This window comes from Streptomyces sp. CNH189, assembly GCF_000527195.1.
The window spans coordinates 173015-229947 of sequence record NZ_AZUS01000011.1; the positions used below are offsets into that span (position 1 = coordinate 173015).

The window sequence follows — 56933 nt, forward strand, 5'->3', positions numbered from 1 at the left end:
CTGGGCACTCTCGTGAATCTGAGGCTCCTCGGGAATGAGAGGCATGAGCTGATTTTTATCAAACGTTGGCACGGTTGGCGCCGCCGGGTGGCACATCAGTGCGAGCGGGCCGTCAGAAGTCGAAGCCGAGCTGACCTTCGATCGCCGGAACGCGCCCTTCCGTCCAGGTGCGGACCTTCTTGAGATGCCGCCACTGGGGCAGCGCATCAAGATACGCCCACGACAGCCGGTGGCACGGGGTGGGTCCCCGGACCTCCAGCGCGGCCCTGTGCACGGGGGACGGATACCCGGCGTTGTCCGCGAAACCGAAGTCTGCATGGTCGAGGCCCAGTTCGGCCATCATTTTGTCGCGCTGGACCTTGGCGATGACCGACGCGGCCGCCACGGCCACGCACGACTGGTCGCCCTTGATGACCGTCCGGACCTGCCAGGGCGAGCCGAGGTAGTCGTGCTTGCCGTCGAGGATGACCGCGTCGGGCCGGACCGGCAGCCTTTCCAGCGCGCGGCAGGCCGCCAGCCGGAGCGCGGCGGTCATCCCCATGTCGTCGATCTCCTCCGGCGACGCGTGCCCCAGGGCGTACGACGTCACCCAGCTCCGCAGGATCTCGGCGAGTTCCGTGCGGCGCTTGACGGTGAGGAGCTTGGAGTCGGTGAGTCCCTCGGGGGGACGGCGCAGTCCGGTGACCGCCGCGCAGACGGTGACCGGGCCGGCCCACGCACCACGCCCCACCTCGTCGACACCTGCAACGATCTTCGCTCCGGTCGTGGCGCGGAGTGAGCGCTCGACGGTGTGAGTAGGTGGTTCGTACGGCATGGCGCCCTTAGCGTACGCCGCCCGGTTCGGCGCGCGACACCCCGGTTCCCTCAGCGCGGCCGCCATGGGGACCGGCCGGCGGATCAGGCGCCGTGCGGCCGCAGCAGCGGGACCATCAACTGGTCGATCATCTGCTCCAGATCCACGTCGGGCCATTCGCTGCCGCACATCTTCGAGCGGTACATCATCATCGCCGGCACGGCGTCGATCACGTAGCCGTTGGTGGCGTCGGCGCGCACCTCTTCCCGCTCGATCCCGCGCTCGATCACCTCGCGAAGCATGGTCAGAGTCGGCTCGACGACTCCGGTGAAGATCACCGCGTGGAAGCGTTCGGCCTCCGTGGTGTCGCACTCGTGAATGACCGCGCGCAAAGCACAGCCCGGCCGGGAGAACATCGCGTCCCGGGCCCGGCGGCACAGCTCCAGCAGGTCCGCACGCACGCTTCCCAGATCGGGCGCCTTGTCGAACTCGGGCAGCGCGGCCCGCAGGGCGTCCGCGACGAGGTCCTCCTTGGACGGCCAGCGCCGGTAGACGGCGGCCTTCCCGGTCTGGGCGCCGGCGGCGACACCCTCCATCGTCAGGCCGTTCCAGCCGACCGTACTGAGCTGGTCCAGCGCGGACTCGAGGATCGCGCGTTCCAGTACGGCGCCACGGCGACGGGGGGCTGCCGTCTGAGCGTGGGCGTCCGCCCAGCTCGAAGTAACCATCGGACTCTCTCCACTGAGCAGAGGAAGCGGATATTCGGGGATGAAGCACTCGTCGCGCGACGCCTAAGGGGGACACGCCGGGCGACGACCTCTCAGTGAACGGTTGCGTTCACTGTCGGGGACTTCTACGGTTGGCGCAACAGTGAACGCGCTCGTTCACTAACTCACTCGTGGGGGACCCATAGTGACCACCTCTCCTTTGCTTCAGGACCCAAAGCCGGGTGCGGCTCGCCGGCCAGGGCGCCCCGGCATCGCACTCGCCGTCATCGCGGCCTGCCAACTCATGGTCGTACTCGACGCGACGATTGTGAATATCGCGCTCCCGCACATCCAGAATGCACTGCAGTTCAGCACCACCGATCTCACCTGGGTGGTCAGCGCCTACACCCTGACCTTCGGCGGTCTGCTGCTGCTCGGCGGCCGGGCCGGTGACATCCTCGGCCGCCGCCGCGTCTTCATGAGCGGCATCCTGCTCTTCACCGTCGCCTCGCTGCTCGGCGGACTGGCCCAGGAGCCCTGGCAGCTGCTCGCGGCGCGTGTGCTGCAGGGCGTGGGCGGTGCGATCGCCTCGCCGACCTCCTTGGCGCTCATCACCACCACGTTCCCGGAGGGGCCCGAGCGCAACCGCGCCTTCGGTGTCTTCGCCGCGGTCTCGGCGGGCGGCGGCGCCATCGGCCTGCTCGCGGGCGGCATGCTCACCGAGTGGCTCGACTGGCGATGGGTGCTCTTCGTCAACGTCCCGATCGGCCTGCTGATCGCCGTCCTCACACCGATGTACATCAACGAGTCCGAACGGCACACCGGCCGCTTCGACATCGCGGGGGCGGTCACCTCGACGGCCGGTATGGCCACGCTCGTCTACGGCTTCATCCGCGCCGCGGACGAGGGCTGGCGGGACAGCGTCACCATCGGCTCGTTCGTCGCCTCGGCGATCCTGCTGGTGGGCTTCGCGCTGATCGAGTCCCGCGCCAAGGAGCCGATCACCCCACTGCGGATGTTCACCGACCGCAACCGCTCGGGCACGTATGTGATCATGCTCAGTCTCGCCGCGGCGATGTTCGGCATGTTCTTCTACATCGTCCTCTTCGTACAGAACGTGCTCGGCTACACCCCGATCGAGGCCGGTCTCGCCTTCCTGCCGGTGACGGTCGTGATTGCCATCGGAGCGGGGGTGTCGCAGCGGTTCCTCCCGGTGTTCGGACCGAAGCCCTTCATGATCATCGGTTCGACCCTCGCCGCGACCGGTCTGGCCTGGCAGACGCTGATCAGCTCGGACAGCTCCTATGTCAGCGGGATCCTCGGACCGATGCTGATCTTCGGGCTGGGCATGGGCCTGAACTTCGTGACGCTGACGCTCACCGCGGTCTCCGGGGTGGCTCCACATGAGGCCGGTGCGGCCTCCGGCCTGCTCAACGCCACCCAGCAGGTCGGCGGCTCGGTGGGCCTGGCCCTGCTGACCACGGTGTTCGGCACCGCCAGCCGGGACGAGGCGGAGAAGCAGGTGCCGAACTTCCTCGCCGAGGGGACGGCGCAGCAGAAGGCGGAGTTCGCCCAGACCCAGCAGCTTCCCGCGCCCTGGGGGCACGAGGTGCTCGCGGAGGGCATCTCCTCGGCCTTCGTCCCGGCCGCCGCGATGGCGGTGCTGGCCCTGGCCGTCGCCTGGCTCGTCATCCGGGTCCGCAAGAGCGACCTGGAGGCGCTGTCCGGTTCGGCCGGACCCGGCATGGGCTGACGCGGCTGACGCAGCCGACATCGACGGCGGGAAGCCCGCCGTACGCATCCGGCCCGGCAACGCTCCGGCCGACTTCACAGGGGTCGGCCGGGCAACGCCGGGCCGGCCCGCGCGCCGGAGCAACAGGGCAGGCAGGACTCCCAAGGCACCCAGGGCGAGCAATACGCCCGTCCACTCCGCCATGCGGCCCCCACCCCCCTCCCACGAACGCCCGCTCCCGTACCCCCGGCACGCCTGCACGTGTCAGCTCCCGCAGGACCTCACACCACCCGCAGCGGACACACCGGCAACGACCAGCCAGTCACGGTGAGTTCCCGACACGCACGGAGAGTGCCGAAAAAGCTCGCCGCAGAGCAACCGACCGAAGCCTCAGACCCCGACCCGCACCCATTCCGGCAGCGGTTCCACCCGCTCGACCCACTCCGCGGGCGGCGCCCCCACCGCCCCTGCGGCCAGCACCCCGCCCACGATGGCGCAGGTGGTGTCGACGTCCCCGCCCACCTGTGCGGTCGTCCAGAAGGCCCGCTCGTAGTCGCCCAGGGAGCGGGCGGCGGACCAGATCGCGAAAGGCACGGTGTCGTGCGCGGTCGTACGCCGTCCGCAGCCGAGGACGGCCGCGACGGTGGTCGCATCGCTGTAGTCGAGCATGTCGCGAGCCCGGCGCAGTCCCGCGCCGACGGCGCTCCGCGCGGGCACCAGCCCGATGACCCCGTCGAGGAGGGCCTCGGCGCCGGGAGGACCGTCCGGCGCGGCGGCGAGAGCGGCTGCCGCCGCGACGGCCATGGCGCCGACCACGGCCTCGCGGTGCTGGTGCGTGGGGTAGGCGGAGATCTCCGCCTGGTGCGTGGCCTGCTCGGGGTCGTCGGCGTACCAGGCGCCCAGCGGGGCGATCCGCATCGCGGCGCCGTTGCCCCACGAGCCCTGCCCGTCGAAGAGGTCGGCGGCCAGTTCACGCCACTCCCCGCCTTCGCGGACCAGCCGCAGCAGCCGGTTGACCGCGGGGCCGTATCCCCGGTCGAAGTCGTGGCGGTGGGCGAAGGAGTGCGCCAGGGCGTCCTGGTCGATCCTGTGGTGCGCGGCGAGGACCGTGACGACGGAGCACGCCATCTCCGTGTCGTCGGTCCACTGCCAGGGGCCTTCGGGCAGTTCACGGCGCTTGAGCAGCGGGTAGTTCACGGGGACGAAGAACTGCGAGCCGAGTGCGTCCCCCACCGACAGGCCGCGCAGGCTCGCCAGGGCGCGCTCCAGGCGCCCCTCGGCGGACAGATCAGTGGTCATCGCCTCGCAACCCTCCCATCCGGCGCCCGCAGGCCCTCGTACATGTCGTCGTCCATCCGGTGATCCCACATGATCCGGTCGTCATCCGGTGATCAGGTCGTCCGGTGATCCCGTCATCCGGTGATTCCCGTGATCCCGTAGGGCTCCGGATCGCGCCACCGCTCGAACGGCCGGTCAAGGGCGTACTTCCCGTCCTCCCCGAGAACGAGCATCCTGACCTCGGCGTTCCCCGGGTTGGACAGGGACTCGAACTCCGCGACGGTCCAGTGGAACCACCGCATGCAGAACAGCCGCATGGCCAGACCGTGGGTGACGATGAGGACGTTCGGCGGGTGGTCCGGGTCCTCGAAGCTGCGGAACAGGCTCTCCAGGAAGCCCCCGACCCGGTCGTAGACGTCCGCGCCGGACTCGCCTTGGGCGAAGCGGTAGAAGAAGTGGCCGTAGGCGTCCCGGTAGGCCTTCTGCAGGCGTACGTCCTCGCGGTCCTGCCAGTTGCCCCAGTCCTGCTCGCGCAGTCGCGGCTCCTCACGCACGCGTATCCGGTCCGGATCGAGACCGAAGGAGCCCAGCGTCTCGAGCGTCCGGCGGTACGGGGACACGTAGACGCTGACGCGCTCCTGGCCGAACACGTCACGGAGCCGCTCGCCCGTCGCCTCGGCCTGCTTCCTCCCCCGCTCGGTGAGGCCCAGTGCGTGATCGGGTTCGCGCTCATAGACGGTGTCGTCAACATTGCCCCTTGATTCACCGTGCCGGACAAGGACGATGCGCCGTGGTCGTGCCATGCCAAAACCCTAGATCGGGTGACGGCACTTCGGGCACTCGTGCGGGTTTCGTACGGCATATGTCACACATGTTCGCCCAGCACGCCCGCCGGTCCGCACCGCGCGATCAGCCCTCGACCTCGCCGGTCTCAGACCGTCCAGGCGGACTCCATGTCGACGATGTCCCCCGCGAGGGCCGCGACGTCCGCCTCCGTCTGGGCCCGCAACGCCAGTCGCTCCACGCGCTCGGTGCGGTACTTCCCGTGTTCGGCGGCCGACCGCCACATGGACAGGATCATGTACTCGCTGCCCGGTGCCTCCCCGAACAGGCCCCGCACCATGCCGGGCGATCCGGCCATGGCCGGGTTCCACACCTTCTCCTGCATGAGGACGAAGTGTTCGGCGCGTTCCTCGTGCGCGCGGCACAGCGCGACCCTGATCAGATCGGCGTCGGTGAAACGGGGTTCGAACCCCGTCTTCACGTCGAAACGGTGGTCGAAGAGCCTGACCTGGGCGTCCTTGAAGGTGCCGGCCTGGGAGGAGGCGAGCCGGTCGTGGGACCGGGCCATGAAGGAGTCGTAGAAGGCCCGGCTCTCCCAGAACGAGAAGATGTGCGCCACGTCCGGCCGCCCCCGGCTCCAGCCTCCGCCCTGCGCGCGAAACCCCGGCTCCCCCAGAAGCCCCGCCCACTTCCGCTGCGCCCGCTCGAACCCCCGACGGTCCACCACGGTGCAGCGAATCCACTTGACCAGCACCGCGCCATCGTAAGGCCAGGGAGCTCAACACCGTTGGCCCTCGCATCGACTGCACCCCGGCGCCCGGTGGCGCATGCGTGGCAGGATGGACAATCTGCCGGAAAGACGCGGCAGTTGGGGTGCCGGCAGGACGGTCACGAGGAAGGGGACAACTGGTGAACGGCCTCAGCAAGGGGATCAGCAAGGTCGAGATCGCGCTGCGGTGGGATCCGAGTCCGACGGGAGAGCCCTCCACCGACCTCGATCTGGTCGCCGCGCCCTACCTGGCGGACGCCCCGAACGGCGAACCCGCCTACGTGGTGCACTTCGACAGCCGCTCCCCCGACGGCACCATCACGCTCGACCGGGACAGCCAGGACGGCAAGGGCTTCGGATACGACGAGGTCATGACGCTGGAACTGGACCGCCTGGACGAGCGGTACGGGCGCGTACTGGTCGGTGTCGTCATCCAGCAGCTGCAGGCTCCGCGGACCTTCTCCGGGGTGGGCAACCCGGGGCTGCGCATCCGCGAGGGCTACGACGTCCTGGCCGAGGACGACTTCGGCGGTGTGCTGGGCGCGACGGCAGCGATCGTCGGCGAGTTCGTGCGGGAAGGGTCCGGGCCCTGGGAGTTCCGCCCCGGCGTACAGGGCTTCGACGGCGATCCGGCGGACTTCACCCGTGAAATGGGCGCGGCCCGCCGGGCCTGAGCGACGGCACGACGAGGAGCGGTACGCGGCGGGCGGTGGCACGGGTGACCCGGTGCCACCCCCCGCGTGGGTTCCCCCACGCGTCACGCCCGGCACCACGATCACGGCTCGCCGTCACGGCCGTCGCGGAAGGCACGCAGGTCGAGTTCGGGTGCCATGGAGCCCGCCAGCCAGGTCATCCGCCAGTCCCCGGCCGCGAGTCCCTCCCGCGCGACGTCGCACCAGTCCGCGCGGTCGGTGAGGTCGAGGTACGACATCCGGACCCGTTCCCAACTCGCGCTCACCGTGGGGTGGTCGGACCAGGCGGGTGTCTGCGCGCTCAGGTACTCGACCAGACTCGCCGCCGTGAAATAGCGCTCGGGCGTCGGCCCCAGGACCTTGATGTGGCAGACATGGGCCTCCATCACCGTGACCGCGTGCTCGTACTGGCGGAGTGAGGTCCCCATGCCCTCGCAGTGCTTCATGACATGGAGCAGCCGCCCCGCGTGGTCCACGACCTCGGCGTCGTCCCCGGACCGCGCGACGACCTCGTGGAGCGCGGTCGCCCGGGCCACCTCGGCCGCGAAGTAGGCGTTGAGGTGATCCCCGTCGACGGCCCTGCGCAGCAGCCAGGGCCGGACGGCCGGATGGTCGTCCACGCGCCGGAGAAGCCGGTTCACGGCGTGGACCCGGCCCCAGACGGTCACCCGCTCCGCCAGCCAGATCAGCGCCTCCACGCCGCCCGGCAGGCGGTCAAGAGCCATGACCGCCGCAGAACCGAAGGGCGCCGACAGGAGCCCGATGGTCTGGATCAGGGGGATGTCCCGCGCCGTGGCGACCTCGGTGAGCAGGGCGAGTCCAACGGCGACGGGGGTGGGCTCGGTCCCGTACCGGACCAGCAGGCGGCCGGCCTCCCGGACCCTGGCCGCCGGTGCCTCCGCAGCGACAGCCCTGATGCGTTCGTCGCGCCGGGAGGGGAACGGGACATCGCGCAGTTCCCGGACCAGCCGAAGCGACGGAGCGCGGTCGTCCGCGAAGTGGGCGGAGAGGATCTCGGCGGCCCGGGTGGCCCCGGCGTCGGGGTCGTACGGGAGTGCCGACCGGCGGCGAGGACGCCCGTCGGCGTCGGGAAAGGGTTCCCCGCCACGGAAGAGAGGCGCGTCGGGCGTCAGTCGGTGAAGCCGCAGCGCGTGCTGGAACAGCGTGACGGGGGTGCCGGCGTTCCCGGCCCCTGACGTGGCGCTCACCGGTGCGCGGGAGACTCGATTCTGTTGATCATGGGCGGGAGCATTCCACGGCGGGCGTTTCGGCGACAAGTCCTTGGGCGCGGCGTCGCCCAGCGGCCGGGGCCGGGACGCCGAGGGCGGTGGAGCCGGGGAACCGGCTCCACCGCCCTGGGCAGGAGTTCTACGCCTCAACGGCGCATCGCGTCAGCTGCAGCCGCTGGTCGAGCCGCAGCCCTCGCAGATGTAGCAGGAGCCGGCCCGCTGCATCTTCGTACCGCAGGAGAAGCAGAGCGGGGCGTCCGCCTGGATGCCCAGCTGCATCTCCACCAGCTCGGCGCTGGTGTGGGCCTGCTTCGGGGCGGGCTTGGCCGCCTCGGTCTCGGCCTTCGGCGCGGCGACCGCCTTCAGCTCCTGGGCGCGCGGGGCCGACTGGGCGAGGCCCTCGACGTCGACCTCGTCGTCGGTCGGCTCGTAGGAGCCGGTCTCCAGGTGACGCTGGCGCTCCTCGGCGGAGTGGATGCCGAGCGCGGAGCGCGTCTCGAAGGGCAGGAAGTCCAGCGCCAGGCGGCGGAAGATGTAGTCGACGATCGACTGCGCCATCCGCACGTCCGGGTCGTCCGTCATGCCGGCCGGCTCGAAGCGCATGTTGGTGAACTTCGAGACGTACGTCTCCAGCGGCACGCCGTACTGGAGGCCCACCGAGACGGCGATGGAGAAGGCGTCCATCATGCCCGCGAGCGTCGAGCCCTGCTTCGACATCTTCAGGAAGACCTCGCCGAGACCGTCGTCCGGGTAGGAGTTGGCGGTCATGTAGCCCTCGGCGCCGCCCACCGTGAAGGAGGTGGTGATGCCGGGGCGGCCCTTGGGCAGGCGCTTGCGGACCGGGCGGTACTCGACCACCTTCTCGACCGCGGCGCGGATGGTCTCCTCGGCCTTCTCCGTTACCTCGGCCTTCTCCTTCTCCTTGGTCTTGGCGGAGAGGGGCTGGCCGACCTTGCAGTTGTCGCGGTAGATGGCGAGCGCCTTGACGCCCAGCTTCCAGGCCTCGAAGTAGATCTCCTCGACCTCCTCGACGGTCGCCGTCTCCGGCATGTTGACCGTCTTGGAGATGGCGCCGGAGATCCAGGGCTGGATCGCGGCCATCATGCGGACGTGGCCCATCGGGGAGATGGCGCGCTCGCCCATGGCGCAGTCGAACACCTCGTAGTGCTCGGGCTTGAGACCGGGGGCGTCGATCACGTTGCCGTTCTCGGCGATGTGGGCGACGATCGCCTCGATCTGCTCCTCCTGGTAGCCCAGGCGGCGCAGGGCCTGCGGGACGGTGCCGTTGACGATCTGCATCGAGCCGCCGCCGACCAGCTTCTTGAACTTGACCAGCGCGAGGTCGGGCTCGACGCCGGTGGTGTCGCAGGACATCGCCAGGCCGATGGTGCCGGTCGGCGCGAGCACGGACGCCTGGGCGTTGCGGAAGCCGTTCTTCTCCCCGAGGCGCAGCACGTCCTGCCAGGCCTCGGTGGCGGCGGCCCACACCGGGGTGTCCAGGTCGTCCATGCGGACGGCCGTGCCGTTGGCGTCGGAGTGCTGCTTCATGACGCGCTTGTGGGCGTCGGCGTTGCGGGCGTAGCCGTCGTACGGGCCGACGATCGCGGCGAGTTCCGCGGAACGGCGGTAGGCGGTGCCGGTCATCAGGGAGGTGATGGACCCGGCGAGGGAGCGTCCGCCGTCGGAGTCGTAGGCGTGACCGGTGGCCATCAGCAGGGCGCCGAGGTTGGCGTAGCCGATGCCGAGCTGGCGGAAGGCGCGGGTGTTCTCACCGATCTTCTCGGTGGGGAAGTCCGCGAAGCAGATCGAGATGTCCATCGCGGTGATGACCAGCTCGACGACCTTCTGGAAGCGCTCGGTCTGGAACGACTGGCTGCCCTTGCCGTCGTCCTTGAGGAACTTCATCAGGTTCAGCGAGGCGAGGTTGCAGGACGTGTTGTCCAGGTGCATGTACTCGCTGCACGGGTTCGACGCGGTGATCCGGCCGGACTCGGGGCAGGTGTGCCAGTTGTTGATGACGCCGTCGTACTGGATGCCCGGGTCGGCGCAGGCCCACGCGGCCTCGGCGAGCTTGCGGAAGAGCGCCTTGGCGTCGACCTCCTCGATGACCTCGCCGGTCATGCGGGCACGCAGGCCGAACTTGCCGCCCTTCTCGACCGCTTCCATGAACTCGTCGTTCACGCGGACCGAGTTGTTGGCGTTCTGGTACTGGACGGAGGCGATGTCGTCGCCGCCCAGGTCCATGTCGAAGCCCGCGTCGCGCAGGACGCGGATCTTCTCCTCCTCCTTCACCTTGGTCTCGATGAAGTCCTCGATGTCCGGGTGGTCCACGTCGAGGACGACCATCTTGGCGGCGCGGCGGGTGGCCCCACCGGACTTGATGGTGCCGGCGGAGGCGTCGGCGCCGCGCATGAAGGAGACCGGGCCGGAGGCGTTGCCGCCGGAGGAGAGCAGCTCCTTGGAGGAGCGGATCCGGGAGAGGTTCAGGCCGGCGCCGGAGCCGCCCTTGAAGATCATGCCCTCTTCCTTGTACCAGTCGAGGATCGACTCCATGGAGTCGTCGACGGACAGGATGAAGCAGGCGGAGACCTGCTGCGGCTGGGGCGTGCCCACGTTGAACCACACGGGGCTGTTGAAGCTGAAGATCTGGTGCAGGAGGGCGTAGGCCAGCTCGTGCTCGAAGATCTCGGCGTCGGCGGGCGAGGCGAAGTACTTGTTGTCCTCGCCGGCCTTCCGGTACGTCTTCACGATGCGGTCGATCAGCTGCCTGAGGCTGGTCTCGCGCTGCGGGGTGCCGACGGCACCCCGGAAGTACTTGCTGGTGACGATGTTGACCGCGTTCACCGACCAGAAGTCGGGGAACTCCACGCCGCGCTGCTCGAAGTTGACCGAGCCGTCGCGCCAGTTGGTCATGACGACGTCACGGCGCTCCCAGGCCACCTCGTCGTACGGGTGGATTCCAGGGGTGGTGTGGATGCGCTCGACCCGCAGTCCCTTGCCGGGCTTGGTCGCCTTGGCTCGGGAACTCCGTGCCGGACCGCTCGCCGTCTCTGTCATGCCGCCTCCCTGTACGGGCGAAAACGCCCTGAAGTGCCCCGATTGTTCCCGTGGCACGGTGTTCTGTCTGATGCTGCGGGCACCCACTCACCTGCCCGCAACAGGTCTTCTCATCGCCGCCGGCCGAACCGGTCCCCGGGCCGCGCGCCCGGGGCCGGATCGCCGTTCAGCCGGCGGCGGGAGCGGGCGCGGGTACCTGCGTGGTCCCCGTCCGTCCGCTGTCGTCTTCCGGGCTCCCCGGGGCGGTCCCGTCGCCGCCCCCGTCCTCAGCGGCGGGCCGCTCCGCCCGCCTGAGTTCCGCGATCGCGGCCTCGAAGTCCTCCAGCGAGTCGAACGCCCGGTAGACGGACGCGAACCGCAGGTAGGCCACGAGGTCCAGCTCCTGCAAGGGGCCGAGTATGGCCAGTCCCACGTCGTGGGTGGTCAGCTCGGCGCTCCCGGTGGCCCGCACCGCTTCCTCGACCCGCTGCCCGAGCTGGGCGAGGGCGTCCTCGGTGACGGGCCGTCCCTGGCACGCCTTGCGCACACCGTTGATGACCTTGGTGCGGCTGAACGGCTCGGTGACTCCCGACCGCTTGACCACCATGAGCGAACACGTCTCCACGGTCGTGAAACGACGGGAGCAGTCCGGACACTGGCGGCGCCTGCGGATCGACGTGCCGTCGTCGGTCGTACGGCTGTCGACGACACGGCTGTCGGAGTGCCTGCAGAAGGGGCAGTGCATGGATTCCAACCCTCCTCACAGCAGACTCAATGGCCTCGTCGGGCCTCAGGGGCCTCACGAAGCAGCACCAGCATAGGCGATCGCGGGGGCCTCGGAGACCGGGGGGACCACAACTTCTGGGCTGCTGCCGCAATCCAACCACTAGATGTGGGGATTGGCTCATACATTCAGGCCCGCACGCGTGTCGCGCGCCGAAGCGGGAAGACGAGCCCGGGAGTTCTGCCCGTCGGGCTGCCCGTCGGGGAGAAGGCGTGCCGGTTACGCGGAGGGCGCGTGTCACTCCGGAAGAGGGCGGGGCCGCCTCACGCGCCGCGAGGCCCACGATGGCAGACTGAGTCCGCACGCCGCGAGGCCGCCGCCCCGGCGGGGACCTCGGCGGTGAAGAGTACAACAAATGGCCCGTTTGTCCGGCAGGAAGCGTGGCGACCAATACACGTCGAGGAAAGAACGCGTACCGCAATTCGCGATTTTTCACTCGAACGTGTGTTTGGCGCAACCTTTCGAAAGCATCTACCGTTGTGCTGCAGGGAGACCATCGAGAGGGGCCGACGTGACCACCACCGCAGACAGTGCCGCCATCACTGCCCAGGACCGCTCCCAGGGCCGCATCGAGCCGGTGCATGCGATGAACGAAGCCACGAATCCCGAGGCGCACAAGCGCTCCCTGCCGGGCCGACCTCCCGGCATCCGGGCGGACAGCTCCGGACTCACCGATCGCCAGCGCCGGGTCATCGAGGTCATCAGGGACTCGGTGCAGCGCCGGGGCTACCCGCCGTCGATGCGGGAGATCGGCCAGGCCGTCGGGCTGTCCAGCACCTCCTCCGTCGCGCACCAGCTCATGGCGCTGGAGCGCAAGGGTTTCCTGCGCCGTGACCCGCACCGCCCGCGCGCCTACGAGGTGCGGGGCTCCGACCAGGCCGCCTCCGTGCAGCCGACGGACACCGCGGGCAAGCCCGCCGCGTCGTACGTCCCCCTGGTCGGCCGGATCGCCGCCGGTGGCCCGATCCTCGCCGAGGAGTCCGTCGAGGACGTCTTCCCGCTGCCCCGGCAGCTCGTCGGTGACGGTGAGCTGTTCGTGCTGAAGGTTGTGGGTGACTCCATGATCGAGGCCGCGATCTGCGACGGCGACTGGGTCACGGTCCGCCGCCAGCCGGTCGCCGAGAACGGCGACATCGTGGCCGCGATGCTCGACGGCGAGGCGACCGTCAAGCGCTTCAAGCGGGAGGACGGCCATGTGTGGCTCCTCCCGCACAACGCGGCCTACGAGCCGATCCCCGGTGACGACGCGACCATTCTCGGCAAGGTGGTGGCCGTACTGCGCCGCGTCTGACGCCCGGCGGGACGCCGGGCCGCCCCCGGCCCGCCCCGCACACCGACCGGGCCCCGGAACCCCTGCGCCGGTTCCGGGGTCCTGTGCTGTCCGGGGCGCCGCAGCGGCGCCCCGGACCTTGGAGTCAGCGGTGCCGGCGGTGCCCCCCCGGGTGCCACACACGCCCGGTCGGCGCCGGCGGCGCCTCGGGCGCCGCACACGGCCGGCGGTGCTCGCGGCACCTCCGGGTGCCGCACGCCACCTCCAGCGCCCGAGGCGGCCCTGGGCGGGCCCGCTGGCGTCTCCGGTCGCCTTGGCCATGGCGCACCCTGGGCCCGCCTCCGCTCGCCGGGGGCGTGAGTCCGCACCCCCGCTGGGGAGGGCGGGGCGGCCAGGCCCCGCCTACTCCGCCTGCTTCGCCGCCGCGTCGATCGCCGACAGGGACTTCCGCACCTGGTTGCGGTCCGTCGTGTACCAGAAGTCCGGCATCGACGCCTTCAGGTAGCTGCCGTAGCGGGCCGTCGCCAGGCGGGGGTCAAGGACCGCGACCACGCCCCGGTCCCCCGAGGCGCGGACCAGGCGGCCCGCGCCCTGGGCCATCAGCAGCGCCGCGTGCGTCGCGGCCACCGCCATGAAGCCGTTGCCCCCCGCCTCCTCCACCGCCTTCTGGCGGGCGCTCATCAGCGGATCGTCCGGACGCGGGAAGGGGATCTTGTCCATGACCACCAGCTGGCAGCTGGGCCCCGGGACATCCACTCCCTGCCAGAGCGACAGCGTGCCGAAGAGGCACGTCCGGGGATCGGCCGCGAAGTTCTTGATCAGCTCGCCGAGCGTCTCCTCCCCCTGGAGGAGGATCGGGAACTCGGGAATGCGTGACCGCAGCTCCTCCGCGGCGAGCTGGGCGCCCCGCATCGACGAGAACAGCCCCAGGGTGCGCCCGCCGGCCGCCTGGATCAGCTCCGTGAGCTCGTCCAGCATGTCCGCGCGGTCACCGTCCCGCGCGGGGCGGGCCAGGTGCTTGGCGACGTACAGGATGCCCTGCTTGGGGTAGTCGAACGGCGAGCCGACGTCCACCCCCTTCCACTGCGGGAGGTCCTCGCCCTCGGCGCCCTCGGGGCCGAGCCCCAGGGACGCCCCCACGCCGTTGAAGTCGCCGCCCAGCTTCAGCGTCGCCGAGGTGAGCACGACGGAGCGGTCGGTGAACAGCTTCTCGCGCAGCAGCCCCGAGACCGACATGGGCGCCACCCGCAGCGAGGCCCCGAAACGGTCGTGGCGCTCGTACCAGACGACGTCCCACTCGGAGCCGTTGGTGATCCGCTCCGCCACGTCGTGCACGCTCTCCACCGAGGCCAGCGCCTGCTTGCGGACCGCGTCCTCGTCCTGCACCGACTTGTCGCGGGTGCCGCCGATGGCGGAGATCACCGTGCGGCAGGCGTCGCGCAGCGCCATGAGCGCGTAGCCGAGGTCCTCCGGGATCTCCTCGAGGCGGCCGGGCAGGGCCAGCTCCATCAGCCGTTCGAAGCCCTCGGCGGCCGTCTGCAGCTGGTCGGCGGCCTTCTCGTTCGCCAGCTTCGCCGCCCGGCGCACCGCGCGGTTCACCTGCCCCGGGGTGAGCTCACCGGTGGCCACCCCGGTGACCCGGGAGACCAGCTCGTGCGCCTCGTCCACGATCAGCACCTCGTGCTGCGGCAGCACCGGCGCACCCTCGATGGCGTCGATGGCGAGCAGCGCGTGGTTGGTGACGATCACCTCGGCGAGCTTGGCGCGCTCGCGGGCGGCCTCCGCGAAGCACTCCGCGCCGTACGCGCACTTCGTGGCGCCCAGGCACTCCCGCGAGGACACCGACACCTGCGACCAGGCCCGGTCGGAGACGCCCGGGGTGAGGTTGTCCCGGTCTCCGGTCTCCGTCTCGTCCGACCAGTCGCGCAGCCGCAGCAGGTCCTGGCCCAGTTTGCTGGTGGGGGCGGCCGCCTCGAACTGGTCGAAGAGGCCCTCCTCCTCGTCCTGCGGCACGCCCTCGTGCAGCCGGTGCAGGCACAGGTAGTTCGAGCGGCCCTTGAGCATCGCGAACTCCGGGCGGCGGCGCAGCAGCGGGTGAAGCGCGTCCACCGTGCGCGGAAGGTCCCGCTCCACCAGCTGGCGCTGGAGCGCCAGGGTGGCCGTGGCCACGACGACTCTCTCCCCGTGTGCGAGCGCGGGCACCAGGTAGCCCAGGGACTTACCGGTGCCGGTGCCGGCCTGGACGAGCAGATGGGCGCCGTCGTCGATCGCCTCGGCGACGGCTTCGGCCATGGCCACCTGACCGGGGCGCTCCGTGCCGCCGACGGCAGTGACGGCAGCATGCAGGAGTTCGGGGAGTGAGGGCTTTGTCATAGCGCGACCACCCTACGGCCCCCCACCGACAAACGTGCGCGGACGCCGAGGGCGGCGGAGGCGACCGGCGCCCCGGAGCCCGCCGGACACGGCATCCGCGCCCCCGGAGCGCCTCCCCGTACCCCGAGGCGCCGCCCCGCGTGCGCCCGGCGCGCACAGTCCGGCAACGCCCCCGGCAGCGCTCCAGCCCCGATCCGGCAGCGGCCCTCACGGGTGCCCCGCGCGGCGCCCGGGAGACGGTCGCCGCTACCACGCCCCTCTCCCTCAAGCCCCCGCTCCACGAGATCCACACACGACCGGCCTGGTCAGACGCCTTGTAGCCGAACCGTTGCCGTTCCGTCGGACGGCCCCCACAGCGAACCCCTAGTGTGTGATGCCGTTCCCGAAAGCCGTCGGAGCGGCCAGGCGACCTGTCCCGGTCGCCCGTGAAGACGGCCTCAGCACCACATTCGTTCATTCCAGGGGGAGTTCAGATCATGCGATCCATACGGCCGTCGTCCACCGCTCGTCGCGAGGGGAGGCGGTCACGGAGAACCTCCCCCGTCCTGGCGGCGGTTGCGCTCGCCTCCGCGCTCGCCCTGACCACGACCGCCTGCGAGTCGGGTGACACCGACGCGAGCGCCGACACCTCCGCGACGGCCGCCGCCGACGACGGCAAGCTCAAGATCCCGGACGACATCGCGGACCGGCTCAAGGAGCACGGGATCGACCTCGACAAGTGGCGGGACGGCGCCTGGAAGGACTGGGACAAGGACAAGTGGCTGCGCGAGGCGCAGGACTTCGTCAACCCGATCATCGAGGGCCTGTGGGACCCGGACCGCATGCGGGACGCCGATGAGCCCGACCAGCCGGAGGTCGACGAGAACGACATCTCCGGCGACCAGGGCGTGACCGACCCGACGCCGGACCCGGTGCAGGCGAAGGCCGTGGCGCCGTCGTACCACGAGAACGCGCCCACCGCGGGCAAGCTGCTCTTCGACTCGCCCGAGGGGACGATGGTCTGCTCGGCGACCGTGGTGGAGGACCCGGCCAACCCCGGCAAGTCCAACATGGTGTGGACGGCGGGCCACTGCGTGCACGCGGGCAAGAAGGGCGGCTGGTACCGCAACATCGCCTTCGTGCCGTCGTACAACGACTCGGGTATGTCGGCCAAGGAGATCGAGGGTGCCACCAAGGAGCAGATCGCTCCCTACGGTGTCTGGTGGGGCGACTGGGCCCAGACCTCGGACCAGTGGATCGAGCAGGGCGGTGCCACGGGCGGTGACGGCGCGTCCTACGACTTCGCGGTCATCCATGTGACGCCGGAGAAGGGCGGCGACGGCAAGTCGCTGGAGGAGACGGTCGGTTCGGCCATGCCGGTGGACTTCAACGCCCCCGCGGTGCCGAAGATCGAGGAGATGACGGCGACCGGCTACCCGGCCGCGCCGCCGTACGACGGTCAGACGATGTTCAACTGCGAGGACAAGCCGGGCCGGCTGTCGCTCACGGCGTCCGACCCGACGATGTACCGCATCGGCTGCAGCATGACCGCCGGTTCCTCCGGCGGCGGCTGGATCGCGACGGGCTCCGACGGGGAGCCGGCGCTGGTGTCCAACACCTCGATCGGCCCGGTGACGTCCGGCTGGCTGGCCGGACCGCGGCTCGGCGGCGAGGCCAAGGGCGTGTACGAGGCGGTCAGCGAGAAGTTCGCCGGTCAGTGACCGGACCGTCCGCCCCGGGTGCCGCCGCGCACCCCGGGCCGGGCAGGCCGGCACGGTGCCCGCGTCGCCCGTTCACGGCCGTACCGACGGGTTCGACGTCGGTGCCGGACGGCCGGCGGCGCGTGCGTCCCTGAGGACTTTCCCGTCGGTCCGCAGGAAACGGAAGGTCGCGTCGGGGCCAGGAACTCCGCCTCGGCCACCTCGGCCGCGGTGGCGCCGGTGCCGTGTACAAGGTCGGCGATGCGCAACTCGGCTGCCGTGCGCACCGCCCGGCGCGGCCCGTGACGTCGTCCGCCACGACGAGTGGCGGCCAGGCCGCAGGACATGGACGGCGCCTCCGGAACCGGCGATCGGCCTCGGCGCTTCGGGGACCGCGCATGGCGAAGGCCCGCCCCCGCTGGTGTGCGGGGGCGGGCCTTCGTCGTGTGCGTGTCCGGATCAGCCGGCCGTCGCGGGGGCGTACGGCGTGAGTTCCGCCGCCAGTTCCTCGTGCACCCGCACCTTGAGCAGGGTGCCCTCCGGGGTGTGCTCCTCGGAGATCACCTCGCCCTCGTCGTGGGCCCGGGCGACCAGCTTGCCGTGGGTGTACGGCACGAGCGCCTCGATCTCCACCGACGGGCGGGGCAGCTCGTCGTCGATCAGCGCGAGCAGCTCCGGGATGCCCCGGCCGGTGCGGGCCGAGACGGCGATGGAGCGCTTCTCCACCCGCAGCAGCCGCTGGAGCGTCAGCGGGTCCGCCGCGTCGGCCTTGTTGATCACGACGATCTCGGGCACGCCGGTGGCGCCGACGTCCCGGATCACCTCGCGCACGGCGGCGAGCTGCTCCTCCGGGTTCGGGTGCGAACCGTCCACCACGTGCAGGATCAGGTCGGAGTCGCCGACCTCCTCCATGGTGGAGCGGAACGCCTCGACCAGGTGGTGGGGCAGATGCCGGACGAAGCCGACGGTGTCGGCCAGCGTGTAGAGCCGGCCGCCCGGGGTCTCGGCCCTGCGCACGGTCGGGTCGAGGGTGGCGAACAAGGCGTTCTCGACCAGCACACCCGCGCCGGTGAGGCGGTTGAGCAGCGAGGACTTGCCCGCGTTGGTGTAGCCCGCGATGGCCACGGACGGCACCTTGTTGCGCTTGCGCTCCTGGCGCTTGATCTCGCGGCCGGTCTTCATCTCCGCGATCTCCCGGCGCATCTTCGCCATCTTCTCGCGGATCCGGCGCCGGTCCGTCTCGATCTTGGTCTCACCGGGACCACGCGTGGCGAGACCGCCGCCCTTGCCGCCGCCCATCTGCCGGGACAGCGACTGACCCCAGCCGCGCAGCCGCGGCAGCATGTACTGCATCTGCGCGAGGGCGACCTGCGCCTTGCCCTCTCGGGACTTGGCGTGCTGGGCGAAGATGTCGAGGATCAGGGCCGTACGGTCGATGACCTTGACCTTGACGACGTCCTCGAGGTGGATGAGCTGGCCGGGGCTGAGCTCACCGTCGCAGATGACGGTGTCCGCGCCCGACTCGAGCACGACGTCGCGCAGCTCCTCGGCCTTGCCGGAGCCGATGTAGGTGGCCGCGTCCGGCTTGTCACGACGCTGGATCACGCCGTCGAGGACGAGGGCGCCCGCCGTCTCGGCGAGGGCCGCGAGCTCCGCCAGGGAGTTCTCGGCGTCCTGCGCGGTGCCCGAGGTCCACACCCCGACGAGCACCACGCGCTCCAGGCGGAGCTGCCGGTACTCGACCTCGGTGACATCCTCGAGCTCGGTGGAGAGGCCCGCGACGCGGCGCAGGGCCGCACGCTCGGAGCGGTCGAACTGTTCGCCGTCCCGCTCTCCGTCGATCTCGAAACTCCAGGCGACGTCCTCTTCCATCAGGGCATCGGCCCGAAGACCCTCGGGGTGGCTGTGCGCGAAGCGCTGTGTGTCCTGGGAAGGGGAAGAAGAGGAGGTCATTGGGTCCTTACGTCGTTGGGTTGCCGTCTGCGGCGACGGAGCCGGCCGAGCGGCCCTCCGTCACTGTCCACAACGTCCGGGTACCCCGGGAGATTCCCGTTTCCCCTGTCGCGCGGACCCGACGATGGTCGCACGGTACGGCACGTCTCGTCACCGTGTTATTCCCCTTCCGGGTCGGGCCGATGCCCGTGCGGGCCGGGCAGGTGGCCGTAGCGCAGTTCACGCGTGTCCGGTCCCGGGGTGGTGTCCACGGACCGGTCCGCGGACCGCCAGTCCGGGTGGCCGGGCATGGGCGGCGTCTCGGCGGCGTAGAGCCAGGGGTGCAGGAAGCCGGTGAGGTCGCGGCCGGCCACCTCGGAGGCCAGCTTCACGAAGTCGGCGGTGGTGGCGTTGCCGTCGCGGTGCCGGAAGACCCACTCGCGCTCCAGCCGGTCGAACGCGGCCTGTCCGATCTCCTGGCGCAGCGCGTAGAGCACCAGTGCGGCCCCGCCGTAGACGCCCGGGCGGAAGATGCTGATCTTGCGGCCCGGGTCGGGCGGCTCGGGCGCGGCGGGCGGGCCGCCCGCCGCGCGCCAGCCGTCGGAGGACTCGTACGCGGCCCGCATCCGGGCCTCCAGGGACCGGCCCCCGCGTTCCTCGGCGTACAGCGCCTCGTACCACGTGGCGTGGCCCTCGTTGAGCCACAGGTCGGACCAGGTGCGGGGGGTGACGCTGTCACCGAACCACTGGTGGGCCAGCTCGTGCACCATGATCGACTCGACGTACCAGGCGGGGAGGGCGGGGTCGGTGAACAGGTCCCGTTCGAAGAGGGAGAGCGTCTGGGTCTCCAGCGCGAAGCCGGTGGAGGCCTCGGCGAGCAGCAGGCCGTAGGTGGCGAACGGGTAGCGTCCGACCCTCTCCTCCATCCAGGCGATCTGTGCCGGGGTCTTCGCCAGCCACGGTTCGAGCGCCGTGCGCTGCCCGGTCGGGACGACGTCCCGCAGCGGCAGGTCGTGAGGTCCTGCGCGGTGCAGCACGGTGGAGCGGCCGATGGACACCTGGGCGAGCTCGGTCGCCATGGGATTACGGGTCCGGTAGGTCCAGGTGGTGGTCGCGCGGGTGGTGCGGTCGACGGCGGTGGGCAGGCCGTTGGCGACGGCCGTGTAACCGTCCGGGACGGTGATCCGGAACGTGAACATCGCCTTGTCGGAGGGATGGTCGTTGCCCGGGAACACCAGGTGGGCGGCGTCGGCCTGGTTGGCCATGGCGAGGCCGTCCGCGGTGCGCACCCAGCCGCCTTCGCGGTCTCCGGGGCGCGGGTCGCTGGTGTGCCGGACGGTGATGCGCACCGACTCGCCCCGGTCGAGGTCGTCGCCAGGGGTGATCACCAGGTCCTCGCCCGCGCCGGTGAAGGCGGCCGGTGCGCCGTCGACCTCGACCGAGTGGACCGTGCCGTGGGCGAAGTCGAGGTTGATCCGGTCCAGGTCGGCGGTGATGCGGGCGTCGATGGTGGTGACGGCGTCGAGCGGCCGGTCGTTGGCGCCGGGGTAGGTGAGGGTGAGGTCGTACGCCTGGACGTCGTAGCCGGGGTTGCCGAGGTGGGGGAAGAGCGGGTCGCCGATGCCGAGCGGTTCGGCGGGGGCGCTCGCGGCGACCAGGCAGACACCGACGGCGGAGGCGAGCAGGGCCGGGGCGGTCCGCCGGCGACGGGCGCGCGCCGGGCCGGGCGCCGGGGGGCGGTGGTCGTGCCCGGGCAGCGGGGAGGAGGTGAGCGGCATGCCTCACGGCTATCAGCGCGCGGGGGTGCTGCTGCGGCGGCGCGCTCCCGACCCACCCGATCGGGTAATCACACCACAGTCGTGCGTACGCCGGGTGCCGTCACCGTCGACGGCGGCCGGAACGTGCGGGCTCAGACGCCCGGTGCCTGCGGTTGGGCCCGGCTCACGTCGTACACACCGGCGACGTTGCGCATGGCGCGCATCAGGGCCGGCAGCTGGGCGGCGTCCGGGATCTGCACGGTGTAGGTGTGGCGCACCTGCTGCCGGTCCGGCGGCTCGACGGTCGCGGAGACGATCTCGGCGCCCTCCGTGGCCATCGCCTCGGTGAGGTCCGCGAGCAGATGCGGCCGCACGAACGACTCCGCCACCAGGGTGACCCGGCACTCGGCGCCCTCCCCCCAGCGCACACCGACCTCGGCGCGGCCCGCGCTCTTCATCCGCGCCACCGCCGGGCACCCCGTGCGGTGCACGGTGACCGCTCCCCCACGCACGGCGAAGCCGGTGACGTCGTCGGGCGGTACGGGTGTGCAGCAGCCGGCCAGCCGTACGGTCGCGTCCGCCCGGTCGACCAGGACCTGGGCGGCGGAACCGTCGGCGTCCGCCTCTCCGGCCTCGGGCGCCTGCGGGGCCGGGGAACGGTCCGCGTCGGAGGGCCGCGGGGCCGCCGGCTCGTCCGCGCGCAGCCGGACCGCCGGCTCGGCGTCCGAGGCGGCCGGGGCCTCCTGCGCGGGGTGAGCGGCGAGCCAGCGCTGGATGGCGATCCGGGCCGCCGGTGTGTGCGCGTGCTCCAGCCACTCCCGGGACGGCGCCGAGGCCGCGTCCTGGTCCATGAGCAGCTGCACGGTGTCCCCGTCCTTGAGGACGGTGCTCAGCGTCGCCAGCCGGCCGTTGACCCGGGCGCCGATGCAGGCGTGGGCGTCCTCGCCGTACTGCGCGTAGGCGGCGTCGACGCAGGTCGCCCCCTCGGGCAGGCCCAAGGTGCCGCCGTCGGGACGGAAGACGGTGATCTCACGGTCCTGGGCGAGGTCCTCGCGCAGCGTGGACCAGAAGGTGTCGGGGTCGGGCGCGGCCCGCTGCCAGTCGAGCAGCCGGGAGAGCCAGCCGGGCCGGGTGGGGTCGACGCGTTCGCCGTCGCCCGCGGTCTGCTCCTCCGGCGGAGCGGCGTACGGGTTGCCGAGGGCGACGACCCCGGCCTCGGCGACCTTGTGCATCTGGTGGGTGCGGATGAGCACCTCGACGACCTGACCGTCCGTCGCCGCGACGGCGGTGTGCAGCGACTGGTACAGATTGAACTTGGGGACGGCGATGAAGTCCTTGAACTCCGAGACCACCGGCGTCATACAGGTGTGCAGCTCGCCCAGTACGCCGTAACAGTCGGCGTCCTCGTTCACCAGGACCAGCAGTCGGCCGAAGTCGGCGCCGCGCAGCGGGCCGCGCTTGCGGGAGACCCGGTGCACGGACACGAAGTGGCGCGGCCGGATGAGGACTTCGGCCGGGATGTCGGCCTCCCGGAGCACCTTGCGCACGTCGTCGGCGACGTCGGCGAGCGGGTCGTCCTCGCGGGCCGCGTTGCGGAGGATCAACTCCCGTGTCCGCTCGTACTCCTCGGGGTGGAGGATGGCGAAGACCAGGTCCTCCAGCTCCGTCTTGAGTGCCTGGACACCGAGCCGTTCGGCGAGCGGGATGAGCACGTCACGTGTCACCTTGGCGATGCGTTCCTGCTTGGCGGGGCGCATCACGCCGAGGGTGCGCATGTTGTGCAGCCGGTCGGCGAGCTTGATCGACATCACGCGGACGTCGTTCCCGGTGGCGACCAGCATCTTGCGGAAGGTCTCGGGCTCCGCGGCGGCCCCGTAGTCGACCTTCTCCAACTTGGTGACGCCGTCGACGAGATAGCGGACCTCCTCGCCGAACTCCTTGCCCACCTGCTCGAGCGTGACGTCGGTGTCCTCGACGGTGTCATGCAGCAGCGAGGCGGTCAACGTCGTGGCCTCGGCGCCGAGTTCGGCCAGGATGAGGGTGACGGCGAGCGGGTGGGTGATGTACGGCTCGCCGCTCTTGCGCATCTGTCCCCGGTGCGAGGACTCGGCCAGCACATAGGCGCGGCGCAGCGGTTCGAGGTCGGCGTCGGGGTGGTGGGCGCGGTGCGCCTCGACGACATGTCCGATGGCGTCCGGCAGCCGGTCACGGGCGGTCGGTCCCAGCAGCGCGGCGCGGCCCAGCCGGCGCAGGTCGAGCCGGGGACGGGACTTCCGGCGCGCCCCGGCGGGTGTGACGTGGGTCGACGTCATCGGGCCCGGGGTCGCGGGTTTCGCGGCCTCCGCGTTCATGAGCACCTCCGGCTGCGTGGATCCGGCGGACGGCGCCCCAGGGCGGACTCGGGCCTGGGGGACGGCGTCGCTCCCCCGTCCGGGCCGGTGCTTGATGCTACCGAGCCGCACCCGGTCCGACCGGCCGCCTCCGGCTCAGCGTGAAACGGATCACTCCAAAGAGCGACGGGCCGTTCAAGGTCGTTTTCACGCCATCGGGTGGGCCGTCTGCCATGAACTCGAAGCCGCGCACCCGGCCTGCCCTGCGGTTCGACGGCCGGACGGGCCGCGGGCCGGGAGATCATGTACGGCTCCGGTCAGCCAAGGGCGCTCTCCAGCCACTCGGCCTCGATCACACCCTCGGCGACGATCACCGCGGGACCGGTCATCTCGATCTCGCCGTCCGGCCGTTCGGTGATCACCAGGGTGCCTCCGGGGAGGTCCACGGTGTAGGTCACCGGGAGGCCGGTGACGCGCGGGTCGACGCCGTCCCGGCGCGCGGTGGCCACGGCGACGGCGCAGGCGCCGGTGCCGCAGGAGCGGGTCTCGCCGGCGCCGCGCTCGTGCACCCGCATGGCCACGTGCCGCGGGCCGCGGTCGACGACGAACTCCACGTTCACGCCGTCCGGGTAGGCGGAGGGCGGGCTGAACGGCGGCGGGGTGAACAGGGTGCCCGCGTCGGCCAGGTCGTCGACGAAGGCCACGGCGTGCGGGTTGCCCATGTTGACGTTGCGCGCGGACCAGTCGCGCTCGCCGACGCTCACGGTGACGCCGCCCTCGGGGAGCAGCGCCCGGCCCATGCCGACGGTGATGTCGCCGTCCTTGGCGAGGTGCACGGTCTTCACTCCCCCGCGCGTGGCGATGGCGAGGTCGCCCTCGGCGGCGTGCCCGGCGCGCTGCAGGTAGCGGGCGAAGACGCGCACGCCGTTGCCGCACATCTCCGCGATCGAGCCGTCGCCGTTGCGGTAGTCCATGAACCACTCGGCCTGGTCCGCCATGGAGCGCGCCTCGGGGTGGGCCGCGGACCGCACCACGTGCAGCAGCCCGTCGCCGCCGACGCCCGCGCGCCGGTCGCACAGGGCGGCGACGGCCGCCGGGGGCAGGTCGACGGCGTTCTCCGGGTCCGGGACGATCACGAAGTCGTTCTCCGTGCCGTGTCCCTTGAGGAAGGCGATCCGCGTGCTCATTCCTCGATCCTACGGCGTGACCGTGAGGGGACGCCGCCGCCTGTGGACGACGGGGACCGGGGAGGTCAGCGCAGGCGGGCGACCCGCCACACGGCGAGGGCCACGACGGCCACCACCATCACGGCGTAGGCGACCACGACCCGCCAGTCCGACGCGCGTCCGGAGCCGCGGGGCGGCAGGCCCGGCCAGGTGTAACCGACCTTGCGGGCGGCCATCATGCCCCAGCCGGCCGCGCAGGAGCAGATCAGCAGACCGAGCATGGCGATCACCGCGCCGCTGTCGCCGAAGTCGAAGGCGAGCGGGAAGGCGAACATCAGGGATCCCAGCGCGCCCAGCCCGACGATCGGGGCGAGCTGCCAGACGCGCAGCCGGCGCTGCGGGCGCAGCTCCACCTCGACCTCGTCCCCACCGGCGAACATCTCCTCCGGCTCGGGACCGTCGTCGGTCACACCGCCCTGCGTCTCGTCGGGCCCATCAGGGCTGAGACGGTCGGTCTCCTGCTCCGGGGCGTCCCGCTCGGTGGCGAGGTGCTCCGTGCTGTGTGCGGTGTCGCGAGGGCCGGCCTCCATCGCCACGCGCCCTCCCAACTTAGGACTCCACTGGTCGATCGAAGCTTGATGATGGCACGGCGTCACAGGCCCGGATGACGGCCTGGGCGTCCCGATGCCAGGACGTGATCAGGCTGTAACCGGTCGTTCGACCAACGACATCGCGAGCTGCGGAAGTTCCCCCCGGTCCGCCGCGGCCCCACTCAACCAGTGCACCCGGGGATCGCGCCTGAACCATGAATCCTGACGGCGCGCGAAGCGCTTGGTGGCACGGACGGTCTCGGTCCGTGCCTCTTCCAGGGTGCACTCCCCGGCCAGCGCGGCGAGCACCTGCTGGTAGCCGAGGGCGCGCGAGGCCGTACGCCCCTCGCGCAACCCCTGCGCCTCGAGTGCGCGCACTTCTTCGACGAGCCCCGCCTCCCACATCCGGTCGACCCGGCGGGCGATGCGCTCGTCCAGCTCGGGGCGGGCCACGTCGACGCCGATCTGGAGGGTGTCGTAGACCGAGTCGTGGCCGGGGAGGTTGGCGGTGAAGGGACGTCCGGTGATCTCGATGACCTCGAGCGCGCGGACGATGCGGCGGCCGTTGCTCGGCAGGATCGCCCGGCCGGCGTCGGGGTCGGCCGCGGTGAGCCGGGCGTGCAGCGCTCCCGGACCGCGCAGCGCGAGTTCCTCCTCCAGCCGGGCCCGGACCTCCGGGTCGGTGCCGGGGAACTCCAGGTTGTCGACGGCTCCGCGGACGTACAGGCCGGAGCCGCCGACCAGGACCGGCCAGCGCCCTTCGGCGAGCAGCGCGTCGATCCGCTCCCGGGCCATCCGCTGGTACTCGGCGACGGAGGCGGCCTCGGTGACGTCCCAGACGTCCAGCAGGTGGTGCGGGACGCCGCCGCGCTCCTCGGGCGTCAGCTTGGCGGTGCCGATGTCCATCCCCCGGTAGAGCTGCATGGAGTCGGCGTTGACGACCTCCCCGCCGAGCCGTTGGGCCAGGAAAACGCCCAGATCGGACTTTCCGGCCGCAGTGGGTCCGACGACGGCGATGACGTGGGGGGCGGGGGGTGCGCTGCTCACCGATCCAGTCTCCCAAACCTCCGGGGCCGCTCTCGAACGGGTTACGTGACGCGGGGTCCACCGGGTCGTTGCCCGTTCGAGGTTCCTGCCGCCGGATCACGGTGGCGTTCGCCCGGCTCACACGAATGGACACACCGGGCTACGCGGAATTTCGCCCGCACGAGTAACGTATGGAGTGGATATGGGCGTTTTTGCACGACTTTTTCGGAGGTCGAAGACCACGGAAGAGGCATCGTCGGCCGAGGCCCGGACCGACGGGGCGACGGCCGGGACCGGCACGGACGGCACGGCCGCGACGGCGCCGCCGGAGGCCGCGGCCGACGCACCGGAGAGCTCCGGGTCCGCGGCGAAGGAGTCCGACGAGGTCACCGTGACCGAGAGCGTCGACATCCCGAAGCAGCAGTCCGGCAAGGCCGCCGACAGCGAAGCCGGCGACGGCGCCCGCACGTAGCGTGCCGCGAGGAAAGGTACATCATGGGTCTCCTGGACAATCTGAAGGCCAAGATCGGCCCGGCCAAGGACAAGGTCTCCGGCCTCGCGCAGCAGCACGAGGGCAAGATCCAGCACGGCCTGGACAAGGCGGCGCAGAGCGTCGACAAGCGGACCAAGGGCAAGTACAGCGACCGGATCCAGTCGGGTACGGGCAAGGCCAAGGAGGCCGTGGACCGCTTCACGCACAAGGACGACCGCGGTCCCGGGACGGGCGGGAACACGCCGCCCGCCGGGCCGCCGCCGGCGTCCTGAGCGCTACGGACGCGATCAGGGTCCGGCGCCGGCTAGGACCAGGTGGCCACGACGTAACCCACCCCGTAGGGGGCGTCCTCGTGGAGGAGCGCGCCGGACAGTCCGGTGTTCCCGTCCGCCGCTCCGGCCAGCACCTGCCAGGGCGCCCGGCCGGACACCTTCAGCTCGCGCGCCAGTCCGGTGTCCAGCGCGCGCAGGGCCCCGGCGTCGGCCGAGCCCAGCGCGCGGGCGATCTCCGTGTCGAAGGGCGCCGCGCGCTCGTCCAGGTAGCCGGGCGCCTTCAGGGTGCGGCAGGCGCTGGCGTCGCCCAGCACCAGCAGCGCCACCCGGTCCGCCCGGTCCGCGATGCGCCGCCCCTCCGCGAGGCACGCCTCGGCCCCGAGCAACTCACCCACCCCGCGCCCCTCGATCGGGGCGTCGGCCCACCCGGTCCGGCCCAGCAGCCAGGCGCCCACGGCGAGCCCGTACGGGAGTTGCCGCCCGGCCTCGCCCTCCCCGTCCCCGAGGCGTACGTCCAGGTCGACGCCGAAGCCGCGGAAGGTGCCCGGGGTGCCCGCCGGGTAGTCGGACAGCCCGGTGCCGTCCTCGGGGCCCACGACCACGAGGAGGTCGGGGCGGGCGGCGGCGAGCAGGCCGAGCGCGTCCGTGCAGGCGGCGCGCGCGGCATCCAGCTCCGGGGCGGCGCCGGCGGCGACCTCGGGCACGAGCAGCGGCGGGCAGGGGCAGGCTGCGGCGGCGACAAGCATGATCAGCAGCCTACTGCGGACGCCCCGGCCCGCCCCTCGGGGCGGTACCGAGGGGGCGTCGGGCCGGCGGACGGCGCGAGGGCGGTTCAGTCGACGGCGCAGCCGCCGCTGACGACGGGCAGCGGCTCGGGCACGCCCACCTTGGGCAGGCCCAGCAGCACGCCCGCGGGCTTCGCCGCCTTCTCCGCCGTGCGCTTCTCCCACGCGTCCCCGGCGCGGGTGCGGCGCACGTCCAGCACGGCGCCCTCGGCGAGCAGGTGGTGCGGGGCGGCGTAGGTGATCTCGACGGTGACCACGTCGCCGGGGCGGACCTCCCGGTCCGGCTTGGTGAAGTGCACCAGGCGGTTGTCTGGGGCGCGGCCGGAGAGGCGGTGGGTGGTGCCGTCCTTGCGGCCCTCGCCCTCGGCGACCATCAGCTCCAGGGTGCGGCCGACCTGCTTCTTGTTCTCCTCCCAGGAGATCTCCTCCTGGAGGGCGACGAGACGCTCGTAGCGCTCCTGCACGACCTGCTTGGGGATCTGCCCGTCCATCTCGGCGGCCGGGGTGCCGGGCCGCTTGGAGTACTGGAAGGTGAACGCCTGCGCGAAGCGCGCCTCGCGGACCACGTGCAGGGTCTGCTGGAAGTCCTCCTCGGTCTCGCCGGGGAAGCCCACGATGATGTCGGTGCTGATCGCGGCGTGCGGGATGGCGGCGCGTACCTTCTCGATGATCCCTAGGAAGCGCTCCTGCCGGTAGGAGCGGCGCATCGCCTTCAGCACCGGGTCGGAGCCGGACTGCAGCGGCATGTGGAGCTGCGGCATCACGTTGGGCGTCTCGGCCATGGCGGCGATGACGTCGTCGGTGAAGTCACGGGGGTGCGGCGAGGTGAAGCGGACGCGCTCCAGGCCGTCGATCGTCCCGCAGGCCCGCAGCAGCTTGCTGAACGCCTCGCGGTCGCCGATGTCCGACCCGTACGCGTTGACGTTCTGGCCGAGCAGGGTGACCTCGGAGACGCCCTCGGCGACCAGGGCCTCGATCTCGGCGAGGATGTCGCCGGGGCGGCGGTCCTTCTCCTTGCCGCGCAGCGCGGGGACGATGCAGAAGGTGCAGGTGTTGTTGCAGCCGACGGAGATCGACACCCAGGCCGCGTAGGCGCTCTCGCGGCGGGTGGGCAGCGTGGAGGGGAACGCCTCCAGCGACTCGGCGATCTCGACCTGCGCCTCCTCCTGGACGCGGGCGCGCTCCAGCAGCACCGGCAGCTTGCCGATGTTGTGTGTGCCGAAGACGACGTCCACCCAGGGGGCGCGCTTGACGATGGTGTCGCGGTCCTTCTGGGCGAGGCAGCCGCCGACCGCGATCTGCATGCCGGGGCGGCTCGCCTTCTTCGGGGCGAGGTGGCCCAGGTTGCCGTACAGCTTGTTGTCGGCGTTCTCGCGGACCGCGCAGGTGTTGAAGACGACGACGTCGGCGTCGCCGTCCGCGCTCTGGGCGGCGCGGACGTAGCCCGCGTCCTCCAGCAGGCCGGCCAGCCGCTCGGAGTCGTGGACGTTCATCTGACACCCGTAGGTGCGAATCTCGTAGGTCCTGGTCGGGAGAACGTCCACCGCGGGGCTCCGGTCACTGCTGCTGGTCATGGCAACAAGGGTAGGCGTTTCCCGGAGCGGCTCGCCCCGGTGTTCCCCTCACTCCCGTCACGGCCGACGGTCAGCCCCGTACGGCCAGGTGGCAGGCGCAGCCCCAGAGGACCGCCGCGCAGGCCAGGCCCACCACGACCCGCACGGTCTCGGCCGACAGCCCGGACAGGACCAGTACGACGCCGACGACCGCCACCGCGGTCAGGAGCCCGGCCGTCCACCGGTACTGCCACTGGTCGTAGAGGCGGGCGAGCGGGAAGAAGTGCAGCCCCACGACGAGCGCGATGCCCACGGGGATGAGTTCGGGGTGCCCGGAGGCGTTGGACGCGGCGATGACGGCCACGACGGCCAGCAGTTCGAGGCCGTTCACGAGGCCCACCCCGCGGGCCCAGTTCCGCGGCAGGTCCACCGTCCGGGGCGAGGGCCGGACGTCCTTGCGGAAGCCGAGGTGGAGCGCGACCGCGGTGACCACGAGGGCCACCGCCTCTATGGACAGCGGCACGAGGTCCGTCGCCGAGCCGGTCCCCGAGGCGCCCGCGAGCGCCCAGGCGAGGCCGAACAGCGAGAGCACGACGGTGCCTCGGCGCCGCAACTGCCGGGTGAGCGCGAGGCACTCGGCGTCGGACGCGGACGGTGTCGGCGCGGAGTCAATGGGCGACGTCATCGGTGGAGGCTACAGCGATCACGTCGGCCCGGCCCGGGGATTATTGCCTTCGCGGGCCTGACTTCGCGGGTCTCCGCCTCGAAGGCGGGGATCCGGGGCCCTCGCTCAGCCCTCCTCCTTCGGCACCCACCCCTGCCGGCGCAGGACCGCCGCCACGTCCGGGGCCTGGTAGTGGTCGCCCTTGAGGACCTTGCCGTCGGCGCGGCGGGCGGCCCGGCCGTCGGGGCCCAGCTTGGTCATGTTGGAGCGGTGGATCTCGGCGATCACCGCGTCGAGGTCGATGCCGTGGACCAGTGCGGTGCCGTAGGCGACGTAGACGACGTCGGCGAGCTCGTGGGCGAGCCGGTCGAGCGGGCCCGTCACGGACACCTCGGCGACCTCCCCGGCCTCCTCCGCGAGCAGCTCGCCGCGGTGGGCGGCGAGGGCCGGGGAGACCTCGGACGGGGTGTCGCGGACGTCCAGCTTGAAGGCGCGGTGGAACTCACGGACCAGATCGGCGGGCGAGGAGCTCATGCCGGCGACTGTAACGGCCACCCCGGACACCCGGCCGTGCCGCGAGGGCCGACCGCCGGCTGTGCCGTGCCGTCCGACCACCGGCCGCCCTGTGAGCTCCGCCCTGGTCAGCGGGGCACCGGGCTGGCAGGATCGCGCCCATGTCCCACGTGCTGTCCCGCATCGGCAGGCGACGGGCCCTGCGGGGCGCGGCCGCCGCTCTGGTGGTGCTCGGGCTGCTGCTGTGGTGGCAGGCACCCTGGCGGGAGGAGCCGCCCGGCGGGACCGTCACGGTGAGCACCGGCACCCGCGCGGGCGTCTACCAGAAGTACGGCGAGCTGCTGCGCACCGCGCTCGACCGGGACCTGCCGGACCTCGAGGTGCGGCTGGAGACCAGCGACGGCTCGCAGGAGAACGTCCGGCGGGTGGCCACCGGGCAGGCCGACTTCGCCATCGCCGCTGCCGACGCGGTGGCGACGTACCGGCTGGAGCACCGCTCGGGTGCCGACGGGCTGCGCGGCGTGGCCCGACTGTACGACGACTACGTGCAGCTCGCGGTCGCGCCCGGCTCGGGCATCCGCTCCGTCGCCGACCTGCGGGGCAAGCGGGTCGCCATAGGGCCGCCCAAGTCCGGCGTGCGGCTCATCGCCAATCAGGTGCTGCGGGCGGCCGGCATCGACCCGGAGCGGGACATCCAGCCGTCCGCGGACGGCATCGACACCGGGCCGGCACGCCTGGGCCACGGCCTGGACGCCTTCTTCTGGTCGGGCGGACTGCCCACGGACGGCCTGAAGACGTACGCCGAGGAGTCCGCGCTGCGGTTCGTGCCGATCGACGCGGCGCTGGTCTCGAAGCTGCACGAGCAGGGCGGCGCCACCCGCTACTACCGCGCCACCAACATGCCGGAGTCGGCCTATCCGGGCAGCCAGCTGGGTTCGTCCGTGCCGACGATGGCGGTGTCCAACCTGCTGATCACCCGCGCGGACGCGGATCCGCGGCTCACCGAGTGGCTGACCCGGATCGTCCTCAAGAGCCGCGACGGCATCGGCGCCCACGTCCACTCCGCCCAGCTGGTCGACGTACGCACCGCCATCTACACCGATCCCCTGCGGCTGCACGAGGGCGCCCGCCGGTACTACCGGTCCGTCAAGCCCTGACCCGCCGCCTCACCGGTGGGGGCGTTCCGCGGCACGGTCACGGTCACCCGCAGCCCGTGCGGTTCGTGCCGTGCGTAGTCGATGGAACCGCCGCCCGCCGCGAGGAGCGCCCGGGAGATGGACAGGCCCAGGCCCGAGCCCTTGATGTTCTGGTGCCGTCCGCTGCGCCAGAAGCGGTCGCCCACGCGGGCCAGCTCCTCGTCGGTCAGTCCCGGGCCGTTGTCGGTGACCACGACGGTCGCGGTGGCGCCGTTGGAGGCGACGGTGACCTCGACGGTCTCTCCGGCGGGGGTGAACTTCACGGCGTTGTCGATGACCGCGTCCAGCGCGCTGGACAGCGCCACCGGGTCCGCCCACGCGGTGGTCGGCGGGCAGTCGCCGGTCAGCGAGACGTCCTTGGCGTCGGCGGAGGGCGACCAGGCCGCGACGCGCTCGGCGGCCACCGCGCCGATGTCGACGATCTGCAGGTCGGGCTCGCTGTGCTCGGCGAGCGCCAGGTCGAGCAGGTCGTCCAGGACCTGCGCCAGCCGCTTGCCCTCCGCCTGCACGGAGGCGATCTCCTCGTTGCCCTCGGGCAGCTCCAGGGCGAGCAGCTCGATGCGCAGCAGCAGCGCGGACAGGGGGTTGCGCAGCTGGTGCGAGGCGTCGGCGACGAAGGCGCGCTGCTGTTCCAGCACGCTCTCGACGTTGTCCGCCATCTCGTTGAAGGACCGCGCGAGCCGGCGCAGCTCGGGGGGGCCGCCCGCCACCGCGACCCGGGACTTCAGCCGGCCGGTGGCGATGTCGTGGGTCGTGGCGTCCAGGACGCGTACCGGCCGCAGCACCCAGCCCGTCAGGCGGAGCGCCGCGCCGACGGCCAGCAGCATGGCGGCCACCTCCCCCGCGGCGATCAGCAGCCAGCCCTGGAGGATGCGGGACCGCATCTGCCCGGTGGGCGAGTCGGTGACCACCACCGCGACGACGTCGCCGTCCCGGATGACCGGCGAGGCCACCACGAGGGTGCTGCGCTGCCAGGGCCAGACCTGCTCGGGGTCGTGGCTGCGGCGGCTGAGCAGCGCCTCCTCGAAGGCGTCCCGCACCTCGCCGGTGCGGGGCAGGAACCAGTCCCTCGGGGCGTGTGCCATGGGGGCGTCGCTGCGGTAGAAGACACCGGCGCGGATGCCGTAGACCTCGTAGTAGCTGCGGAGCTCGCTGCTGAGGGTCTCGCGGCGCTCGTTGACGTCACCGCCGGACGGGTCGGTCGGTTCGGTGACGAACTGGGCGAGGGCCGCGAACCGCGCGGTGTCGTCGATCCGGTCGACGACCACCTTCTGCTGCTGCGCGCCGGCCAGGCTGACGGCCAGCGGGACGCCGAGGGCGAGCAGGACGGCCGCCATCAGGACGATGAGCAGCGGCAGCAGTCGTGTGTGCACCCGGCCCCGCTACGCCGCGGGCGCGACGAGCCGGTAGCCGACGCCGCGCACGGTCTCGATCAGGGCGGGCATGCGCAGCTTGGAGCGCAGGGAGGCGACGTGCACCTCCAGGGTGCGCCCGGTCCCCTCCCAGCTGGTGCGCCACACCTCGCTGATGATCTGCTCACGACGGAAGACCACGCCCGGCCGCTGGGCGAGCAGCGCCAGCAGGTCGAACTCCTTGCGGGTGAGCTGGACGGGCGTGCCGTTGACGGTGACCTGCCGGGTGGGCAGCTCGATGAGCACCGCGCCCAGCCGCACCTGGGTCTCCGTGGAGCCGGTGGCATCCTCGTGCACGGTGCGCCGGCTGACGGCGTGGATGCGGGCGAGCAGTTCCCCGGTGTCGTACGGCTTCACCACGTAGTCGTCGGCGCCGAGGTTGAGGCCGTGTATGCGGGAGCGCACGTCGGAGCGCGCGGTCACCATGATCACGGGGGTGCTGGTGCGCTTGCGGATCTTGCCGCAGACCTCGTACCCGTCCTGGTCGGGCAGGCCGAGGTCGAGCAGGACGACGCCGAAGCCCTCGCCCTCGGGGACGAATGCCTGGAGCGCCTCCTCGCCGCTGCGGGCGTGGGTGACGTCGAAGCCGTGGCGGGCCAGGACGGCGGAGAGGGCCGCGGCGACGTGGTTGTCGTCCTCGACGAGCAGCAGTCTCACCAGGTCCCCCTTCGATTCGTCGGCCGTACGGGTGCGGATGTCTCCATGATGGGCACGCGCGGGTGCACCTTGCAGTCACGCCGATGAGCAAGGACGACGTCAAGGGGGTTCCGGTTGCGCTTCGGTACCGGTTACCGCGCCGCCATACCCCCAGCTCGCAAGTGCTACGACAGGTGTCCGATTGCTATCGGATCGTGATGCTCAGATTCCCCTCAGATGTAATGACGCAGGTCTGAAGGGTTACTACTGTCCTCCCAAACCGAGGAGGACGGAGCCTGCTAGCGATGACCGAAGTATCGGTGGCCAAGGAAGACGCGGCCGCGACCGGCGATCTGGTCGTCCTGAAGAGCGTCAACAAGCACTTCGGCGCGTTGCACGTACTCCAGGACATCGACCTGACGATCGCCCGCGGCGAAGTCGTCGTGGTCATCGGACCCTCCGGGTCCGGAAAGTCCACCCTGTGCCGCACCATCAACCGTCTGGAGACGATCGACTCCGGCTCGATCACGATCGACGGCAAGCCCCTGCCCGACGAGGGCAAGGCGCTCGCAAGGCTCCGTGCCGACGTGGGCATGGTCTTCCAGTCCTTCAACCTCTTCGCGCACAAGACCGTGCTGGAGAACGTGACGCTGGGGCAGGTCAAGGTCCGCAAGAAGGACAAGAAGGCGGCCGAGGAGCGGGCGCGTGCCCTCCTCGACCGGGTCGGCGTGGGCGCGCAGGCCGAGAAGTACCCCGCGCAGCTCTCCGGTGGTCAGCAGCAGCGCGTCGCCATCGCGCGGGCCCTGGCGATGGAACCCAAGGTCATGCTCTTCGACGAGCCGACGTCGGCTCTCGACCCCGAGATGATCAATGAGGTCCTCGAGGTCATGCAGCAGCTCGCCCGCGACGGCATGACCATGATCGTCGTCACCCACGAAATGGGGTTCGCGCGTTCCGCCGCGAACCGCGTGGTCTTCATGGCGGACGGCCGCATCGTCGAAGAGGCGACGCCGGACCAGTTCTTCAGCAATCCGCGCAGCGACCGTGCCAAGGACTTCCTCTCGAAGATCCTGCACCACTGAGACGCGGCGCAGCGCCCCTGCCGACCTGCGTCACCGGACATCGACCGGGCCGCATCACTTCACCAGTCAAAGGATGTGCACCATGAAGCTCCGCAAGGTCACCGCCGCCTCGGCCGCCGTACTCGCCCTCGCCCTGTCCGCCACCGCGTGCGGCGGCGACGGCGGCGACGACAACGGGTCGTCCGGCGGCGGTGGCGGCAAGATCAAGGTCGGCATCAAGTACGACCAGCCCGGTCTCGGTCTGAAGGAGCCCGACGGTTCCTTCTCCGGCTTCGACGTGGACGTGGCGACCTATGTCGCCAAGGAGCTCGGCTACGAGCCGGACCAGATCGAGTGGGTCGAGACCAAGAGCGCCGAGCGTGAGAACGCCCTGTCCCGCGGCGACGTCAAGTTCATCACGGCGACCTACTCCATCACCGACGAGCGCAAGCAGAAGGTCGACTTCGCCGGCCCGTACCTGCTGGCCCATCAGGACCTGCTGGTCAAGAAGGACTCGGACATCTCCGAGGCCACCGACCTGAACGACAAGAAGCTCTGCTCGGTGACCGGCTCGACCTCGGCGCAGAACGTGAAGAACGACTTCGCGCCGAAGGCCCAGCTGAGCCAGCGCGGTGGTTACTCCGAGTGCCTCTCCGCCCTGCAGAGCGGTGCCGTGGACGCCCTGACCACCGACGACTCGATCCTCGCGGGTTACGCCTCGCAGGAGCAGTACAAGGGCCAGTTCAAGCTCGCGGGTCTCAAGCTGAGCAACGAGAACTACGGCATCGGCGTCAAGAAGGGCGACTCCGCCACCCTCGACAAGATCAACGCCGCGCTGGAGAAGATGGTCAGCGACGGTTCGTGGGACAAGGCCGTCAAGGAGAACTTCGGCCCGGCGGAGTACAAGAACGAGCCCGCCCCGAAGATCGGCCAGATCGCCCAGTAACGCGGAACTCCGCCGACGCAGGGTCCCCGGGGCCTACCCGGGGACCCCCAGACGCGCCGCCGCCCACGGTCCGCCCGGCGGCGGCGCGTCACGTCCGCCACCTACGTCACACACCCGGAAGCGCGGGAGATCGTGTTCGACTTTCTTTCAAACTATGACGACCCGTCCCTGTTGGGTGCCTTCTGGGTGACGGTGCAGCTCACCGTCTTCTCGGCCGTCGGGTCCCTGGTCTGGGGCACCCTCCTGGCGGCCATGCGGGTCAGCCCGGTGCCGCTCATGCGTGGTTTCGGCACCGCCTACGTGAACATCGTCCGGAACATTCCGCTGACGGTCATCATCGTCTTCACGTCGCTGGGTCTGGCCGACATCTTCGGCGTGACGATGGGCGCCCCGGACGACTTCGAGCTCAAGTACTTCCGGCTCGCCGTGCTCGGTCTGGTCGCGTACACGGCGGCGTTCGTCTGCGAGGCGCTGCGGTCCGGGATCAACACGGTGCCCGTCGGCCAGGCCGAGGCGGCACGCGCACTGGGGCTGAGCTTCCGTCAGGTCCTCGGACTCGTGGTGCTGCCGCAGGCGTTCCGGTCGGTGATCGGTCCGCTCGCGAACGTGCTCATCGCGCTGACGAAGAACACGACCGTCGCCGCCACCATCGGTGTGGCCGAGGCCGCACTGCTCATGAAGGAAATGATCGAGAACGAGGCTCAGACGCTGCTCATCGGCGCGGTCTTCGCCTTCGGGTTCGTAGTTCTTACTCTGCCCACCGGCCTGTTCCTGAACTGGCTGAGCAAGCGCCTGGCGGTGAAGCGATGACCTCTGTCCTGTACGACGCCCCCGGCCCGAAGGCCAAGCGGCGCAATGTGATCTTCTCGGTGGTCTTCTTCGCCGGGCTCGCCGCGCTGCTGTGGTGGGTCTGGCAGGTGATGGACGAGAAGAACCAGCTGCAGTGGTCGCTGTGGAAGCCCTTCATCACGTCCAACGCCTGGACGACGTATCTGCTGCCGGGCCTGGCCAACACCCTCAAGGCGGCCGCGCTCGCCATGGTCATCGCCCTCCCGTTGGGCGCCGTCCTGGGTATCGCGCGGCTGTCGGACCACCGCTGGGTGCGCGTGCCCGCCGGTGTGGTGGTGGAGTTCTTCCGCGCCATCCCGGTGCTGCTGCTGATGCTGTTCGCCAACGAGCTCTTCGCCCGGTCTTCGGGCATCAGCAGCGCGGACCGGCCCCTGTACGCGGTCGTCACCGGCCTGGTGCTCTACAACGCCTCGGTGCTCGCCGAGATCGTCCGCGCCGGCATCCTGTCCCTCCCCAAGGGACAGTCCGAGGCCGCCATGGCGATCGGCCTGCGCAAGAGCCAGACGATGTCCACCATCCTGCTGCCGCAGGCGGTCACGGCGATGCTGCCCGCGATCGTCAGCCAGCTGGTCGTCATCGTGAAGGACACCGCACTCGGCGGCGTGATGCTCGGCTTCACCGAGCTGCTGAACACGCGCGCCACGCTCGCGGCCAACTACGCCAACGTCATCCCCAGCTTCATCGTCGTGGCGATCGTCTTCATCGTCCTCAACTTCATCCTCACCTCCTTCGCCTCCTGGCTGGAGAAGCGACTGCGCCGCAGCAAGCGCAGCACGGGTGCGGTGCTGGGCGCCGGCGACGTCGCCGACCTCAACGCGGGAGAGGTAGGCGGCAGCTACGGGACCGGCGCCAGAGCGTGACACTCCTCTGACGCCCGGCACGACTGTGGCCCGCCGAGATTCGGCGGGCCACAGTCATGTCCGGTGCGAGGCCACGCCCGCGGGACGCGCGAGCCTCACACGTCGGACTCCTGTGACGAACAGTCATCCACCGGGACGACCCGCGCCCGCATTTCATGATCGCCACTGCCCGTCGGTCACTTGACGCAAGCACCGGCAATGGGTTGCATACGTTCTGTGATCGTGCACCCTGCTCCATCTTCCTTTTCCGCCACGTCCTCCAGGACGTCACTCCGGGCAGGGGGCGCCGCGCCGTGGATCCGGTGATCATCGTCGGAGCGGGGCCCGTCGGGCTCACGCTGGCGCTGGCGCTGGCGCGTCAGGAAGTACCGTGCGTGGTCCTCGACGAGGGGCCGGGCAAGGACGAACCCCGCCCCGCGCGCACCGTCGTCCTGCGCGAGGACACCGCCGCGCTCATGGAGCGGCTGACCGGCGTTCCCCTTGCGCACGCGGGCTTCCGTTGGGCCGGATGGCGGTCGATGCGGCGCAAGCAGGTGACGTCCGAGGTCGCCTTCGAGGACGCGGGCGCCGCTCCCCTGCACATCGCCCAGCACATCCTGACCGGGGCGCTGCGCGCCGCCCTGGACGGCGAACGGCTCGTCAGGATCGCCGTGGACAGCCGGCTGGACACCATGGAGCAGGAACGCTCCGGCGTCACCGCCCACACGCGGGGCGCCACCGGCACCTGGTGGCGCGGCAGCTACCTGGTCGGCTGCGACGGGCCGCGCTCCACCGTGCGCAAGCTCCAGGACATCCGCTTCCCGGGCCGCACCGCGGTGGAACGTCACGCCGTCGCCGCCCTGCGCACCGAACTGCCCTGGCAGGACCAGGCGCTGCTGCACCGTGCGCCGCCCTGGCGCACGTCCGGCCGGTCCGCCGGGGAGATCACCGCCCGCCCGCTGCCGGACGGGGTCTGGCGGCTGGACTGGCTGCTCCCGCCGGGCAAGGACCTGGTCACCCCCGAGATGCTGCTGGCCCGCATCAGGGAGACCCTGGCCGGCTGGAACGGCGGCTCGACCCCGCCGTACGAGCTGCTGGACACCGGGGTGCACACCGTCCACCACCGCCTCGCCCGGCGCTGGCGGGCCGACCGCGTCTTCCTCGCCGGGGACGCGGCGCACCTGCTCGGCGCGCTGGGCACGCACGGGCTCGACGAGGGGCTGCGCGACGCCGACAACCTCGCCTGGAAACTGGCGCTGGCCTGGCACCACGGCCCGCACGAGGCACTGCTCGACAGCTACCAGACCGAGCGTCGCGCGATCGTCGCCTCCCGGCTGCGCGCCGCCGACCAGGCGCTGCCGCTGCTGCGCGGCGGCGGCGGACTGCGCACCTACGTCCCCGGCTCCTCGCGCAGCCACGACACGCTCCTGATGGACGGTCACCTCGGCCGGGGCGCCCTGGGCGCGCCGGGTTCGTATGCGAACTCGCCCCTCGCGCCCGGCCGTCTGGAGGGCGAGGCGCCGGTCGCCACGGCGCCCGGCGCGACGGTGGCCGACGTCAGGGTCACCGCCGAGGACGGGACCTTCGTCCCCCTGCGGGACCGGCTCGGGCGGGGCGCCCTGCTGGTGGTGCTGATCGCGCCGGGCACCGGGGTGTGGGAGCGCCGGCACTGGGTGTCCGCCGGGATCATGCCCCGGCTGGCGGCGGCCGTCTCCGCGCTGCCGCGCCGCGCGGAACTGCTGGTCGCCGAGAGCTATCCGGGGGCGGCCGCCCACACCGTGCTGCTCGTACGCCCCGACGGCCACCTCGTCACCGCGCTGAACGGGGTACGCCCGGCGGACATGTACGCGGCTGCCGAAGCGGCGCTCGGCGGCCAGGCCACCACGGAGCCGGACACCAAGGAGGCCAAGGGCGCCGAAGGCACCAGGGGGACCAAGGGCGCCAGGGAGGACGCGGGCGCGGGGACGCGCTGAGCGAAGGGCCGGCCGAGCACCGGGGTGCGCCGAGCGCGCCTTCAGCCGTACCCGCGCGCCCGCCCGCGTGGTCCCGCCACGCCGTCGTCCACATCGTGGCGAGGAGTTGAACCAGGTCTCGGATGCGTGGTGTACTCCCGCTCGTGACCGACACCTGCGTGCACCTGTGGCGGAGGGTCCATATGGACCTCCTCCGCTATGCGGGCTGTGTGTGTCGCCCGTCCTGCTGATTCGCGTTCCCCCCTCTTTCCGCGCGCCGCCCCGACCGTCCGTCCGGACGCCGTCGCCGCGCGCCTTCCGCGACTTCACCTCCAGGACGGTGCACATGTCTGTCTCCTCCCCTGCCCCGGCTCCCGTCTCCGCGCCGACGCAGGCCGACCTCCTCGCCTTCGTACGGCGTACCGTCGCCGACGCCGAGCTGATCGCCTCCCTTCCGCTTGACCCCGAGGGACGCACCTGGATGCGGCTCGACGGGCCGGGCGGCAGCGAGGCCTGGCTGATCGGCTGGCCGCCCGGCACCGGCACGGGCTGGCACGACCACGCCGACTCGGTCGGCGCGTTCATGACGGCGTCGGGCGAGCTGAAGGAGAACTCCCTCGCCGTGCGGCTGCCCACCGACGGCTGGACGACCCTCGAACTCACCGACGGCGTGGACCGGGAGCGGCGACTCGCGTCCGGACAGGGCCGCGCCTTCGGCCGGCATCACGTGCACGAGGTGCTGAACGAGTCGGCGGACCACCACGCGATCTCCGTGCACGCCTACTACCCGCCGCTGCCGCGGATCCGCCGCTACAGTCGCAGCGGGCCGGTGCTGCGTCTGGAGCAGGTCGAGCGCCCCGAGGACTGGCAGTGAGCGCGACGGCCCCCGGGCGGGACGCCGACGGGACGGCCGGGATCGACGAACTGCTGGAGCGGGTGCGCTCCGGCTACGTCCGGATCGAGGCCCAGGAGGCGTACCGGGCCGCCCGGTCGGGTGACGCGGTGCTCGTGGACATCCGGTACGCGGCCCTGCGGGAGCGGGACGGGCTGATCCCCGGCGCGCTGGTCGTCGAGCGCAACGAACTGGAGTGGCGTCTGGACCCGCGCGGCAGCCACCGCCTCCCCGAGGCCACGAGCCACGACCTGCGCGTCGTCGTGGTCTGCGACGAGGGCTACGCCTCCAGTCTGGCGGCGGAGTCCCTCCACCGGCTGGGGCTGTACCGGGCCACCGATCTGATGGGTGGCTTCCAGGCATGGCGGGCGGCGGGTCTGCCGGTGGTGCCGGCGGCGGAGTAGGCGTCGGCGGACCACCTGGCTTGCGGGCGCGCGCGTGCGAGCGCGGTGTCCGCCTCGCGTACGAGCCGTGGCCGCGGGCTCAGTACCCCTCGTCGCCGAGGAACTCGGTGTCCTCGCCCTCTTCCTCCAGTGCCTGGCGGACCACGCGCAGGGCGAGACCCTGCGGGTAGCCCTTACGGGCGAGCATCCCGGCGAGGCGGCGTATCCGCTTGTCGCGGTCGAGTCCGCGGGTGGTGCGCAGCTTGCGGGCGACCAGTTCGCGGGCGGTCTCCTCCTCCTGGTCGGAGTCGAGCCGGGAGACGGCCTCGTCGATCAGCGTGGGGTCCACGCCCTTGGTGCGCAGCTCCTGCGCGAGCGCGCGGCGGGCCAGCCCGCGGCCGTGGTGCCGGGAGTCCACCCAGGCGTCTGCGAAGGCGCTGTCGTTGATCAGTCCGACCTCCTCGAACCGGGACAGCACCTCCTCGGCGGCCTCGTCCGGGATCTCCCGCTTGCGGAGGGCGTCGGCGAGCTGTTTCCGGGTGCGCGGGGTCCCGGTGAGCAGCCGCAGGCAGATCGCCCGCGCCCGCTCCACCGGGTCCCCCGGAGACTCCTCCCGCTCAGCCCTCGACGAGGTGGAGTCGCCCCCGTCCGCCGCGGCCGCCTCGCCGAAGGAGCGACGTCGGCGCCCGCGCCCGCCGTGCGGCCCGCCGTCACGCGAGCCACCCGTCCGTGCCGTACGACCGCCGCGCCGCCGGCCGCCGTCGCCGCCCGGGTACGGGAGGCCGCCGGGGTCGGTGCCCTCGTCGTACGCCGTGCTTCCGCTCCCGGCCGGGTCGTCGCCGTCGCCCGCGGCGCCCCTCCCCCGTGGGGCACCGGGGGCGTCGTACTCGTACTCGGCCCAGTCGGTTCGTCGGGTCACGGGTCAGCTCTTGGCCGCCGCGGCCTTGGCCTTGGAGCCCTTGGCCGCCGAGGCCGGTACCGCGGCGGCCGGCTCGGCGGGAGCGGTGCCCGCGGCGTCCGTGGCCGCTTCGGTGGCGGACTCCTCGGGCCGCACGCCGACGCCCAGCTTCGTCAGGATCTTCTTCTCGATCTCGTTGGCGAGGTCGGGGTTGTCCTTCAGGAAGTTGCGGGCGTTCTCCTTGCCCTGGCCAAGCTGGTCGCCCTCGTACGTGTACCAGGCGCCGGCCTTGCGGACGAAGCCGTGCTCCACACCCATGTCGATCAGACCGCCCTCGCGGCTGATGCCCTGGCCGTAGAGGATGTCGAACTCGGCCTGCTTGAAGGGCGGCGCGACCTTGTTCTTGACGACCTTGCAGCGGGTGCGGTTGCCGACCGCCTCGGTGCCGTCCTTCAGGGTCTCGATGCGGCGGATGTCGATGCGCACGGAGGCGTAGAACTTCAGCGCGCGGCCACCGGTCGTGGTCTCCGGCGAGCCGAACATCACGCCGATCTTCTCGCGGAGCTGGTTGATGAAGATGGCCGTGGTCTTGGACTGGTTGAGCGCGCTGGTGATCTTCCGCAGGGCCTGGCTCATCAGACGGGCCTGGAGACCGACGTGGCTGTCACCCATCTCGCCCTCGATCTCCGCACGCGGGACGAGCGCGGCGACGGAGTCGATGACGATGAGGTCGAGGGCGCCGGAGCGGACCAGCATGTCCACGATCTCCAGAGCCTGCTCGCCGTTGTCCGGCTGGGACAGGATCAGGTTGTCGATGTCGACGCCGAGCTTCTTCGCGTACTCGGGGTCGAGGGCGTGCTCCGCGTCCACGAAGGCGACCTGGCCGCCGGCCCTCTGCGCGTTCGCCACCGCGTGCAGGGTCAGGGTCGTCTTACCGGAGGACTCCGGTCCGTAAATCTCCACCACGCGGCCGCGCGGCAGGCCGCCGACGCCGAGGGCGACGTCGAGCGCGGTCGACCCGGTCGGGATGACCTCGATGGGCTCGTTCGTCCGGTCACCCATGCGCATGACCGCGCCCTTGCCGAATTGCCGTTCAATTTGTGCGAGCGCGGCGTCGAGCGCCTTCTCGCGGTCGGTTCCTGCCATGGGTTCCACCCGATTTGCTTGAGTCGATCGCTTCACGTCAAAGACGCTAACGCCTGCCACTGACAACGCGCCCCGACGCACGTCCGGCCTGTGGATAACCCGGGCACTTACCCGCATGAACCAGGGCAGAACGCCCGGTGTTGAGCCTCACCGGCGCTTCCATAAGAATGGATGTTCGATTTTTGTGTCAAGCCGCACCGCCGGCCCCACGTCACTGAGCCGTGCCGGCCAGCAGCCACCGCCGCACCCGCACCTCCAGCAGCACGCGAGCACTGCCGGGGCTCGTGGGCGCGGTCACGTCCCACCGGTACTTCTCCCTGAACGCGGCCACGATCTCGCGGGGGAACGCGTCGAGGATCAGCGTCGCTTCCCCTTCCGCGACGACCGGGGACCGTCCGTCCTCCAGGGCCAGGGACACACGCGGCTCCGCCCGGATGTTCCTGACCTTGACGGCCCTCTCGTCGGCGCCGATCCACCACCGGGAACGGCCGTAGACGAACCAGACGGGTGTGACGTGGGCCGAGCCGTCGGGACGCACGGTGCACAGCCAGACGTTCCGCTCCTCGTTCAGACGGGTGCGGACGGCCGGACCGGGCTCGTTCACAAGATCGCTCACCACGCCATCGGACCATGCGGAACGACGCGGCCGCATCGGGCAGCGCCTCGAACCATCGGCCTAGGACCCTGGCCCCCTGCCCCCAGATCCTTGGGAACTCAGCCCGTCACGCCCCGGCCGTCCCGCCGTCCCCCGCACCGGTCGTACCGGTCGCGCCGGTCATCCCGGAACCGGTCGTATCGGAACCGGTCGTATCGGCACCGGTCGTATCGGCACCGGTCGTATCGGAACCGGTCGGTTCCGGGCTCCGCTGCGCCCACAGACCACGGACACGGCGGCCGAGGGCGCCCGTCCCGCCGGGGCCCCGGTGGCCGAGCACCCGTGGGTCGTCGGTGACGTCGTACCGCTTCACGTACGCGCCGAGGAACGCCTGCAGCGTGGCGACGGCGGGGATGGCGATCAGCGCGCCGACGGCGCCGAGCAGCGCGGTGCCCGCGACGACGGACCCGAAGGCGACCGCCGGGTGGATGTCGACGGTCCGGGCCGTCAGCTTCGGCTGCAGGACGTAGTTCTCGAACTGCTGGTAGACCACCACGAAGACCAGCACCCACACCGCGTACCAGGGCGCGACCGTGAAGGCGATCAGCATGGGCAGCGCGCCCGCCAGGTACGTGCCGATGGTCGGGATGAACTGCGAGACCAGCCCCACCCACACGGCCAGCACCGGCGCGTAGGGCACGTCGAGGAACTCGAGCAGGACGTAGTGCGCGAGGCCCGAGGCGAGGGCCATCAGGCCGCGCGAGTAGAGGTAACCGCCCGTCTTGTTCACGGCGATCTCCCACGCCCGCAGCACCTCGGCCTGCCGGGCGGGCGGCAGGACGGAGCAGATGGTGCGCCGCAGCCGCGGGCCGTCGGCGGCGAAGTAGAACGAGAACAGGCCGATGGTCAGCAGCCGGAAGAGCCCGCCGAGCACCTGGGTGGACACGTCCAGCACCCCGGTGGCGCTGTTCTGCACGTAGTTGCGCAGCCAGTCGGACCGCAGCAGGCCCTCCTGGATGTCGACCCGCCGCAGTTCGGTGTGGAAGTGCGCGTTGATCCAGTTGATCACCGAGTCGAGGTACTCGGGGAAGTCCTCGACGATCTTGATGATCTGCTCCGCGAGCATGGATCCGAGGAGCGTGACGAAACCCGCCCCGACGACCAGGACGCCCATAAAGACGACGAAGGTGCCCATGCCCCGCCGCATCCCGCGCGCGGCCATCCAGCTCACCGCCGGTTCCACGGCGAGCGCCAGGAAGAACGCGATGAGGACGTTGATCAGCAGGCCGGTGAGCTGGTGGAAGGCCCAGCTGCCCAGCTGGAACACGGCGACCAGGGCGAGCGCGAGCACCATGGCGCGCGGCAGCCACCGCGGCATCCGGGCGCCCGGCGCGGGCGGGGGGTCCACCGGTGGTCCGGCGGGCGGGGGCGCGCCGGGCATGGTCGTGTGCCGGCCCGCGGGCCCGGTCTCGTCGGTGGATGCCACGGCCCAAGTCTCGCCCACGCCCACGTCGGCTGTCCGCCCCCGGGTGGTCTCTGTGACGATCAGCGCAGTTCTCGGGGGACGTCCATCACCGTGCAGACCACCTGCCAGATGTCCTTGGCGTCCCAGCCGGCCGCCAGCGCCTCGTGGATGGTGCGTCCGCCGAGTTCGGACATGACATGGTCGCGCGCGAAGGTGTCGGCGTAACCCGCACCGAAGTACTCCGCCATGCGCTCCCAGAAAACCGTCAACCGCATGCCCCCCAGTATCCCGCCTGCGAGGGTGGCACCGGGCCACGGGGCCTGCGGGGCCCTGCCGTACCCCTACGGTCGGTGCCATGGCCGACATCGCAGCCGCCCCGATCGCCCTGACGTCCCCGCCGCTCGGCGCGCTCGCGCGGGCGGAGCGCTTCGTCTGGCGCACCGCGCGCGTACTGGAGCAGCGCCTGTTCGCCCATCACTTCCGCGAGGGGGCCGCCGCCCCGGTGGAGACGGCACTGGAGGCGTACCGCAACGACGACGGCGGTTTCGGTCACGCGCTGGAGCCGGGGCTGCGCGGGCCGGCCAGCCTCCCCGAACACACCGCACGCGCGCTGCGCGTCCTGGACGCCGTGGGTCGGTGCGACGCCCGTCGCGCGGAGGACGTGTGCCGGTATCTGACGTCCGTCTCGACTGCGGAGGGCGCGCTTCCGGCCGTGTGTCCCGTCGGGAACGGTCGTGGGCCGGCCGGGGTGCCGGACGCGCCCGGTTCGCTGTCGACCACCGGGCCGGTGGTGGGGCTGCTGCACCGCAACGAGGTGTGGCACGCGTGGTTGTTCCGCGCGACCCACTTCTGCTGGCAGGCCGTGGAATCGCTGGAGACGGCACGCCCCGACGAGGTCGAAGCCGCCGTTGCGTTCCTGGACCACGTGCCGGACCGCGTCCGCGCGGAGGCCGCCGCCGAACGGCTGGGCCGTCTCGTACGCGGGGAAGGGCCGGTGGTGCTCGACCCGGACGACCTCGACGCGGACCCGTCGGCCTCCGCCCTCGACGCCGGCGCGCGCCACCCGTCGGCCGCCGACCCCGGCGTGCCGCGCCTCCCGCACGACTACGCGCGGACGCCGGATTCGCTCGCGCGCGCGTGGTTCACCGACGCGGAGACGACTCGCTCCCTCGACGTCCTCGCGGCCGGCCAGCGGGAGGACGGCGGCTGGCCCGTCCGCCGCCCCGCGCACACCCCGGAGCACACCCCGCTCGCCCTCCTGGAGGCACGCCCCATGGCGACGATCGAGGCGCTGCGCACCCTTGCCGCGTACGGCCGCCCGATCACCTGAGGTCACCTGAGGCGCACGGCTCCCGCCCGACAACGACAACCCTCCACCGCGGCACCCCCGTCTCACCCGCCCAGCGCCCGCACCCCGGCCGTCACCAGCACGGCCGCCGCCACCACGAGCAGGAACGGCGCCCGCAGCAGGAGCGCCACGCCAGCGGCGGCGAGGCCGGCCGCCCGCGCGTCCAGGACCAGTGTCCGGCCGTCGGCGAAGGCCTGCTGGGCCGTGAGGGCGGCGAGGAGGGCGACCGGCAGCAGCGCGGCGAGCCGCCGCACGAGGGGACGTTCGAGGACCCCCGCGGGCACCAGCAGCCCGGCGAGCTTGACGGCATAGCAGCCGACGACGGTCAGGCCGATGGCGATCCAGATGTTCAACGGTCCTCCTCCGTCACGTCGCGCACGTCATCACTCGCGGCGTCCGGTGCCTCATCGCGTGCCGCGCCGCGCGCCTCATCGCGTGCCGCGCCCCGCGCCTCACCGTGTGCCGTGCCCCGCGCCTCACCGTGTGCCGTGCCCCGCGCCTCGTCGCGTGCCGCCTCCCGCGCGTCGACGCGCGCGTCGTTCCTCCGGCCGTGCGCCCACAGGACGGCCGGTGCCGCGAGCGCGGCCACCAGGACCGGGACGCCCGCGGGCAGGACGGGCAGCAGCCCGAGCCCCAGCAGCACGGCGAGCGCGGCGACGGCCCGCTCGGTGCCGGTCCGCAGCATGGGGGCGAGCAGCGCCAGGAAGACGGCGGGGCCGGCCGCGTCCAGCCCCCACGCGTCGGTGTCCCCGATGGCCTCGGCGCCCAGTGCGCCGAGCAGCGTGGTGAGATTCCACAGGACGTAGAGGCTGAGGCCGGTGACCAGGAAGCCGATGCGGGCGCTGCGCCGGGTGGGCTGGGCGAGCGAGACGGCGGTGGTCTCGTCGATCACCCACTGCGCGGCGAACGGCCGCACCGCGCGGGCCAGTGCCAGCAGCTGGGAGAGCCGCAGTCCGTAGAAGGCGTTGCGCACGCCGAGGAAGAACGCGCCCGCGGCGGCCGTGACGGCTCCACCGCCCGCCGCCAGCGCTCCCACGAGGGCGAACTGGGAGGCACCGGTGAACACCAGCAGGCTGAGCGCGCAGGTCTGCAGCAGGCTGAGCCCGCTGCCCGCCGAGGTCACTCCGAAGGCGAACCCGGAGAGTCCGACGGCGATCCCGACGCCGAGGGCGTCCCGTACCACGGCGCCGTCGGGTTTCTCCCCGGGCCGGTCCCGTATGTCCGTGTGTTCTGCTGTCCGTTCCGTTGCCACGTCCCTGACGGTACGAAAGCGCCTTCGCGCGCGTCTTGTACGTTCTTGCGCTCACGCTGGTAGGCGCCCGGGGGTACGCCGACGATGCGGCTGAAGTGCCGGTTCAGGTGCGGCTGGTCGGTGAACCCGACGGCGACGGCCGCCTGGGAGGGCGCCGTCCCCGCGTCCAGCAGGCGCCGGGCCCGCCGTACGCGCGCGTCGGTGAGCCAGGTGTGCGGGGGCATCCCGTAGGTGTCGCGGAAGGCGCGCAGCAGGGCGAAGGGGCTGGTGCCGAGGCCGGCGGCCAGCTGTTCCAGGGTGGGTGGCGCCGCCATCCGCTCCTCCAGCACCGCTCGCGCGCGTGCGGCGGTCCGCGCGCCGGCCGTGCGTACCTCGCGCCGGGGCAGTGTGCCGCCGTTCAGCCGCAGCAGCCGGGTCACCACGACCCGCAGCAGGGTGTCGGCGGCGAGCGCGTTGCCCTCGTCGGTGGCCCGCAGCACCTGGTGGACCATCTGCACGGTGTACGGGTCGTCGAGGACCGGCGTGACGAAGCCCGGGGTGCCGCGCAGCGTGGTGGTCTCCGCGGCGATCGCGACCACCACCTCCGGGGAGGGGTACACCGCCCCGTACTGCCATCCCTCGGGGACGCCGGCCCGGCCCGTGTGCGGCGTGTCCGGGTTCACCAGGGCGAGGGCCCCGGCTCCCGCGTACTGGTCGCCGCCGCCGTGGTGGAAGACCTCGACGCCGTCGGCGATGGCCGCGATCACGAAGTTCTCGTGGGTGTGCCGGACGAACGACTTGCGGATGTACCGGGCACGCAGCAGGTCGACACCGGGCAGTTCCTCGTACCGCCAGTGCCGCGCCCGCTCCCTGCGTGCTTCCGCCATACCGTCATTGTCACGCGCGCCCCGGCCCGTCCTCCGGATCACCCCGATTGTCAGTGGCGGGGTGCACGATGGACCCATGGTCAGCGATCCGCGCCGAGCTCTGGACGGCTTCTCCCCCGCGACCCGCAGCTGGTTCACGGGGGCCTTCTCCGCGCCCACCGCCGCCCAGGCCGGTGCCTGGCAGGCCATCGGCGCGGGCTCGGACGTGCTGGTCGTGGCCCCCACCGGCTCCGGGAAGACCCTGGCCGCCTTCCTCGCCGCCCTGGACCAGCTCGCCTCGACCCCGCCGCCCGCCGACCCGAAGAAGCGCTGCCGCGTCCTGTACGTCTCCCCGCTGAAGGCCCTGGCCGTCGACGTCGAGCGGAACCTGCGCAGTCCGCTGACCGGCATCCGCCAGGAGTCCGCGCGCCTGGGACTGCCCGAGCCCGAGGTGAAGGTCGGACTCCGCTCCGGTGACACGCCGCCCGCCGAGCGCCGCGCCCTCGCCACCCGCCCGCCGGACATCCTGATCACCACGCCCGAGTCGCTGTTCCTGATGCTGACGTCCGCCACCCGTGACGCGCTGGCCGGTGTGGAGACGGTGATCCTCGACGAGGTGCACGCTGTCGCGGGCACCAAGCGCGGCGCCCATCTCGCGCTGTCCCTGGAGCGGCTGGACGAGCTGCTGCCGCGGCCGGCCCGCCGCATCGGTCTGTCGGCGACGGTGCGTCCCGTGGACGAGGTCGCCCGGTTCCTGTCGCCGCGCCGCAAGACGGAGATCGTGCAGCCGGAGTCGGGCAAGGAGTTCGACCTCTCCGTGGTGGTGCCGGTGGAGGACCTGGGCGAGCTGGGCGGCTCCCCGGTCGCCGACGGCTCGGAGGGCGCGGAGCGCCCGTCGATCTGGCCGCATGTCGAGGAGCGGATCACCGACCTGGTGCAGGGCCACCGCTCGACCATCGTGTTCGCGAACTCCCGCCGTCTGGCCGAGCGCCTGTGCAACCGGCTCAACGAGATCGCCTACGAGCGCGCCACCGGCGAGCCACTGGACGAGCACCACTCCCCCGCCGAGCTGATGGGCGGTTCCGGGGCGGCGCAGGGGGCGCCCGCGGTCATCGCGCGTGCGCACCACGGCTCGGTGTCCAAGGAGCAGCGCGCCCAGGTGGAGGAGGACCTCAAGGCGGGCCGGCTGCCCGCGGTGGTCGCCACCTCCAGTCTGGAGCTGGGCATCGACATGGGCGCCGTCGACCTGGTGGTCCAGGTCGAGTCACCGCCATCGGTCGCCTCCGGACTCCAGCGGGTGGGCCGAGCGGGACACCAGGTGGGCGCGGTCTCGACGGGCGTGGTGTTCCCGAAGTACCGGGGCGACCTGGTGCAGGCCGCCGTCGTGACGGAGCGCATGCGCACGGGCGCGATCGAGTCCCTGCGCGTGCCGTCGAACCCGCTGGACGTCCTGGCCCAGCAGCTCGTGGCGATGACGGCGATGGACACCTGGCAGTTCGACGACCTGCTGGCGATGGTGCGCCGGGCGGCCCCGTTCGCCGCGCTGCCCGAGTCGGCGTTCACGTCGGTGCTGGACATGCTCGCCGGCCGGTACCCGTCGGACGCGTTCGCGGAGCTGCGCCCGCGCGTGGTGTGGGACCGGGTCACCGGCGAGATCACCGGACGCCCCGGCGCCCAGCGCCTGGCCGTCACCTCGGGCGGCACCATCCCCGACCGCGGTCTCTTCGGGGTGTTCCTTGCGGGCGCCGATCCCAAGAAGGGCGGGGGCCGGGTCGGTGAGCTGGACGAGGAGATGGTCTATGAGTCACGCGTGGGGGACGTCTTCACGCTCGGCACCAGCTCGTGGCGCATCGAGGACATCACGCGCGACCGTGTCCTGGTCTCGCCCGCACCGGGTGTGCCGGGGCGGCTGCCGTTCTGGAAGGGCGACCAGCTGGGCCGGCCGCTGGAGCTGGGCCGGGCGGTGGGCGCCTTCCTGCGCGAGGTGGGGTCGCTGTCCGACGAGGACGCCCGGCTGAGGCTGCTGGCCGCGGGCCTGGACGCCTGGGCCGCGGACAACGTGCTGTCGTACCTCGCTGAGCAGCGTGAGGCCTGCGGTCACGTCCCGGACGACCGCACCATCGTGGTCGAGCGTTTCCGGGACGAGCTGGGCGACTGGCGGGTCGTCGTGCACTCCCCGTTCGGCGCCCAGGTGCACGCGCCCTGGGCGCTCGCGCTCGGTGCCCGTCTCTCCGAGCGGTACGGCATGGACGCGCAGGTGATGCACGCCGACGACGGCATCGTGCTGCGGCTCCCGGACGCCGACCTGATGGGCCTGGACCTGCTCGACCAGGAGCCGATGAAGGCCGGCTCCGCCTACGACGCGGACCAGGCCCCGGTGGGCGCCTCCGACGTCGTCTTCGACAAGGGCGAGGTCGACCAGGTCGTCACCGACCAGGTCGGAGGCTCGGCCCTGTTCGCCTCCCGGTTCCGTGAGTGCGCCGCCCGCGCGCTGCTGCTTCCCCGCCGCAACCCGGGCCGGCGCACCCCGCTGTGGCAGCAGCGCCAGCGCGCCTCCCAACTGCTCCAGGTGGCCGGCGAGTTCGGCTCGTTCCCGATCGTGCTGGAGGCGGTCCGCGAGTGCCTCCAGGACGTCTTCGACGTCCCCGGCCTGGTCGAGCTCATGGGCGACGTGGAAGCGCGGAAGGTGCGCCTGGTCGAGGTCACCACCCCGGAGCCGTCCCCGTTCGCCCGCTCCCTGCTGTTCGGCTACGTCGCCCAGTTCCTGTACGAGGGTGACTCCCCGCTCGCCGAGCGGCGGGCCGCCGCCCTGTCGCTGGACTCCCGGCTGCTCGCCGAACTGCTCGGCCAGGCGGAGCTGCGTGAGCTGCTCGACGCCGAGGTACTCACCGAGCTGGAGCGTGAGCTGCAGTGGCTCACCGAGGACCGGCGCGCCAAGGACGCGGAGAGCGTCGCCGACCTGCTGCGGATGCTCGGCCCGCTCACGGACGCCGAACTCGCCGAGCGGGGCGCCGAACCCCGATGGGCCCGGGATCTGGCCTCCGCGCGACGCGCCATCCGGGTGCGCGTCGCGGGCGAGGACCACTGGGCGGCCGTCGAGGACGCCGGCCGGCTGCGGGACGCGCTGGGCACGGCGCTGCCGGTGGGTGTGCCCGAGGCGTTCACCGAACCCGTCAAGGACCCCCTGGGCGACCTCCTCGCCCGGTTCGCGCGCACCCACGGCCCGTTCACGTCGGCGACGGCGGCGGCCCGCTTCGGCCTGGGCGTGGCGGTCACCGAGGGCGCGCTGCAGCGGCTGTCGGCGGCGGGCCGGGTGGTGCAGGGCGAGTTCCACCCGGCCGGCATCGGCCAGGAGTGGTGCGACGCGGCGGTGCTGCGCCGGCTGCGCCGCCGCTCCCTGGCCGCGCTGCGGCACGAGTTGGAGCCGGTGTCCCCGCCCGCACTGGCCCAGTTCCTCCCCCAGTGGCAGCACATCGGCAAGGGCCACTCCTTGCGGGGCATCGACGGACTCCTGCGCGCCGTCGAGCAGTTGCAGGGCGCCTCCGTACCCGCGTCGGCCCTGGAGAAGCTGGTCCTGCCGTCCCGGGTGGCGGGCTACGGCCCGGCCATGCTCGACGAGCTCACGGCGGCCGGAGAGGTGGTCTGGGCGGGTGCCGGTTCGCTGCCGGGCAAGGACGGCTGGGTCTCCCTGTACCTGGCGGACGCGGCTCCCCTGCTGCTCCCTCCCCCGCACCCGCTGGAGACGACCGCGCTGCACGAGTCCGTGCTGGCCGCCCTGTCCGGCGGCTACGGCCTGTTCTTCCGCCAGATCGCCGACCAGGTCCGCGCCACCACCCATCCCGAGGCCGGCGACCCTCAGCTGGCCGACGCCCTGTGGGACCTCGCCTGGTCCGGTCGGCTGACCAACGACACGCTCAACCCCATGCGCGCCCTGCTCGGCTCCGGCCGCACCGCCGGCTCCACGGCCCACCGGGCCAAGCGCGCGGTTCCGCGTGGGCGCTACGGCTCGCTCACGGCGGCGGCCCGCAGTGCCTCCCGCACCGGACCGCCCACCGTCGCCGGCCGCTGGTCCCTGCTGCCCGACCGGGACGGCGAGACCACGGTCCGCGCCCACGCCCTGGCCCGCACCCTGCTCGACCGGCACGGCGTGGTGACCCGGGGCGCCGTCTCCGCGGAGGGCGTCGAGGGCGGGTTCTCGGCGGTCTACCGCGTGCTGTCCGCCTTCGAGGAGACGGGCCAGGCCCGGCGCGGCTATGTGGTGGAGGGCCTGGGCGCCGCACAGTTCGCGATGGACGGTGCCGTGGACCGCCTGCGCGCGGCGGCCAACGCCCGGGAGCGCGGCGAGGGGCGGACGACACCGGACGCGCCCGCTCAGTTCGGCACGGACTCCGACCCCTACGGGACCGCGCCGGGTCAGGACGACGCGTCGTACCTCCCCTCGCGCCCCGGTGAGTACGTCTCGCCGCGTGACATCGCCGCCCAGGGCTCGCAGCCCTGGCAAAGTGGGCGCGGCCCCTCGTACGACCCGTTCGCCGGCCGCCGTACGGGGCCCGACCACACCTCCCGGGCCGTCGTCCTCGCCGCCGCCGACCCCGCCAACGCCTACGGGGCCGCCCTGGGCTGGCCGGAGCCGCCCACCGGTGCCGGGCACAAACCCGGCCGCAAGGCGGGCTCCCTGGTGGTGCTGGTGGACGGTGAGCTGACGCTGTACATGGAGCGGGGCGGCAAGACCCTGCTGGCCTGGCCGGCCGACGCGGACGCCGAGCCTGCCGACGACCCACGTCTGCCGCTCGCCGCCGAGGCGCTGGCCGGCGCCGCCCGCGCGGGCTCCCTCGGCACGGTGACGGTGGAGCGCGTGAACGGCACCCCGGCCCTGACGTCGCCGCTGGGCGCCCTGCTGGAGACCGCGGGCTTCGTCGCCACGCCCAGGGGGCTGCGCCTGCGCGCCTGACCTCCCCCGGCCGGAGGCGGCCCGGCCGTGTCACCCTTGACGCATGCCCGAAGGAGACACGGTCCGGCAGGCCGCGCGGCGGCTGCACGAGGCCCTCGCGGACAGAGTGCTGGTCCGCAGCGACCTGCGGGTGCCCCGGTTCGCCACGTCCGACCTCACCGGCCGCTCGGTGCTGGACGTCACCGCGCGCGGCAAGCACCTGCTGACCCGCGTCGAGGGCGGCCTGACCCTGCACTCGCATCTGCGGATGGACGGCTCCTGGCGGATCTTCGCGCCCGGACAGCACTGGAACGGCGGCCCGTCACACCAGATCCGCGCCGTCCTGGCCAACGCCGAACGCACCGCCGTCGGCTACCGGCTCCCGGTGCTGGAGCTGATCCGCACCGAGGACGAGGAGCGCGCCGTCGGCCACCTCGGCCCCGACCTGCTGGGCCCCGACTGGGACCCCGCCCTCGCGCTCGCCAACCTGAAGCAGGACCCCGACCGTGAACTCGGTGAGGCCCTGCTGGACCAGCGCAACCTCGCGGGCATCGGCAACGTGTTCAAGAGCGAGCTGTGCTTCCTGCTCAACGTCACCCCCTGGCTCCCCGTCGGCGACCTGCCCCCCGACCGGATGGCGAGCCTGCCCGAGCTCGCCAGGAAGCTGCTGGAGTTCAACCGCGAGCGCCCCGTCCGCAACACCACGGGACGGCGCGGCCAGGACCTCTACGTCTACGGCCGCGCCCGCCGCCCCTGCCTGCGCTGCGGCACACCGATCCGGCTGGCCGAGCAGGGCGACGGCTCCCGCGAGCGCCCCACGTACTGGTGCCCCACATGCCAGCCCGGCCCGGCTCCCGCCCGCACACCGCGCGCCCGCCAGAACCCGGCCCGCTGACCGGAACCGAGCAGATCGACGGCACCGGGTCCGGGGATCAGCAGCCCTCACGCCGGGTCGCCGGCGCGCTCAGCCCCACCCTCCCGCACCCTGGCCGGGGCCCACGCACACCCCTCGCTCGAAGCTCCGCCCCGCACGACGACAACTCGTCACGCCGCATCGCCGTCCCGCCCCGCACGCCAGGCCCGCCGCCACCGCCCCGTCGGGAGCGCGCCCTCCGCCCGCGCCTTGGGCAGGCAGTGCAGCGGAAGCACGCTGAGGCCCCACCCGCCGGCCGCGACCGCGCCTTCCAGCGCTCCCGCGTCGGGGTCCAGCAGCAGACGTGCCGCCGCCCACCACCACAGCACGGTGCACACGGCGGCGGCGGCACACCGGCACACAACCCGCACGGGGACCGTCCCGGGGCCCGGCGGCCTCGTCACCCGTTCGCGGCCTGGAACATCCAGTGGTGCTTCTCGAGGTCCGCGGTGATGGTGATGAAGGTGTCCTGGGTCACCGGGTCGGGTTCCTCGGTGGCCGCGATCCGCTCCCGCATCCGGGTGATCACCGCGCCGAGCGCGTCGACCAGCGCGCCCACTGCGGCCGCGTCGTCGACCCAGCCCTCGGGCGTGACACCGATCCCGCTGCCGACGGCGACCGTCGCGGCCCGCCCGTCCGGCGAGACGCCCAGCGCCGCGGCGCGCTCGGCCACGGTGTCGGAGTGCCCGCGGGCGACGGCCACCACCTCGTCGAGCTGGAGATGGACGGAGCGGAAGCGCGGTCCGACCACGTTCCAGTGGATCTGCTTGGCTACCAGGGAAAGGTCCACGAGATCGACCAGGGCGCCCTGCAGTGCCTCCGAAACGGTCTTCAGGTTCTCGTCGGACAACGGGCTCTTCACGACGTACATCCGCACCTCCGTGGCTGACCCCCGCCTCGTCTCCACGATGACGGCCCGGCGCCACCCCGGCAAACGCAGGCCCCGGCACCACCCCGACCCCGGACGCGAGACCCCAGGCACGCGAAAACCCCGGCGGCACCCCTCCGGGATCTTCCGGAGGAGCCCTCACCGGGGCATCTCACACCTTCACACCGCGCAGGGCGCCGGACACCGGGCTCAGGCGGCGACGACGTCCACCGCCTCGGCGGGCGCCTTGATGGTCACCCGTTCCGGTGGCACGCCGGTCACCGACACGGAACCCAGCATCGGACGAACCGGCGTGGGTACGGGCTCGCTGGGGGTCGCTGCAGCAGACTGGGCCAGCTCGGCGAGGGCGAGCTCGTCGCTCACTTCCCGCATGAGCTCGGACATCCGTACGTCCAACGCGTCGCAGATCGCGGAGAGCAGCTCGGAGGAAGCCTCCTTCTGCCCCCGCTCCACCTCGGAGAGATAGCCGAGTGAGACTCGGGCGGACGAGGAGACTTCGCGCAGAGTACGGCCCTGGCGCTGGCGCTGCCGACGCAGCACGTCACCCAGCAGGCGACGGAGCAGAATCATCGGTGGCTCCCTCCTCGGACCGCGTAGCCGCATCCTTCTCGCCCCACCGTACCGCCTCGCGCCGCGGCCGTGCGGGGAGCGATGTCGTGTTCACTCTGGGCTGCAAACATCAAAACCCCCCGTTCCGTTCCGTATCCTGTGCCCGCTCATTCCCGGTCTGTTCGCCCGCAAGCTCCGCGACGAGCAGTGCGAGTACGCTCCGTACACTCTCCCTACGAATTTCCGCGCGGTCGCCGTTCAACCGCAGATGGCGCACTTTTCCGCCAGAGGCAGAACCGGCGCCCTCCGCGAAGGGCCCGTCGACGGCCACGTACACCGTGCCGACGTCCTGTCCGTCCTGCGGGTCCGGGCCGGCCACCCCGGTGGTGGCGACACCCCAGTCGGCACCGAGCGCCTTGCGCACGCCGGCCGCCATCTGGGCCGCCACCTGCGGATCCACCGCACCGCGCTGGTCCAGCAGAGTGGCGTCGACGCCCAGCAGCCGGTGCTTCAGGTCGGTTGCGTAGGCCGTGACCGAGCCACGGAAGACCCTGGACGCCCCGGGCACGGAGGTGATCTCCGCCGCCACCAGGCCACCGGTCAGCGACTCGGCGACCGCGACCGTCCCGCCGTTCACGGTGAGTAGTCGCACCACCTCGGTGGCCGTTGAACTCACGCTTCTGTCTCCTCCAACGCCGCCTTGCGCTCGGCGATTCCCTGCCTGCGGAGCACAATGGCCTGTTTCACGTAGTCGAGTCCGGTCGCCACGGTCAGCACCACCGCCGCGGCCATCACCCACCAGCGCAGCGTCGCCAGCCACCCGGTCAGCGCGAGCACGTACATGCCGACGGCCACGCCCTGGGTGAGGGTCTTCAACTTGCCGCCGCGGCTGGCCGGGATCACCCCGTAGCGAATGACCAGAAAACGCAGCAGGGTGATGCCGAGTTCCCGTCCGAGGATCACGCCCGTGACCCACCACGGCAGGTCACCGAGGGCCGACAGGCAGATCAGCGCGGCACCCATGATGGCCTTGTCGGCGATGGGGTCGGCGATCTTTCCGAAGTCGGTGACCAGGTTGTAGGTGCGCGCCAGATGACCGTCGAACAGGTCGGTGATCATGGCGACGGCGAAGGCCGCCCAGGCGAGCGAGCGCCACGCGGGGTCGTAGCCGCCGTCGGCGAGCATCAGCATGACGAACGCCGGCACGAGCAGCAGCCGCAGCATGGTCAGCAGGTTGGCGATGTTCCAGACGCTGGCCTGGTCCACGGCCGCCGCTGCGATCTTGCCGCCGCGCGGTGCCCTCGTGGAGCCGCCCTGCCCGTCGCCGATGTCGGAGGCCGACGAGACGGCCGGAGCCGTCACGCCGTCCTGCGGCCGGGCGTCCGCCGGAGCGGGGCCGGCGGCGTCACGCCGCGTCGGTCCGTCGCCGGACGCGCCCGGAGCCGTGTCCCTGGCCTCCCGCGCGAGCGCGCGGCCGGACGCCGGTGTCATGCCGCCGGACGCGGGGCCCGTCGCCCTCCTCGCGCCCGAGGAGCCACCTGCCGCCGATGCCGGGACACCCGTCATCTGCCCGCCTCCTCACTGCGCGCGGGCGAGCCCTGGAAGAGCGGCTCGGCCACCAGGTCGACACCTTCCGTGCCGACCACCTTCGCCTCGACCATACGGCCGACGCTCAGTCCCTCGCCGCTCGTGAGCAGCACCTGGCCGTCCGTCTCGGGGGCCTGGTGCTCG

General features: G+C 72.1%; 54 protein-coding genes (2 of these 54 running past the window's edge). 18 read left to right on the forward strand and 36 right to left on the reverse strand.

Annotated features, from left to right (window positions below; all coding sequences use genetic code 11):
* The 3 genes from B100_RS0117045 to B100_RS0117055 all read right to left on the reverse strand — a co-directional run.
* Positions 1-45: the 5' portion of a hypothetical protein gene (locus B100_RS0117045; protein WP_024885641.1), read on the reverse strand. Its footprint begins 561 nt before the window's first position; 45 of the gene's 606 nt are visible here — the first part of the coding sequence; it begins with the start codon at positions 43-45; its stop codon lies beyond the left edge, outside the window.
* A gap of 67 nt (positions 46-112) precedes the next feature.
* Positions 113-814: a ribonuclease HII gene (locus tag B100_RS0117050; RefSeq protein ID WP_024885642.1), complete on the reverse strand. Its 702-nt coding sequence runs from the start codon at positions 812-814 to the stop codon at positions 113-115.
* 83 nt (positions 815-897) lie between these two features.
* On the reverse strand, positions 898-1521 hold the full coding sequence (locus B100_RS0117055; protein ID WP_024885643.1) for a TetR/AcrR family transcriptional regulator: 624 nt from the start codon (positions 1519-1521) through the stop codon (positions 898-900).
* A 184-nt stretch (positions 1522-1705) separates the two neighbouring features.
* Between B100_RS0117055 and B100_RS0117060 the strand changes: the two genes are divergently transcribed.
* Positions 1706-3253, forward strand: a complete 1548-nt coding sequence (locus B100_RS0117060) for an MFS transporter (protein ID WP_024885644.1) — start codon at positions 1706-1708, stop codon at positions 3251-3253.
* 369 nt (positions 3254-3622) lie between these two features.
* Here B100_RS0117060 and B100_RS0117065 read toward each other — a convergent pair whose 3' ends face one another.
* From B100_RS0117065 to B100_RS0117075, 3 genes are all read right to left on the reverse strand, one after another.
* Positions 3623-4531, reverse strand: a complete 909-nt coding sequence (locus B100_RS0117065) for an ADP-ribosylglycohydrolase family protein (protein ID WP_024885645.1) — start codon at positions 4529-4531, stop codon at positions 3623-3625.
* Positions 4532-4644: 113 nt separating this feature from the next.
* Positions 4645-5313, reverse strand: coding sequence for a histidine phosphatase family protein (locus B100_RS0117070; RefSeq protein WP_024885646.1), 669 nt, complete (start codon positions 5311-5313; stop codon positions 4645-4647).
* Positions 5314-5441: 128 nt separating this feature from the next.
* A complete protein-coding gene (locus tag B100_RS0117075; RefSeq protein WP_064751475.1) occupies positions 5442-6047 on the reverse strand; it encodes a YdbC family protein in 606 nt (201 codons plus the stop codon).
* A gap of 155 nt (positions 6048-6202) precedes the next feature.
* Between B100_RS0117075 and B100_RS0117080 the strand changes: the two genes are divergently transcribed.
* A complete protein-coding gene (locus B100_RS0117080; protein WP_024885648.1) occupies positions 6203-6736 on the forward strand; it encodes a TerD family protein in 534 nt (177 codons plus the stop codon).
* Between the two features lie 101 nt (positions 6737-6837).
* Here the strand turns inward: B100_RS0117080 and B100_RS0117085 are convergent, their stop codons facing one another.
* The 3 genes from B100_RS0117085 to nrdR form a co-directional block, all read right to left on the reverse strand.
* A complete protein-coding gene (locus B100_RS0117085) occupies positions 6838-7962 on the reverse strand; it encodes a hypothetical protein (RefSeq protein WP_024885649.1) in 1125 nt (374 codons plus the stop codon).
* A 183-nt stretch (positions 7963-8145) separates the two neighbouring features.
* Positions 8146-11040: a vitamin B12-dependent ribonucleotide reductase gene (locus B100_RS0117090; RefSeq protein WP_024885650.1), complete on the reverse strand. Its 2895-nt coding sequence runs from the start codon at positions 11038-11040 to the stop codon at positions 8146-8148.
* A gap of 166 nt (positions 11041-11206) precedes the next feature.
* Positions 11207-11764 (reverse strand): transcriptional regulator NrdR, encoded by a 558-nt coding sequence (gene nrdR / locus B100_RS0117095; RefSeq protein ID WP_024885651.1) that lies wholly within the window; start codon positions 11762-11764, stop codon positions 11207-11209.
* A gap of 550 nt (positions 11765-12314) precedes the next feature.
* On the opposite strand from nrdR, the gene lexA reads away from it, so the two are divergent.
* Positions 12315-13094 (forward strand): transcriptional repressor LexA, encoded by a 780-nt coding sequence (gene lexA, locus B100_RS0117100; RefSeq protein ID WP_024885652.1) that lies wholly within the window; start codon positions 12315-12317, stop codon positions 13092-13094.
* Positions 13095-13475: 381 nt separating this feature from the next.
* Here the strand turns inward: lexA and B100_RS0117105 are convergent, their stop codons facing one another.
* On the reverse strand, positions 13476-15446 hold the full coding sequence (locus B100_RS0117105; RefSeq protein ID WP_024885653.1) for an ATP-dependent DNA helicase: 1971 nt from the start codon (positions 15444-15446) through the stop codon (positions 13476-13478).
* 476 nt (positions 15447-15922) lie between these two features.
* Between B100_RS0117105 and B100_RS0117110 the strand changes: the two genes are divergently transcribed.
* Positions 15923-17146 carry a hypothetical protein gene (locus B100_RS0117110; RefSeq protein ID WP_024885654.1) on the forward strand — a complete coding sequence of 408 codons (1224 nt, stop codon included), beginning with the start codon at positions 15923-15925 and terminating at the stop codon, positions 17144-17146.
* A 438-nt stretch (positions 17147-17584) separates the two neighbouring features.
* On the opposite strand, the gene hflX is transcribed toward B100_RS0117110, so the two are convergent.
* From hflX to miaA, 6 genes are all read right to left on the reverse strand, one after another.
* Positions 17585-19078, reverse strand: a complete 1494-nt coding sequence (gene hflX, locus B100_RS0117115) for a GTPase HflX (protein WP_024885655.1) — start codon at positions 19076-19078, stop codon at positions 17585-17587.
* A 158-nt stretch (positions 19079-19236) separates the two neighbouring features.
* Positions 19237-20835 (reverse strand): M1 family metallopeptidase, encoded by a 1599-nt coding sequence (locus tag B100_RS0117120; RefSeq protein WP_024885656.1) that lies wholly within the window; start codon positions 20833-20835, stop codon positions 19237-19239.
* A 131-nt stretch (positions 20836-20966) separates the two neighbouring features.
* Entirely contained in the window at positions 20967-23165 is a 2199-nt protein-coding gene (locus B100_RS0117125) for an HD domain-containing protein (protein ID WP_024885657.1), read from the reverse strand.
* Positions 23166-23461: 296 nt separating this feature from the next.
* Positions 23462-24331, reverse strand: a complete 870-nt coding sequence (dapF, locus tag B100_RS0117130; protein WP_024885658.1) for a diaminopimelate epimerase — start codon at positions 24329-24331, stop codon at positions 23462-23464.
* Between the two features lie 65 nt (positions 24332-24396).
* The gene (locus B100_RS0117135) at positions 24397-24900 is read right to left on the reverse strand and encodes a hypothetical protein (RefSeq protein ID WP_024885659.1); all 504 of its coding nucleotides are present in this window, start codon (positions 24898-24900) and stop codon (positions 24397-24399) included.
* A 108-nt stretch (positions 24901-25008) separates the two neighbouring features.
* Positions 25009-25947, reverse strand: a complete 939-nt coding sequence (gene miaA, locus B100_RS0117140) for a tRNA (adenosine(37)-N6)-dimethylallyltransferase MiaA (RefSeq protein ID WP_024885660.1) — start codon at positions 25945-25947, stop codon at positions 25009-25011.
* A 181-nt stretch (positions 25948-26128) separates the two neighbouring features.
* Between miaA and B100_RS0117145 the strand changes: the two genes are divergently transcribed.
* Positions 26129-26398 carry a hypothetical protein gene (locus B100_RS0117145; RefSeq protein WP_024885661.1) on the forward strand — a complete coding sequence of 90 codons (270 nt, stop codon included), beginning with the start codon at positions 26129-26131 and terminating at the stop codon, positions 26396-26398.
* Between the two features lie 23 nt (positions 26399-26421).
* Positions 26422-26691, forward strand: a complete 270-nt coding sequence (locus B100_RS0117150) for an antitoxin (RefSeq protein WP_024885662.1) — start codon at positions 26422-26424, stop codon at positions 26689-26691.
* Between the two features lie 32 nt (positions 26692-26723).
* Here B100_RS0117150 and B100_RS0117155 read toward each other — a convergent pair whose 3' ends face one another.
* The 4 genes from B100_RS0117155 to B100_RS0117170 all read right to left on the reverse strand — a co-directional run bounded on the left by B100_RS0117155 (position 26724) and on the right by B100_RS0117170 (position 30227).
* Positions 26724-27437: a class III extradiol dioxygenase subunit B-like domain-containing protein gene (locus tag B100_RS0117155; RefSeq protein ID WP_024885663.1), complete on the reverse strand. Its 714-nt coding sequence runs from the start codon at positions 27435-27437 to the stop codon at positions 26724-26726.
* Positions 27438-27523: 86 nt separating this feature from the next.
* A complete protein-coding gene (miaB, locus tag B100_RS0117160; RefSeq protein WP_024885664.1) occupies positions 27524-29050 on the reverse strand; it encodes a tRNA (N6-isopentenyl adenosine(37)-C2)-methylthiotransferase MiaB in 1527 nt (508 codons plus the stop codon).
* A gap of 70 nt (positions 29051-29120) precedes the next feature.
* Complete coding sequence (locus B100_RS0117165) at positions 29121-29714, reverse strand: DUF7010 family protein (RefSeq protein ID WP_024885665.1); 594 nt, start codon at positions 29712-29714, stop codon at positions 29121-29123.
* 105 nt (positions 29715-29819) lie between these two features.
* Positions 29820-30227 carry a pyrophosphohydrolase domain-containing protein gene (locus B100_RS0117170; protein WP_024885666.1) on the reverse strand — a complete coding sequence of 136 codons (408 nt, stop codon included), beginning with the start codon at positions 30225-30227 and terminating at the stop codon, positions 29820-29822.
* A 140-nt stretch (positions 30228-30367) separates the two neighbouring features.
* On the opposite strand from B100_RS0117170, the gene B100_RS0117175 reads away from it, so the two are divergent.
* Positions 30368-31363: a TAXI family TRAP transporter solute-binding subunit gene (locus tag B100_RS0117175; RefSeq protein ID WP_024885667.1), complete on the forward strand. Its 996-nt coding sequence runs from the start codon at positions 30368-30370 to the stop codon at positions 31361-31363.
* Here B100_RS0117175 and B100_RS0117180 read toward each other — a convergent pair.
* Together B100_RS0117180 and B100_RS0117185 are read right to left on the reverse strand one after the other, a co-directional pair.
* Positions 31342-32775: a sensor histidine kinase gene (locus B100_RS0117180; protein WP_024885668.1), complete on the reverse strand. Its 1434-nt coding sequence runs from the start codon at positions 32773-32775 to the stop codon at positions 31342-31344. The genes B100_RS0117175 and B100_RS0117180 overlap by 22 nt on opposite strands.
* Positions 32776-32784: 9 nt before the next feature.
* On the reverse strand, positions 32785-33471 hold the full coding sequence (locus B100_RS0117185) for a response regulator transcription factor (RefSeq protein ID WP_024885669.1): 687 nt from the start codon (positions 33469-33471) through the stop codon (positions 32785-32787).
* A 284-nt stretch (positions 33472-33755) separates the two neighbouring features.
* Here B100_RS0117185 and B100_RS0117190 point away from each other — a divergent pair, with 284 nt between their 5' ends.
* From B100_RS0117190 to B100_RS0117220, 8 genes are all read left to right on the forward strand, one after another.
* Entirely contained in the window at positions 33756-34532 is a 777-nt protein-coding gene (locus tag B100_RS0117190) for an amino acid ABC transporter ATP-binding protein (RefSeq protein ID WP_024885670.1), read from the forward strand.
* Positions 34533-34614: 82 nt separating this feature from the next.
* Entirely contained in the window at positions 34615-35457 is an 843-nt protein-coding gene (locus B100_RS0117195; protein ID WP_024885671.1) for a glutamate ABC transporter substrate-binding protein, read from the forward strand.
* A 132-nt stretch (positions 35458-35589) separates the two neighbouring features.
* Positions 35590-36267, forward strand: coding sequence for an amino acid ABC transporter permease (locus B100_RS0117200; RefSeq protein ID WP_024885672.1), 678 nt, complete (start codon positions 35590-35592; stop codon positions 36265-36267).
* Complete coding sequence (locus B100_RS0117205; protein ID WP_024885673.1) at positions 36264-37166, forward strand: amino acid ABC transporter permease; 903 nt, start codon at positions 36264-36266, stop codon at positions 37164-37166. The genes B100_RS0117200 and B100_RS0117205 overlap by 4 nt, the downstream gene beginning before the upstream one ends.
* Positions 37167-37459: 293 nt before the next feature.
* Positions 37460-39118, forward strand: coding sequence for an FAD-dependent monooxygenase (locus B100_RS0117210; protein WP_024885674.1), 1659 nt, complete (start codon positions 37460-37462; stop codon positions 39116-39118).
* Between the two features lie 122 nt (positions 39119-39240).
* Complete coding sequence (locus B100_RS37625; protein WP_486585654.1) at positions 39241-39348, forward strand: putative leader peptide; 108 nt, start codon at positions 39241-39243, stop codon at positions 39346-39348.
* 95 nt (positions 39349-39443) lie between these two features.
* Positions 39444-39971 carry a cysteine dioxygenase gene (locus B100_RS0117215; protein WP_024885675.1) on the forward strand — a complete coding sequence of 176 codons (528 nt, stop codon included), beginning with the start codon at positions 39444-39446 and terminating at the stop codon, positions 39969-39971.
* A complete protein-coding gene (locus tag B100_RS0117220) occupies positions 39968-40393 on the forward strand; it encodes a rhodanese-like domain-containing protein (protein WP_024885676.1) in 426 nt (141 codons plus the stop codon). The genes B100_RS0117215 and B100_RS0117220 overlap by 4 nt, the downstream gene beginning before the upstream one ends.
* A gap of 79 nt (positions 40394-40472) precedes the next feature.
* Here B100_RS0117220 and recX read toward each other — a convergent pair whose 3' ends face one another.
* The 5 genes from recX to B100_RS0117245 all read right to left on the reverse strand — a co-directional run bounded on the left by recX (position 40473) and on the right by B100_RS0117245 (position 44751).
* Positions 40473-41291 (reverse strand): recombination regulator RecX, encoded by an 819-nt coding sequence (gene recX / locus B100_RS0117225; protein ID WP_024885677.1) that lies wholly within the window; start codon positions 41289-41291, stop codon positions 40473-40475.
* A gap of 3 nt (positions 41292-41294) precedes the next feature.
* Positions 41295-42416 (reverse strand): recombinase RecA, encoded by a 1122-nt coding sequence (recA, locus tag B100_RS0117230; RefSeq protein WP_024885678.1) that lies wholly within the window; start codon positions 42414-42416, stop codon positions 41295-41297.
* 211 nt (positions 42417-42627) lie between these two features.
* The gene (locus tag B100_RS0117235; protein WP_024885679.1) at positions 42628-43032 is read right to left on the reverse strand and encodes a pyridoxamine 5'-phosphate oxidase family protein; all 405 of its coding nucleotides are present in this window, start codon (positions 43030-43032) and stop codon (positions 42628-42630) included.
* A gap of 106 nt (positions 43033-43138) precedes the next feature.
* Positions 43139-44497, reverse strand: a complete 1359-nt coding sequence (locus B100_RS0117240; RefSeq protein WP_106967027.1) for an AI-2E family transporter — start codon at positions 44495-44497, stop codon at positions 43139-43141.
* 59 nt (positions 44498-44556) lie between these two features.
* Positions 44557-44751 (reverse strand): DUF3046 domain-containing protein, encoded by a 195-nt coding sequence (locus tag B100_RS0117245; RefSeq protein ID WP_024885681.1) that lies wholly within the window; start codon positions 44749-44751, stop codon positions 44557-44559.
* Positions 44752-44831: 80 nt separating this feature from the next.
* On the opposite strand from B100_RS0117245, the gene B100_RS0117250 reads away from it, so the two are divergent.
* Positions 44832-45806 (forward strand): hypothetical protein, encoded by a 975-nt coding sequence (locus B100_RS0117250; protein WP_024885682.1) that lies wholly within the window; start codon positions 44832-44834, stop codon positions 45804-45806.
* 62 nt (positions 45807-45868) lie between these two features.
* Here the strand turns inward: B100_RS0117250 and B100_RS0117255 are convergent, their stop codons facing one another.
* The 3 genes from B100_RS0117255 to B100_RS0117265 are packed head-to-tail and all read right to left on the reverse strand — an operon-like array spanning position 45869 to position 47942.
* Positions 45869-46177 carry an AzlD domain-containing protein gene (locus B100_RS0117255; protein WP_024885683.1) on the reverse strand — a complete coding sequence of 103 codons (309 nt, stop codon included), beginning with the start codon at positions 46175-46177 and terminating at the stop codon, positions 45869-45871.
* Positions 46174-47043: an AzlC family ABC transporter permease gene (locus tag B100_RS35585; RefSeq protein WP_078540971.1), complete on the reverse strand. Its 870-nt coding sequence runs from the start codon at positions 47041-47043 to the stop codon at positions 46174-46176. Before B100_RS35585 ends, B100_RS0117255 begins: the two co-directional genes overlap by 4 nt.
* On the reverse strand, positions 46944-47942 hold the full coding sequence (locus B100_RS0117265) for an AraC family transcriptional regulator (protein ID WP_024885685.1): 999 nt from the start codon (positions 47940-47942) through the stop codon (positions 46944-46946). Before B100_RS0117265 ends, B100_RS35585 begins: the two co-directional genes overlap by 100 nt.
* A 76-nt stretch (positions 47943-48018) precedes the next feature.
* On the opposite strand from B100_RS0117265, the gene B100_RS0117270 reads away from it, so the two are divergent.
* Positions 48019-52872 (forward strand): ATP-dependent helicase, encoded by a 4854-nt coding sequence (locus B100_RS0117270; RefSeq protein WP_024885686.1) that lies wholly within the window; start codon positions 48019-48021, stop codon positions 52870-52872.
* 43 nt (positions 52873-52915) lie between these two features.
* The gene (locus B100_RS0117275) at positions 52916-53746 is read left to right on the forward strand and encodes a DNA-formamidopyrimidine glycosylase family protein (RefSeq protein WP_024885687.1); all 831 of its coding nucleotides are present in this window, start codon (positions 52916-52918) and stop codon (positions 53744-53746) included.
* A 149-nt stretch (positions 53747-53895) separates the two neighbouring features.
* Here B100_RS0117275 and B100_RS0117280 read toward each other — a convergent pair whose 3' ends face one another.
* From B100_RS0117280 to rimO, 6 genes are all read right to left on the reverse strand, one after another.
* Positions 53896-54126 (reverse strand): hypothetical protein, encoded by a 231-nt coding sequence (locus B100_RS0117280; RefSeq protein ID WP_024885688.1) that lies wholly within the window; start codon positions 54124-54126, stop codon positions 53896-53898.
* A 38-nt stretch (positions 54127-54164) separates the two neighbouring features.
* Positions 54165-54635: a Dps family protein gene (locus B100_RS0117285; protein WP_024885689.1), complete on the reverse strand. Its 471-nt coding sequence runs from the start codon at positions 54633-54635 to the stop codon at positions 54165-54167.
* A 207-nt stretch (positions 54636-54842) separates the two neighbouring features.
* Positions 54843-55223: a helix-turn-helix domain-containing protein gene (locus tag B100_RS0117290; RefSeq protein WP_003993396.1), complete on the reverse strand. Its 381-nt coding sequence runs from the start codon at positions 55221-55223 to the stop codon at positions 54843-54845.
* Positions 55224-55332: 109 nt separating this feature from the next.
* Positions 55333-55878: a CinA family protein gene (locus B100_RS0117295; protein WP_024885690.1), complete on the reverse strand. Its 546-nt coding sequence runs from the start codon at positions 55876-55878 to the stop codon at positions 55333-55335.
* Positions 55875-56768 carry a CDP-diacylglycerol--glycerol-3-phosphate 3-phosphatidyltransferase gene (gene pgsA, locus B100_RS0117300; RefSeq protein ID WP_024885691.1) on the reverse strand — a complete coding sequence of 298 codons (894 nt, stop codon included), beginning with the start codon at positions 56766-56768 and terminating at the stop codon, positions 55875-55877. The genes B100_RS0117295 and pgsA overlap by 4 nt, the downstream gene beginning before the upstream one ends.
* Positions 56765-56933 carry the 3' portion of a 30S ribosomal protein S12 methylthiotransferase RimO gene (gene rimO / locus B100_RS0117305; RefSeq protein WP_024885692.1) on the reverse strand. 1307 nt of this gene lie beyond the right edge of the window, so only the last 169 of its 1476 coding nucleotides appear in the window; its start codon lies off the right edge, out of view; its stop codon occupies positions 56765-56767. The genes pgsA and rimO overlap by 4 nt, the downstream gene beginning before the upstream one ends.

Coding starts and splice junctions, on each gene's coding strand:
- B100_RS0117145 (WP_024885661.1), top strand. CDS start 26,129: ATGGGCGTTTTTGCACGACTTTTTCGGAGGTCGAAGACCACGGAAGAG.
- B100_RS0117265 (WP_024885685.1), bottom strand. CDS start 47,942: ATGGCGGAAGCACGCAGGGAGCGGGCGCGGCACTGGCGGTACGAGGAA.
- B100_RS0117190 (WP_024885670.1), top strand. CDS start 33,756: ATGACCGAAGTATCGGTGGCCAAGGAAGACGCGGCCGCGACCGGCGAT.
- B100_RS0117195 (WP_024885671.1), top strand. CDS start 34,615: ATGAAGCTCCGCAAGGTCACCGCCGCCTCGGCCGCCGTACTCGCCCTC.
- B100_RS0117170 (WP_024885666.1), bottom strand. CDS start 30,227: ATGAGCTCCTCGCCCGCCGATCTGGTCCGTGAGTTCCACCGCGCCTTC.
- B100_RS0117175 (WP_024885667.1), top strand. CDS start 30,368: ATGTCCCACGTGCTGTCCCGCATCGGCAGGCGACGGGCCCTGCGGGGC.
- pgsA (WP_024885691.1), bottom strand. CDS start 56,768: ATGACGGGTGTCCCGGCATCGGCGGCAGGTGGCTCCTCGGGCGCGAGG.
- B100_RS0117245 (WP_024885681.1), bottom strand. CDS start 44,751: ATGCGGTTGACGGTTTTCTGGGAGCGCATGGCGGAGTACTTCGGTGCG.
- B100_RS0117155 (WP_024885663.1), bottom strand. CDS start 27,437: ATGCTTGTCGCCGCCGCAGCCTGCCCCTGCCCGCCGCTGCTCGTGCCC.
- B100_RS0117070 (WP_024885646.1), bottom strand. CDS start 5,313: ATGGCACGACCACGGCGCATCGTCCTTGTCCGGCACGGTGAATCAAGG.
- B100_RS0117050 (WP_024885642.1), bottom strand. CDS start 814: ATGCCGTACGAACCACCTACTCACACCGTCGAGCGCTCACTCCGCGCC.
- B100_RS0117120 (WP_024885656.1), bottom strand. CDS start 20,835: ATGCCGCTCACCTCCTCCCCGCTGCCCGGGCACGACCACCGCCCCCCG.
- nrdR (WP_024885651.1), bottom strand. CDS start 11,764: ATGCACTGCCCCTTCTGCAGGCACTCCGACAGCCGTGTCGTCGACAGC.
- B100_RS0117290 (WP_003993396.1), bottom strand. CDS start 55,223: ATGATTCTGCTCCGTCGCCTGCTGGGTGACGTGCTGCGTCGGCAGCGC.
- miaB (WP_024885664.1), bottom strand. CDS start 29,050: ATGACCAGCAGCAGTGACCGGAGCCCCGCGGTGGACGTTCTCCCGACC.
- B100_RS0117215 (WP_024885675.1), top strand. CDS start 39,444: ATGTCTGTCTCCTCCCCTGCCCCGGCTCCCGTCTCCGCGCCGACGCAG.
- B100_RS0117055 (WP_024885643.1), bottom strand. CDS start 1,521: ATGGTTACTTCGAGCTGGGCGGACGCCCACGCTCAGACGGCAGCCCCC.
- B100_RS0117065 (WP_024885645.1), bottom strand. CDS start 4,531: ATGACCACTGATCTGTCCGCCGAGGGGCGCCTGGAGCGCGCCCTGGCG.
- B100_RS0117125 (WP_024885657.1), bottom strand. CDS start 23,165: ATGAACGCGGAGGCCGCGAAACCCGCGACCCCGGGCCCGATGACGTCG.
- B100_RS0117090 (WP_024885650.1), bottom strand. CDS start 11,040: ATGACAGAGACGGCGAGCGGTCCGGCACGGAGTTCCCGAGCCAAGGCG.
- B100_RS0117205 (WP_024885673.1), top strand. CDS start 36,264: ATGACCTCTGTCCTGTACGACGCCCCCGGCCCGAAGGCCAAGCGGCGC.
- B100_RS0117105 (WP_024885653.1), bottom strand. CDS start 15,446: ATGACAAAGCCCTCACTCCCCGAACTCCTGCATGCTGCCGTCACTGCC.
- B100_RS0117270 (WP_024885686.1), top strand. CDS start 48,019: ATGGTCAGCGATCCGCGCCGAGCTCTGGACGGCTTCTCCCCCGCGACC.
- hflX (WP_024885655.1), bottom strand. CDS start 19,078: ATGACCTCCTCTTCTTCCCCTTCCCAGGACACACAGCGCTTCGCGCAC.
- B100_RS37625 (WP_486585654.1), top strand. CDS start 39,241: ATGCGTGGTGTACTCCCGCTCGTGACCGACACCTGCGTGCACCTGTGG.
- recA (WP_024885678.1), bottom strand. CDS start 42,416: ATGGCAGGAACCGACCGCGAGAAGGCGCTCGACGCCGCGCTCGCACAA.
- B100_RS0117110 (WP_024885654.1), top strand. CDS start 15,923: ATGCGATCCATACGGCCGTCGTCCACCGCTCGTCGCGAGGGGAGGCGG.
- B100_RS0117275 (WP_024885687.1), top strand. CDS start 52,916: ATGCCCGAAGGAGACACGGTCCGGCAGGCCGCGCGGCGGCTGCACGAG.
- dapF (WP_024885658.1), bottom strand. CDS start 24,331: ATGAGCACGCGGATCGCCTTCCTCAAGGGACACGGCACGGAGAACGAC.
- B100_RS0117150 (WP_024885662.1), top strand. CDS start 26,422: ATGGGTCTCCTGGACAATCTGAAGGCCAAGATCGGCCCGGCCAAGGAC.
- B100_RS0117250 (WP_024885682.1), top strand. CDS start 44,832: ATGGCCGACATCGCAGCCGCCCCGATCGCCCTGACGTCCCCGCCGCTC.
- B100_RS0117285 (WP_024885689.1), bottom strand. CDS start 54,635: ATGTACGTCGTGAAGAGCCCGTTGTCCGACGAGAACCTGAAGACCGTT.
- B100_RS0117165 (WP_024885665.1), bottom strand. CDS start 29,714: ATGACGTCGCCCATTGACTCCGCGCCGACACCGTCCGCGTCCGACGCC.
- B100_RS0117135 (WP_024885659.1), bottom strand. CDS start 24,900: ATGGAGGCCGGCCCTCGCGACACCGCACACAGCACGGAGCACCTCGCC.